The organism is Rhizobium brockwellii, from assembly GCF_000769405.2.
Classification (GTDB): Bacteria; Pseudomonadota; Alphaproteobacteria; order Rhizobiales; family Rhizobiaceae; genus Rhizobium; species Rhizobium brockwellii.
This window is the reverse complement of the sequence record NZ_CP053440.1, coordinates 511,319-568,989: the sequence shown is the minus strand read 5'-3', so window position 1 is coordinate 568,989 and position 57,671 is coordinate 511,319. Positions and strand designations below refer to the sequence as shown.

The 57,671-nt window shown below is 60.2% G+C and carries 46 protein-coding genes and 3 pseudogenes (2 of these 49 running past the window's edge); 17 read left to right on the top strand and 32 right to left on the bottom strand.

The window, feature by feature from the left end; genetic code table 11:
• From RLCC275e_RS26270 to RLCC275e_RS26220, 11 genes are all read right to left on the bottom strand, one after another.
• Positions 1-1,409 carry the 5' portion of a beta-glucosidase family protein gene (locus RLCC275e_RS26270; RefSeq protein ID WP_033184102.1) on the bottom strand. Its footprint begins 934 nt before the window's first position, so the window shows 1,409 of its 2,343 coding nt (coding positions 1-1,409); it begins with the start codon at positions 1,407-1,409; its stop codon lies off the left edge, out of view.
• A 33-nt stretch (positions 1,410-1,442) separates the two neighbouring features.
• A complete protein-coding gene (locus RLCC275e_RS26265) occupies positions 1,443-1,922 on the bottom strand; it encodes a MarR family winged helix-turn-helix transcriptional regulator (RefSeq protein ID WP_033184103.1) in 480 nt (159 codons plus the stop codon).
• Between the two features lie 55 nt (positions 1,923-1,977).
• Positions 1,978-2,577: a cysteine hydrolase family protein gene (locus RLCC275e_RS26260; protein WP_033184104.1), complete on the bottom strand. Its 600-nt coding sequence runs from the start codon at positions 2,575-2,577 to the stop codon at positions 1,978-1,980.
• Complete coding sequence (locus RLCC275e_RS26255) at positions 2,577-3,626, bottom strand: ABC transporter ATP-binding protein (protein ID WP_003554931.1); 1,050 nt, start codon at positions 3,624-3,626, stop codon at positions 2,577-2,579. The genes RLCC275e_RS26260 and RLCC275e_RS26255 overlap by 1 nt, the downstream gene beginning before the upstream one ends.
• Positions 3,613-4,392 carry an ABC transporter permease gene (locus tag RLCC275e_RS26250; protein ID WP_003554934.1) on the bottom strand — a complete coding sequence of 260 codons (780 nt, stop codon included), beginning with the start codon at positions 4,390-4,392 and terminating at the stop codon, positions 3,613-3,615. Before RLCC275e_RS26250 ends, RLCC275e_RS26255 begins: the two co-directional genes overlap by 14 nt.
• A 10-nt stretch (positions 4,393-4,402) precedes the next feature.
• Positions 4,403-5,317, bottom strand: coding sequence for an ABC transporter permease (locus tag RLCC275e_RS26245; RefSeq protein WP_033184105.1), 915 nt, complete (start codon positions 5,315-5,317; stop codon positions 4,403-4,405).
• Positions 5,307-6,383, bottom strand: a complete 1,077-nt coding sequence (locus tag RLCC275e_RS26240) for an ABC transporter substrate-binding protein (RefSeq protein ID WP_003554938.1) — start codon at positions 6,381-6,383, stop codon at positions 5,307-5,309. The genes RLCC275e_RS26245 and RLCC275e_RS26240 overlap by 11 nt, the downstream gene beginning before the upstream one ends.
• Before the next feature lie 365 nt (positions 6,384-6,748).
• A complete protein-coding gene (locus tag RLCC275e_RS26235; protein ID WP_033184106.1) occupies positions 6,749-8,986 on the bottom strand; it encodes an MGH1-like glycoside hydrolase domain-containing protein in 2,238 nt (745 codons plus the stop codon).
• A gap of 17 nt (positions 8,987-9,003) precedes the next feature.
• Positions 9,004-11,688 carry a carbohydrate-binding protein gene (locus RLCC275e_RS26230; RefSeq protein ID WP_171891371.1) on the bottom strand — a complete coding sequence of 895 codons (2,685 nt, stop codon included), beginning with the start codon at positions 11,686-11,688 and terminating at the stop codon, positions 9,004-9,006.
• 11 nt (positions 11,689-11,699) lie between these two features.
• On the bottom strand, positions 11,700-15,239 hold the full coding sequence (locus tag RLCC275e_RS26225; protein WP_033184107.1) for a molybdopterin cofactor-binding domain-containing protein: 3,540 nt from the start codon (positions 15,237-15,239) through the stop codon (positions 11,700-11,702).
• Positions 15,236-15,760 (bottom strand): (2Fe-2S)-binding protein, encoded by a 525-nt coding sequence (locus RLCC275e_RS26220; protein ID WP_003554946.1) that lies wholly within the window; start codon positions 15,758-15,760, stop codon positions 15,236-15,238. The genes RLCC275e_RS26225 and RLCC275e_RS26220 overlap by 4 nt, the downstream gene beginning before the upstream one ends.
• 351 nt (positions 15,761-16,111) lie before the next feature.
• Between RLCC275e_RS26220 and RLCC275e_RS26215 the strand changes: the two genes are divergently transcribed.
• From RLCC275e_RS26215 to RLCC275e_RS26185, 7 genes are all read left to right on the top strand, one after another.
• On the top strand, positions 16,112-17,248 hold the full coding sequence (locus RLCC275e_RS26215; RefSeq protein ID WP_033184108.1) for an FAD-dependent monooxygenase: 1,137 nt from the start codon (positions 16,112-16,114) through the stop codon (positions 17,246-17,248).
• A complete protein-coding gene (locus RLCC275e_RS26210) occupies positions 17,245-18,042 on the top strand; it encodes an alpha/beta fold hydrolase (protein WP_033184109.1) in 798 nt (265 codons plus the stop codon). Before RLCC275e_RS26215 ends, RLCC275e_RS26210 begins: the two co-directional genes overlap by 4 nt.
• Positions 18,043-18,131: 89 nt before the next feature.
• Entirely contained in the window at positions 18,132-18,884 is a 753-nt protein-coding gene (locus RLCC275e_RS26205) for a maleate cis-trans isomerase family protein (RefSeq protein ID WP_003554953.1), read from the top strand.
• A 54-nt stretch (positions 18,885-18,938) separates the two neighbouring features.
• Positions 18,939-19,580 (top strand): N-carbamoylsarcosine amidohydrolase, encoded by a 642-nt coding sequence (locus RLCC275e_RS26200; RefSeq protein ID WP_003554955.1) that lies wholly within the window; start codon positions 18,939-18,941, stop codon positions 19,578-19,580.
• 45 nt (positions 19,581-19,625) lie between these two features.
• Complete coding sequence (locus tag RLCC275e_RS26195) at positions 19,626-20,660, top strand: 2,5-dihydroxypyridine 5,6-dioxygenase NicX family protein (RefSeq protein ID WP_003554957.1); 1,035 nt, start codon at positions 19,626-19,628, stop codon at positions 20,658-20,660.
• A 128-nt stretch (positions 20,661-20,788) separates the two neighbouring features.
• Positions 20,789-21,271 carry a MarR family winged helix-turn-helix transcriptional regulator gene (locus RLCC275e_RS26190; protein ID WP_003554959.1) on the top strand — a complete coding sequence of 161 codons (483 nt, stop codon included), beginning with the start codon at positions 20,789-20,791 and terminating at the stop codon, positions 21,269-21,271.
• Between the two features lie 319 nt (positions 21,272-21,590).
• On the top strand, positions 21,591-21,755 hold the full coding sequence (locus tag RLCC275e_RS26185; RefSeq protein ID WP_003554961.1) for a hypothetical protein: 165 nt from the start codon (positions 21,591-21,593) through the stop codon (positions 21,753-21,755).
• A 577-nt stretch (positions 21,756-22,332) separates the two neighbouring features.
• On the opposite strand, the gene RLCC275e_RS26180 is transcribed toward RLCC275e_RS26185, so the two are convergent.
• The 7 genes and pseudogenes from RLCC275e_RS26180 to RLCC275e_RS34800 form a co-directional block, all read right to left on the bottom strand.
• Positions 22,333-23,586, bottom strand: a complete 1,254-nt coding sequence (locus RLCC275e_RS26180; RefSeq protein WP_033184112.1) for an MFS transporter — start codon at positions 23,584-23,586, stop codon at positions 22,333-22,335.
• 120 nt (positions 23,587-23,706) lie between these two features.
• Complete coding sequence (locus RLCC275e_RS26175) at positions 23,707-24,519, bottom strand: hypothetical protein (protein WP_130708029.1); 813 nt, start codon at positions 24,517-24,519, stop codon at positions 23,707-23,709.
• 1,251 nt (positions 24,520-25,770) lie between these two features.
• A complete protein-coding gene (locus tag RLCC275e_RS26170) occupies positions 25,771-27,006 on the bottom strand; it encodes a sensor histidine kinase (RefSeq protein WP_130708030.1) in 1,236 nt (411 codons plus the stop codon).
• A gap of 93 nt (positions 27,007-27,099) precedes the next feature.
• On the bottom strand, positions 27,100-27,243 hold the full coding sequence (locus RLCC275e_RS26165; protein ID WP_165402847.1) for a hypothetical protein: 144 nt from the start codon (positions 27,241-27,243) through the stop codon (positions 27,100-27,102).
• Positions 27,244-27,252: 9 nt separating this feature from the next.
• Positions 27,253-27,552, bottom strand: a complete 300-nt coding sequence (locus RLCC275e_RS26160; RefSeq protein ID WP_033184551.1) for a DUF982 domain-containing protein — start codon at positions 27,550-27,552, stop codon at positions 27,253-27,255.
• Positions 27,553-27,625: 73 nt separating this feature from the next.
• Positions 27,626-28,099 (bottom strand): Hsp20 family protein, encoded by a 474-nt coding sequence (locus RLCC275e_RS26155; RefSeq protein WP_033184552.1) that lies wholly within the window; start codon positions 28,097-28,099, stop codon positions 27,626-27,628.
• Positions 28,100-28,338: 239 nt separating this feature from the next.
• Positions 28,339-28,549: pseudogene (locus RLCC275e_RS34800) on the bottom strand (ATP dependent DNA ligase); the annotation flags it as partial.
• A 102-nt stretch (positions 28,550-28,651) separates the two neighbouring features.
• Here RLCC275e_RS34800 and RLCC275e_RS26150 point away from each other — a divergent pair.
• Both RLCC275e_RS26150 and RLCC275e_RS26145 read left to right on the top strand, forming a co-directional pair.
• A complete protein-coding gene (locus RLCC275e_RS26150; RefSeq protein ID WP_033184553.1) occupies positions 28,652-28,894 on the top strand; it encodes a hypothetical protein in 243 nt (80 codons plus the stop codon).
• A gap of 675 nt (positions 28,895-29,569) precedes the next feature.
• Positions 29,570-34,432, top strand: a complete 4,863-nt coding sequence (locus tag RLCC275e_RS26145) for a response regulator (protein ID WP_245483537.1) — start codon at positions 29,570-29,572, stop codon at positions 34,430-34,432.
• A 40-nt stretch (positions 34,433-34,472) separates the two neighbouring features.
• On the opposite strand, the gene RLCC275e_RS26140 is transcribed toward RLCC275e_RS26145, so the two are convergent.
• Positions 34,473-34,859, bottom strand: coding sequence for a response regulator (locus tag RLCC275e_RS26140; RefSeq protein ID WP_033184554.1), 387 nt, complete (start codon positions 34,857-34,859; stop codon positions 34,473-34,475).
• A gap of 530 nt (positions 34,860-35,389) precedes the next feature.
• On the opposite strand from RLCC275e_RS26140, the gene RLCC275e_RS26135 reads away from it, so the two are divergent.
• From RLCC275e_RS26135 to RLCC275e_RS26120, 4 genes and pseudogenes are all read left to right on the top strand, one after another.
• On the top strand, positions 35,390-35,707 hold the full coding sequence (locus RLCC275e_RS26135) for a response regulator (protein ID WP_050516902.1): 318 nt from the start codon (positions 35,390-35,392) through the stop codon (positions 35,705-35,707).
• A gap of 102 nt (positions 35,708-35,809) precedes the next feature.
• Entirely contained in the window at positions 35,810-36,877 is a 1,068-nt protein-coding gene (locus RLCC275e_RS26130; protein WP_033184555.1) for an AI-2E family transporter, read from the top strand.
• A 131-nt stretch (positions 36,878-37,008) separates the two neighbouring features.
• Positions 37,009-37,872, top strand: coding sequence for a transglutaminase family protein (locus tag RLCC275e_RS26125; protein WP_033184556.1), 864 nt, complete (start codon positions 37,009-37,011; stop codon positions 37,870-37,872).
• Positions 37,873-38,147: 275 nt separating this feature from the next.
• Positions 38,148-38,540, top strand: a pseudogene (locus RLCC275e_RS26120) (hypothetical protein); the annotation flags it as partial.
• 61 nt (positions 38,541-38,601) lie between these two features.
• On the opposite strand, the gene RLCC275e_RS26115 reads toward RLCC275e_RS26120, so the two are convergent.
• From RLCC275e_RS26115 to RLCC275e_RS26065, 11 genes are all read right to left on the bottom strand, one after another.
• The gene (locus RLCC275e_RS26115) at positions 38,602-39,867 is read right to left on the bottom strand and encodes a cation:proton antiporter (protein ID WP_033184557.1); all 1,266 of its coding nucleotides are present in this window, start codon (positions 39,865-39,867) and stop codon (positions 38,602-38,604) included.
• Between the two features lie 77 nt (positions 39,868-39,944).
• Positions 39,945-40,349 carry a host attachment family protein gene (locus RLCC275e_RS26110; RefSeq protein WP_033184558.1) on the bottom strand — a complete coding sequence of 135 codons (405 nt, stop codon included), beginning with the start codon at positions 40,347-40,349 and terminating at the stop codon, positions 39,945-39,947.
• Between the two features lie 233 nt (positions 40,350-40,582).
• Positions 40,583-40,921: a hypothetical protein gene (locus RLCC275e_RS26105; RefSeq protein WP_033184559.1), complete on the bottom strand. Its 339-nt coding sequence runs from the start codon at positions 40,919-40,921 to the stop codon at positions 40,583-40,585.
• Between the two features lie 69 nt (positions 40,922-40,990).
• Positions 40,991-41,182 (bottom strand): CsbD family protein, encoded by a 192-nt coding sequence (locus tag RLCC275e_RS26100; RefSeq protein WP_033184625.1) that lies wholly within the window; start codon positions 41,180-41,182, stop codon positions 40,991-40,993.
• 378 nt (positions 41,183-41,560) lie between these two features.
• A complete protein-coding gene (locus tag RLCC275e_RS26095; protein ID WP_245483571.1) occupies positions 41,561-41,677 on the bottom strand; it encodes a CGNR zinc finger domain-containing protein in 117 nt (38 codons plus the stop codon).
• A 113-nt stretch (positions 41,678-41,790) separates the two neighbouring features.
• Positions 41,791-43,047, bottom strand: coding sequence for an arsenic transporter (locus RLCC275e_RS26090; RefSeq protein WP_033184560.1), 1,257 nt, complete (start codon positions 43,045-43,047; stop codon positions 41,791-41,793).
• Positions 43,048-43,075: 28 nt separating this feature from the next.
• Positions 43,076-44,335 carry an MFS transporter gene (locus tag RLCC275e_RS26085; protein ID WP_050516897.1) on the bottom strand — a complete coding sequence of 420 codons (1,260 nt, stop codon included), beginning with the start codon at positions 44,333-44,335 and terminating at the stop codon, positions 43,076-43,078.
• A gap of 433 nt (positions 44,336-44,768) precedes the next feature.
• Entirely contained in the window at positions 44,769-45,266 is a 498-nt protein-coding gene (locus RLCC275e_RS26080; protein ID WP_033184561.1) for a GNAT family N-acetyltransferase, read from the bottom strand.
• Complete coding sequence (locus tag RLCC275e_RS26075; protein ID WP_033184562.1) at positions 45,263-45,559, bottom strand: type II toxin-antitoxin system TacA family antitoxin; 297 nt, start codon at positions 45,557-45,559, stop codon at positions 45,263-45,265. The genes RLCC275e_RS26080 and RLCC275e_RS26075 overlap by 4 nt, the downstream gene beginning before the upstream one ends.
• A 329-nt stretch (positions 45,560-45,888) precedes the next feature.
• Complete coding sequence (locus RLCC275e_RS26070; protein ID WP_245494083.1) at positions 45,889-46,407, bottom strand: hypothetical protein; 519 nt, start codon at positions 46,405-46,407, stop codon at positions 45,889-45,891.
• Positions 46,408-46,891: 484 nt separating this feature from the next.
• Positions 46,892-47,287: a response regulator transcription factor gene (locus tag RLCC275e_RS26065; protein ID WP_033184564.1), complete on the bottom strand. Its 396-nt coding sequence runs from the start codon at positions 47,285-47,287 to the stop codon at positions 46,892-46,894.
• A 577-nt stretch (positions 47,288-47,864) separates the two neighbouring features.
• Between RLCC275e_RS26065 and RLCC275e_RS26060 the strand changes: the two genes are divergently transcribed.
• The 4 genes from RLCC275e_RS26060 (at position 47,865) to RLCC275e_RS26050 (ending at position 56,918) form a co-directional block, all read left to right on the top strand.
• A complete protein-coding gene (locus tag RLCC275e_RS26060) occupies positions 47,865-48,503 on the top strand; it encodes a response regulator transcription factor (RefSeq protein ID WP_033184565.1) in 639 nt (212 codons plus the stop codon).
• A gap of 777 nt (positions 48,504-49,280) precedes the next feature.
• Positions 49,281-54,818 (top strand): ATP-binding sensor histidine kinase, encoded by a 5,538-nt coding sequence (locus RLCC275e_RS26055; RefSeq protein WP_033184566.1) that lies wholly within the window; start codon positions 49,281-49,283, stop codon positions 54,816-54,818.
• A 1,199-nt stretch (positions 54,819-56,017) separates the two neighbouring features.
• The gene (locus RLCC275e_RS34385) at positions 56,018-56,275 is read left to right on the top strand and encodes a hypothetical protein (protein WP_033184567.1); all 258 of its coding nucleotides are present in this window, start codon (positions 56,018-56,020) and stop codon (positions 56,273-56,275) included.
• A 448-nt stretch (positions 56,276-56,723) separates the two neighbouring features.
• Positions 56,724-56,918 carry a hypothetical protein gene (locus RLCC275e_RS26050; RefSeq protein WP_033184568.1) on the top strand — a complete coding sequence of 65 codons (195 nt, stop codon included), beginning with the start codon at positions 56,724-56,726 and terminating at the stop codon, positions 56,916-56,918.
• Positions 56,919-56,946: 28 nt separating this feature from the next.
• Here RLCC275e_RS26050 and ligD read toward each other — a convergent pair.
• Together ligD and RLCC275e_RS26045 are read right to left on the bottom strand one after the other, a co-directional pair.
• Positions 56,947-57,108, bottom strand: a pseudogene (gene ligD, locus RLCC275e_RS34380) (non-homologous end-joining DNA ligase LigD); the annotation flags it as partial.
• 246 nt (positions 57,109-57,354) lie between these two features.
• Positions 57,355-57,671, bottom strand: partial view of an SDR family oxidoreductase gene (locus RLCC275e_RS26045; RefSeq protein WP_033184569.1) — the 3' portion only. The gene runs 457 nt beyond the window's last position; only the last 317 of its 774 coding nucleotides appear in the window; its start codon lies off the right edge, out of view — the gene reads right to left on this strand; its stop codon occupies positions 57,355-57,357.

The window sequence follows — 57,671 nt, the reverse complement described above, 5'->3', positions numbered from 1 at the left end:
GTCGCCGCCAACGCCGTGATGAGTGCATCGTGGCTGGCGGCGAGCTTCAGTGTGTCGCGGTCGTTGCCCTCGCCGTGACGGCTCTTCTCGTTTTCCGCAAACACGACAACTACATCGGCACGCTCCGCGGCTTCGACGATCGCCGCGATCGACGCCGTCACGTCGGGCTGCGCGACCGGCGAGAAGGGCAGATGCCGGACCTTCAGACTGTCTCCTACCCGCGCGGCAATCTGAACGAACGGACTGTCGACGCGATAGGGATTGGTGGTGGCCGAGCCGGAGCCTTGGATAACAGGAGTGACGGCGCCGTCGCCGACAATGAGAAGCTCACCCGGCCCGCCGGGATCGAGCGGCAGCGCCTGGCCCTCATTGCGCAGCAGCACGATCGATTCCGCCGCGATGTCGCGCGCCAGCACATGATGCGCCCCGAAATCCGCCGGCGTGCCGCGCAGCTCGCTCGACTTGCATTTGCGCACGAACGCCAGAACATTGGCGCAAGCCGCATCGATCACCTCGGGCGCCACGTCGCCGGCGTTGATCGCCGCATGGAGACGCGCCTTGCGGGGTTTGCTTTCCGGCATGTCGAGTTCGGTGCCGGCATCGAGTGCTGCGCCACGATCCTTGATCGCGTGCCAGTCTGACAGGACAAGCCCGTCATAGCCCCATTCATCGCGCAGCACGGTTCGCAGCAGCCAATGATGTTCGGCGGCCTGGATGCCGTTCAGCGGATTATAGGCGCTCATCACGGTCCACGGCGCGCTCTTTTCGATGGCCCGCTCGAAGCCTGCCAAGTATATTTCGCGCAGGGCGCGCTCATCGACATCGGAACTGGTCGTGGTTCGCTCGATTTCCGAATTATTGCAGGCGAAATGCTTGAGCGAGGCGCCGACGCCGTTATCCTGCAATCCGCAGATGACGGCTGCTGCCATGTCGCCGCTGATAACAGGATCCTCGGAATAATACTCGTAGGCCCGCCCGGCCAGCGGCGTGCGCCTTATGTTGATGCCAGGCCCCAAAAGCAGATGAACCCCGAAATCCTGGCACTCGGCCGCCAGTGCAGCGCCCATGCGATAGGCAAGATCAATATCCCAGGAACAGCCGAGCAGATTGCCGTTGGGAAAGCACGTGGCTGGACGGGTGGCACCGAACATGCCGCCCGATCCGTCGCCCTGTTGCCCGACGAGATCGAGGAACGCCCGCAGACTGTCTTCGTCGTTGTCGCCGGCGTCGATCTGGGTGGTCGAGTAGCGCACCCCATAGGCCCCATCGGTCATGACGATCGAAGGAACATCGAGCCTGCTGATCGATGCCGTCTTCCACAGGCCACGCCCGCTCAGGAGATCGACCTTTTCGGCCACCGTCATCTGATCGACAAGCGCTCGAATGTCGGCGTCGCTCGGCTGGAACATGATTGGTCTCCGGTACTGCGGATCAGGCGTGTGTCAACAGATCTTCTGAAGGAGTTCCATCAGCATCATCCGCTCGGCAAGCGTCAGCGTGCTCAGCGTTTCCTGCGAGATCTGCAGCGCGACCGACAGGTTGCGGGCAACTGTCACCTCGCCTTCCGGCGTCAGCGTCAGCACCAGCCGGCGCGCGTCGGTCGCGTCGGGGGCGGTGTGAACGAGGCCACGCTTCACCAGTCGATCGACGACGCCCTTGATGGTCGCCATATCCATGGCGGTCTCGCGGCCGAGATTGCCCTGCGAACAGGGCTGCAGGTCCTTCAGCCTGACCAGCGCCGCCCATTGGGTGGTGGTCAGCTTCTCCGCCATCAGGCTCGCAAAGATCGCCACGTGCCGCTGGTTGGCCTGGCGCAGATAGAAGCCGATCTGCTCGCCAAGCGCATACTGTGCCTGCTGGCCGGGCCCTTCGGTCGCTGTGGTCTTTTGTCGGCCGCCTTTGTCTTTGAACGGAACGTCCATCGGATCTCTCAAATCTGCCTGTTCGTCGTGGTGACCGGCAATGGCGCTGCCGAATTTACTCTCGCCATAATTTCAGAATGGCTTCTGTCGTTAGAATTTCAATCTGCTCCGAAAGCCTTGGCGCCAGGATCTCGATGACCATGGCGTGCGCCTTTAAGTCGCCGCTTGCCAGTGCGTCCTCGGCGAGGATGACCCGGTAGCCGGCGTCGACCGCATCGAGAACGCTGGCGTAGACGCAGACGTCGGTCTCGACCCCCGAGAAAATCAGCGTGTCCGTTGCCGATCCTTGCAAACGCGCAGTAAACCCGGGCGAGCCAAAGACCGAATAGGTCTCCTTGTCGACGATGGAGCCTGGAGCGGCGATCGCTGTAAGCGGCGCGACCAGATCCAGCATGGCGATATCGAGCTCATCCAGCGTCACCGATGACCAGCGACGATAGTAGGTCTTCCAGCGGCCCGTGGCACCTTCGGCATTTTGGGGCACCATGAAGCGAGCAAAGACAGTCTCAGCGGGCCGCGCTTTGCTCAGCGCCACCACATTGGGAAGGATGCCTTCGATCGCTGGCGTATACCACGCCGTTTGCTCGGCGAAGAGACGTTGCATGTCGATGACGACATGCAACGCATTCCTGGAGAGTGGCGCGGGGGCCATCATCAGTCGGCCACCGGGACGGTGTGTTCCGCGGCCCAGGTCAGGGTGATGGTGTCGCCATCGCTCAGGACCTTGCCATCGCGGTTCTGTGCAAACAGCTTCAGCGGCAGACCGTCTGCCGTCTCGAGCAGATAGGACAGCACGGGACCTGCGTAGATGACGGTGGTGATGCGCGCCGTCAAGCTGTTGCCAACCGTCGGACCCGATGCGATCGACATCTTCTCCGGGCGCACCGCGAGCGTGACGTTCGAGCCGCTCGATGGCAACGTGCCGGTGGTCTGAACTACCGTCCCATCGGCGAGACGCACAGCGCCGTTCTCCACGGTGCCGGTGAGGAAGTTGGAATCGCCGAGGAATTCGGCGGCAAAGCGCGTCAGCGGTCTCTCATAGACGGTTTCCGGCTCGCCGATCTGGACGATGCGGCCCTTGTCGAGGATCGCTACCTTATCGGACAGCGTCAGCGCCTCTTCCTGGTCGTGGGTGACGAAGATCGTCGTCAGGCCGCTTTCGCGCTGGATGCGCAGCAGTTCGACCTGCATTTCCTGGCGCAGGCGCCGATCGAGCGCCGACAGCGGCTCGTCGAGGAGCAGTACGCTCGGCTTGATGACCATGGCGCGGGCCAGCGCAACGCGCTGCTGCTGGCCCCCGGACAGCTGCTTGGGCATGCGATCGGCAAAGCCAGGCAGATGCACCATTTCCAGCGCGCGGTCGACTTCCTTGCGGGCGGCAGCACCCTTGATGCCCCGGCGTTCGAGACCGAAGGCGACGTTCTGGGCAATCGTCATATGCGGGAACAGCGCGTAGGACTGGAACATCATGCCGATGTTACGGCCCCAGACCGGAATGTCGGTGACATCATTGTTGCCGATCGTGACGACGCCCTGGTCGGGCTTGATAAAGCCCGCGATGATGCGCAGCAGCGTGGTCTTGCCGGAGCCGGATGGCCCGAGAAGGCTGGTGAAAGAGCCTTCGGGGAACTCGGTGGTGATATCGGACAGGACCGGTGTGGTGCCGTAGGTCTTGGCGACGGAATTGACTTTAACGTTTGTCACTTGTGTCTCCGGGCTTGGCGAAGCGCGCAAAAATCAGGATGATCGTCATCGAGCCGAGCAGAAGCACGGTGGAAATCGCGTTGATTTCAGGGGTGAAGCCCTTGCGGATCGAGGAGTAGATCTGCACCGGCAGGGTGGTGTACCCGGGCGTTGCGAGGAAGTAGGAAATCACGAACTGGTCGAGCGACACGGCGAAGGCGAAGAGCGCGGCGCCAAGGATGCTCGGATAAAGCAGCGGTAGCGTCACCGAGAAGAAGGCGTGAACCGGTGTCGAACCAAGGCTCATCGCGGCTTCTTCTAGGTCGGCGCGGATTGTCTTGAAGCCCGTGCCGACGACCAGAACAACGTAGGGGATGGCAAGTGCCACGTGGCCGATCAAAAGGGCATGCATGCCGCGCCCGATACCGGTCCAATAAAAGAAGATCAGCATGGCCGTGCCGGTGATCAGCCAGGGAATGGCAATCGGCGGCAGAAGCATCAGTTGCAGGAGACTTCTGCCGCGAAAGGTCCGGCGCGACAGCGCAACGGACGCCATGGTACCCAAAGCCGTCGCCAGAACCGCGGTGATACTCGCGATCACCAGGCTGTTCAGACCCGCCGTCAGAAGGATGCTGTTGTCCCAGAGCGCGTCGTACCATTGCAGCGAGAAATGGAATGGCAGTTCGTAAAGTGGCGAAGCGTTGAACCCCATCGCCATCATCACCAGAATGGGCGTGTAGAGGAAGATGAGGATGGCGATAAGATAGATTGGACCGAGCGTTTTCATGATCCCTTCCTCAAGCGACCGTTCCGCGGCGCAGGACACCGGAGAAGGTTGCGAAAATTGCGAGCACGACAGCCAGCAGCGTAAAGGACAACGATGCGCCCAAAGGCCAGTTGAAGGCCTGGGTGAACTGATCCTCGATCACCGTTCCCATGGTCACGCCGACACGACCGCCCAGAATGCGCGGTTCCATGAATGAACCGATGACCGGAATGAAGATCAAAACGGCGCCGGAGATCAGCCCGGGAGCCGCAAGCGGCATCAAAATCTTGAACAGGATGGTCCACCAGCGCGCGCCGAGGCTTGAAGCAGCCTCAATGATCGCGTCGTCGATGGCCACCAGCGCTATGTAGCAGGTCAGGATCATGTACGGCAGGTAGCCGTGAACAAGACCAACCACCACGGCATAGCGCGTGTAGAGAAAGCCGATGGAACCCGCTTCCGGAGCAATCATATGCAGCAGACTGTCGAGAAAGCCGTTTTCGCGCAGCACCATGGTCCACGAAAAGACGCGCACAAGACCGTTGGTCCAGAATGGCAGGAGAATGAGGATCAACAACATCTCTCGCGTCTTGCCGAAGGTCGAGCGGACCAGTGCCACGGCCGCCAGGAAACCAAGCACCGCGCAGAATAGCGTCGTCCAGAAGCCGATCAGCAGCGACGTGATGCCGATCCCGACCAGATAGGGTTGATCGATGAACGCGCGGTACTGCTTCAGTGTAAAGATGATCGGGGCCTTGCCCATCGGTGTCGCCGACATGAAGCTAAACACGAACATGGTCAGCAGCGGCAGAAAGACGGCGAGTGTCAGCCACCCATAGGTCGGCAGCAGCAGCGCCGTCGTTGAAACCCATGGCGGGAGTGGGCGCCGGCTGCGCGGACCCGAAGGTCCGCGCTCTGACGCTGATATCAGACGATCATTCTGCATAGAAGGCTTTCACTTCCTGCCAGATATTGTTGAAGGCTTCGCGCCGGTCGTCGGGAATGCCCGAGACAAAGGACGTGGTCTTCAAATATTCGGTCTTGTGTACCAGGCGGGTGAGATCGTCGGCAGGAAGTGCTGAAAGGGCTGCCGAATTTGAAGAAGCGGGGGCTCCAATCTTGGTTGCCCATTCGACATAGAATATCGGATCGATCATCCAGTTGACGAAGGCAAGAGCACCTTCTGGATTCGGAGCCGATGCCGGAACACCGAGACCATCGACCCAACCGACGCCGCCTTCCTTAGGCACTACGAACTGAACCGGGAGTTTGGAAACGCGCTTGGATCGCACCGAGCCGCCCGACCAGAACAGCGACAGGTCGAATTCCTTGGCGGCGAACGACTTGTTCCACTGATCTTCCGTCGACCACAGCAACTTGACATTCGGCTTGATCGATTTCAGCGCGGCCGTAACAGCAGCCAGATCCTTGGGATCGTTGATGTCCTGCCCGCTCATCAGCGCGCCAACGCCGACATTGATGATGGCGTCGTCGTCCATGGCAACACGGCCCTTATAGGCCGGGTCGGCGAGGACCGCGTAACTGTCGGGAACGGTCATGCCTTCACGGATGGCAAGCGAGGTCATGCCCCAGACCCACGGAACGGCATAACCCTTGCCATCCTTGCTGAAGTTCGGGTTGGCGCGCAGGGTCTCGTCGACTGTTGACGCGTTTGGAACCTTGCTGAAATCGATCGGCTGCAGCAGGTCTTCGGCAACCGCCTGGGCGCAACGCGCGGCGTTGAGGATAACAAGATCATAGGCGCCCGGATTCGTGCGCATCTTGGTCAGCATTTCCGATTCCGAGCTGTAGTAGTCATGGACGACTGTGATGCCCGTCTTTTCGGTGAAAGCCTTCAGCGACCAGGCTTCGTCGGTACCGTAGCCCTGCCAGTTGAGGACCGTGATAGATCCGGCCGAAAAGGCTTTGCGCGGCAAGGTGGAGATGCTGACGCCAGCAATCAGTGCTGCGGACATCAACTTCATTGTGTTGCGTCTGGTGAGTTCAGTCATTGTGGCACCCCTCTTGAAGATACACAGTTATGGACCATCATGACCCGCGGTCATCGACCTCAACGGATCGGCTAGCTTGAAAACAAACAACGTGCCAAAGCGCGCTTAATCATTTGTATACATACTAAAAGCAGATGGGCATTGTCCGTGGGGCGCTGACGTCTCGGCGAAATGAAGCGCGCGCTGCGACGCAGCGGCATACCACTTCTGCAAGAACAGCACATCACTTCACTGAGCGGCCGGCATGAATCCACGGATCTCCTGCAAGCTGTTCGTTCAACCCTCTGACTTTAGCATCAGTCTTTTATTTTATATGTACACAAACTATCTGTGAGGAATCGAGACCTGTCAAGCACTGCCTTGCTTTAGGGAGCGCTTGACGATGAAAAATAGACGTCGAGCCGGCGATCCTCCGCGTGTTCAGCAATCATGACGCGTATTCCGTCGCCGCCCGACACATAGTTGATGTCCTGCCCGTTGATACGGGCGGCAAGAACATCGCCCAATGCCAAGCCTGGCAACTCGATGAAACCAGCCTCGGAGACCGGAGCAATCGTGCAGGCCACCCGCCCGTTGGCGAAGACGATGCGCGACAGCGTAGTGTGCAGATCTGTCTTCAGTGCTGCGCGCCCGTTCAATGTCATCATCAGGGTTCCGGACTTGACGACCAGCTCGAGCGTTCCCGACGGCGAGACCATAGGTCCGAGCACCACATCCCGGCCGGCATGGCGCATCGTCCATCCGGTCCACGGATCGAAGTCAACAATCTCACTGGCAGCCATCAGCGGTAGCATGGCGGCCCAGATGTAGAATGGATCGGTATCGCCTTGGTCCATCGCCTCGCCGGTGACGGCATTGTAGTTTTCGGAGGCGATACGATCCTCGCGCCAATTCTTCATGAACAGGTCGTAGCTCTGGCTTGCCAGCTTGCTCGCCGCCGCCACGAAGCCGTAGCGCCGCAGGCCGAGCCAGACCATATAGTTGACGTTCGGCCAGATGCGGCCGCGCCAGTAGACGTTGTCGGCGAAGGCCGGATCGTCTCGCGTTGCGTTCGGCAGCACGAAATCACCGCCGAAGGTCGTCTCGTCGCTCAGATGCTCGAGCAGACGCTCCGCCTGCGCCGGCGTCGCGGCGCCGCACAGCAGCGGGTAGAAGCTGGTCGGCGACAGCGAGCGCACGAAACCGCCGCGCCGCTGGCGATTGGCGAAGATGCCGCGGCTCTCGTCCCAGAGCGTCTGCGAGATCAGCGTCCGCTGACGTTCGGCCAGAGCGGCGAATTCGCGGGCATCGTCATGCTTGCCGAGCACGGCGGCCATTTTCGAAAGCATCTCGGCATCGAGAGCGGCCGCGCAGTTGAGGCCGAGATCGAAGGTCGACAGCGTCCGGGTGACGGGATCGTAGATCGCCTCGTCATGGGTCGCGGAATTGTCCATGCCGGTCTCGTTGCGCGCGGCAAAGGCCGTCCCCTTGTAGAGGCCCTCGCCCACATCGGAGGTGCCACAGGACAGCAGGCCGAAACCGTCCGGATCGCGGTTGTCCTGCCACCAGCGCCGATTGCGCACCAGCGCCTCGTAACTTGCGTGGATCATCGACCGCTCGCCGGTCCGCTGGTAGAGCTGCCAGACGACCAGTGCGCCGAACGGCAGCTGGGTGCGATCGACCCAGGCATCGTTGGAGGTGACGATGCAGGCGATATTACCCTGCGGGGTTGCGCCGGCCATCGCGGTCGCCATGTTCTCGCGCGCCAGATCGGCGTCGAACACGCCTGCAAGAAGGGCGGCGAAAATCTGGTCGTTGAACCAGACGGCGAATTTCCCGAGGTTCCAGATGCGGGTGACCGCGGTGTAGGAACGCGCGTTGGTTTCGTCCCAGATGGTGTTCCAGGCGACGACGTCACGCATCGCATCGAGCGCGCCCTCGAACACGCCGGTCTGCGCATCGGCGATCGCAGCTGGCGCGCCGGCGGCAAGGCATGCCTGCGCCTTGGAGATCGCCAGTTCGGCACTATCGGCGACACCTGCGGCATATGCGCCCTCGCGCATCATCTCAAGATTGAAACGCAGGGCAATCAACGGCGCTTCGCTCCTGCGGGTGGCGGTATAGAAATAACCGTTTTCCTCGAAGTCGGCCCGCAGCGCCTCGATCGTCTCGTGGCCGGTGACGTGCACCGGCGCCTCGGCGGTCGCGACCGCCACGAAGCGCGTTCCGACCTTCAGCAGCGTGATGTTGCGGCCCGCGTCATGGACCACCACCTCGCCGCCATCTGAGGAGATTGCCAGCGTCAGCCAGAATCGCAATCCCCACTCGGCCGATACCTTGCCGTTCCAGCTGCCGCGGATGGCGAAGGGGTCGGTCTTTGTCGTTGAGAAGGCGACCGTCGTGCCGCTGAGCTCGGTTTCCAGCTCGATCAGCGAGCCGTCGATGGTGTGACGGCCGAGGCGAACCGTGTCGCGTCGCGGCTCGATCGCAGATGTCGTCTTGCTGCGGGTCGAATAGAGAACCGGTGTGATCCGCACGCCGAGCGGCAGGAAGACCATTTCGGCCGGCCGGTTGGACCAGCTATTCCAGGCACGCATCAGGGGTATCGTCGAATGTTGTAGCATGGATCTGTAACTTCCGGTCAGTTTGCCAGCTGGATGAGTTTCGGTGCGGCGGACAGGCCGCTCTTGTCGGCGGTGTCACCGAGATAAGGCGTGTTGATGTAGTAGCGATTTGCGGCCGTGTTGGCGACGCGCAGTTCCAGCGAATGGACGCCCGGAAGCAGCCGCCCCAGAGCAAAGCGGTAGGGGCGCCAGCCTCTTCGATCGATCTGCCGGCCATCGAGCAGCGCCGCGACCACCGTGTGGACCTCGGGCAATTCGAGAACCCACTCGGCCTCATCGCCGATTTCGAGCGCCAGCCGATAAGTGCCGGTACCGGAGAAACCGGCAAAACCCTGCGTTTCCCACCCTGCAACCACCGAGATCGGCACGAATCCCGCGTCAGGGCCCGGCGCGAAGCTCCAGCCGTCGACAAGCGATATGGCACGAGCCGCGGCAAGGAGCGGCTGGTGCTCGAGATGGCCTTGCCCGGTGGTCTTCTGCGTCGTCTCGCCCAGTCGAATGCATTGCACCTCCTGGGGCGCGAGCGCGACTGTCAGGTGGCTGAAGACGGTTGCCTTTCCCACGTCTCCCGTCGTCGCGGACCAGACCTCGCACGCGAAACCGTCGCCGAAGGAAATCTCACTGATGAGGTGCGATGCGCCATCGTTGAATAGCACGACCCGCCACCAACCAGCGGCCTCATACCCCACCCATTGCCAGGGTCTGCCCGTGGAATGACAGGCAAGATCTGGACCCGATGACCGAAGCGACTGCAACAGAGCGGTGATGTCGCCTCTGCCAGGCATTCCTTCGAGATGGATCGACGTGCCGACGGCACGCCCCGCTGCGCCATCGCAGACGGTGGAGAGCCGCTCGCCTGAAGACCAGACAGCACCACCCGCCGCCTTGAAGACGGCGAGCATGTGCAAGGTCTTCGTCGTCTCGAGCACGGTGACGGACGGCAGAACGACAGCATCGAAAACAAGGCCGGACGCGCGCAGGCGGCCGTTCTCGATCGTAGCGGCCGCCAAATCGACCTCGCTGACGAACATGAAGTCGCAGCCTTCTGCTAAGAGCCCTTCGCACCAGGCGCCGATATGGGTGGCGTGGCTGTGGCGCGGCCCCTCCGCGAAGGCGGTCTGAAGCGGATAAAGGATCGCAACCGGCGTGCGGGGCGTGGCCCCCTCGATGAAGGCGGAAATCCGAGCCGTCTCCTCGGCAAACAGATCGTGGTAGCTCCACCACGGCTCGAAATTGATGCCCGGCCCGAAATCGAAACGTGGATTGGAAAACGGCGTAGGATCGTCGTCGCGCCCGTCCGTCTGGTAGACGCCGTGCCAGAGGAATTGCCGGGTCCCGAGGCAGTGAAGCCGGATGGCCTGCGCCCGCATCGTCTCCAGGGTCAGTTCCCATTGCCCGGCGGCACGCACGGGTGTTCGCTCGGCGCTGGCATAAGTTTCGACGACGCATCGGCTGCGACCATTCGAACGGGCAACGGAGTCGCCGAGCTTCGGCGCCAGCTGCGCCACGAAATTGTTGGAATCAACGGCCGTCTCGTGCCGGTAGGCATCGATGCCGAAGAAATTCACGGCAAGCGCCACCCTGGGGTCGATGCTGGTAAAACCACCGTTCAGCGACCAGGAACTGACATGCGGCAGGATCTCGTGCCCTGTGAGGACGATCCCTCTGCCCTCGGCCCATCGGCGCAACGTGCCGGAGAAGGCCTCGTTCATCAGCGCCGAATAGGCGGCGTAGAATTGGGCGCGCAGCCGCAGGGTTTCAGGCCCGACGCCACGCACCAGCGCCAGCAGGGCCCTGGCGAAGGTTTCGCCTGTGCCGCGCGACACGGCGTCCGGCAGGGTTGGCGCATAGAGCAGGCTGTTGCCGAGGTCACCGGAGATCTGGCTCCACTTGTAGAAACCCGCCGCCGGCTGGTCGTAGAATACGAAGCCGACGGGATCGGGCACGAGATCACCAAGCACCTCGACCAGCGGGTCGAGCCCGACCTCGATGAACCGCTCCGCTGCCTCTGGCAGGTGATAATTGATCAACCGCGAGGTCGTCGACCGGGCGCTGACGAACACCGTGAGCATCTGCCCCTCGGCGGGTACACCGTCGAACGCATGGGTGCAGGATATTCCGTCGCTTTCGATGATGGATGTCCGCGCTGTGACATCGACCACCTGATCGAGGCTGTCGATGCCGACCGATGGATGCAGCAGCGCTGCCTCGACGGTCCATTCGCACCACTCGACGATGCTGCCCTCATACTGCCACGCGACGATATCGGGGCCTATCGTCCGGGTGAACGGCGGATGGATGCCGCTGATCTCGCCCCGCGCCTCTCCCGAAGACGACCAGAACAGGTGGCGCTCGCGCAGGTCGTCGCGGTCCACGACCGTTCGGCCGCCGGCGTGACCGCTGATCCAGTTGTAATCGTCGTAGATTCCGAGCTTCAGGCCCAGCTTGCCGGCAATCCCAGCCGCAACACGATAGGCGTCCAGATAGGCCGGCGACAGGTAGTCATCGCGCGACATTGCGAGACGGGCCTGAATCAGGATCGTGCCGATCCCCTTCTGTTTGAAATCGGCGAGCTGCGCGTGGCAAACGTCCTCTGTCGGGATCGAATGCCAGAACCAGTAGGCCGACGGGCGAAACGCGGCTGTTGGGTTCTCGAACAAGTCGCGGCCGCCGATATCCTGCCTGGTTCGGATCTGCTCCAACTCGTCTCTCCCTAGTGGCTTGCTGCCGTCACGCGTTGCATGGCTTTGGTCGTTTCCGTCCAGGCCAGCTTGTCGGGGGCGAAGCGCGCTCTCAGATAATCGGCGAGATCCTTGATCTGGCCGTCGTTCAGCGTCTGGCGGAAAGCCGGCATCGACATCACCTCCGGGGCTTGGCGGCCGGTCGTCTGCGCGAGGATTGCCGGCGCCTCGACACCGTTCAGGATTGCCTGGATGAGATTGTCAGGGGTCGCCGCATGAAGATTGCTGTTGAGCGCCAGCGACGACAGGATCGTGTTTCCAGAATGGCACGTGGCGCAGGCGCCGTTGAACAGCCGCTCGCCCTTCGGCGAAATCCGCGCGGCGGAAGCCTTTGCCGCTTCACTCGCGGCAAGGGCGGCCTGGCTCTGCGCCTTGCTATCGGCCGGGGCCTCGTTGAGGCTTGCGAGATATGTGGCCATGGCGCGGATATCGCTATCCGGCAGCGGCTGCATGACCTCGACGACATGCGCCATCGGGCCGGCGGCACTGCCGTGATCGCGCGAATGTCCGGTGCGCAGGTAGTCATAGAAGGCGTCTGCAGTCCAGCCGACCGGGCCCTTGGCGAACGCATTCAGGGCGGGCGCCTCCCAGCCATCGGCAAAGCCGCCGGAAAGCCGGGCGCTGCCGCTCTTTTCCGCGCCGAGCGCATTGCGCTCGGTGTGGCACGCCGAACAGTGGCCCAGGGTCTCGACGAGATAGGCCCCTCTGTTCCACTGCGCATCGCGGGTCTCGACATATTTGAACGGCTGCGCCTTCAGGAACAGCGCGTTCCAGCCCGCCATCATCGCGCGGATGCTGTAGGGGAATTTGAGCTTCGTCTCAGGCGCCTTTTCGGCGACCGGCGCCTGCGTCATCATGTAGGCGTAGAGCGCCTGAAGATCGGCATCCTCGGCGCCGGCGAACGAGGTGTAGGGGTGCGCGGGATAGAGGTGATGGCCGTCGCGGCTGATGCCCTCGCGCATGGCACGTTCGAAGGCCGGGTAGGACCAGGCGCCGATGCCGCTTTGGACATCGGGCGTGATGTTGGTGGCATAAACTGCGCCGAATGGCGTGTCGAAGCGCCGGCCACCGGCAAAGGGTGTTCCGTCGTTTCCGACATGGCAGACATTGCAGGCGCCGGCCGCCGCCGCCAGCCGGCCGCGCTCGATGGTGGCGGCGCTGTAGACATTGGCGTCCGGCTGCTGGATGGTGCCGATCGCCGGGCGCCATGGCGATGCCATGGTCACGATACCGGACAGAGCGGCGACGGCACCGATCGCCGAGAGGCCGACGTTCCACCACCTCCGCTTTTTCGCGACCGGGGTAGCCGGCGTTTCGTCCGTCTTGCCGTTCAGCGCGGCAAGGACCAGTTCCGGCGTCAGCGGCAGTTCGCGGAAACGAATGCCGGTGGCATCGTAGACGGCATTGGCGATGGCCGAGGCGCTGGGAACGGAGGCGGACTCTCCGACGCCGAGCGGCGGCTCTTCCTGGCGCGGCACCATCAGCACGTCGATATCAGGTACCTCGGGGAAGGTAATCAGCGGGTAGCCGCCCCATTCCTTCGACTGCACCGCGGTCGAGGAAAATTCGACCTTTTCCTTCAGCACCCGGCTGGTGGACTGAATGATGTTGCCGTGGATCTGGTGGCGCACTCCGTCGGGATTGATCATCATTCCCGAGTCCTGCGCGCATGTCACCTTGGTAACCGCGATCTCGCCGGTCTTCTTGTTGACGGCGACATCGGCAACCCATGCCGCCCAGGCGGCGGCCTTGCCCGGAAACGGCCCGTGGACGTAGACGGCATAGGCAAATCCACGGCCGTAGAGCAGATCGCCTTCGCCGCCGAGCGTGCCCCACGTCGTATGCGGCACCCACTTCGCCCGTTCGGCCAGCGCATGTACCAGGTCGACGGCGCGTGGGTCGTGGAGGTAGCGAAGCCGGTACTCGACCGGATCGACGCCGGCGGCGGCGGCCAGCTCGTCGACGTAGCATTCGTGGGCGAATGTATTCGGCATCGCCGACACGCCACGGAACCAGGAGGCGCGTGCGATCGGCGGCATGTCGTGCACGGTTACGCGCAGGTTGCCGTAGGCATAGGGTGGAATGGCGGTACGATCGCCCATCTGCACGACGTCGGAAACGGGCGGCAGCTTGCCGGTGAGGATCAGGGGAAGGGTTGGCGCCAGATTGGAGGGATAGCGCGTTTCAAAATCATAGGCGGACGGACCGCCCTCCAGGTCGAGACCGCCGCGCACATCCATGATCTGGGCGGCGCCCTTCGGCTCCCAGGCATGTTCCTGTTCGCGCGTCAGCTGGACCCGGACGGGTGCCTTGACGGCCCGCGACAGCAACGCCGCGTCGGCTGTTACGTCATCGGCGCAGTTGCGGCCGTAACAGCCGGCCGCCTCCAGCCGCTCGACCCTGATCTGCTCTTCCGGCATGTCGAGCAGCAGCGCCAGATCGCGGCGCATGGGATAAGGGTTCTGGGTTCCCGACCAGACGGTCAGCCCAGCGTCATTGTAATCGGCCACCGCGCAGGACGGGCCGATCGAACCGTGCATCTGGTAAGGCCAGACATAGGTGCGGTTCATCGGCTGGGCGCTGCCGGCCAATGCCATGTCGACATTGCCGCGATCGGCAAGCTTGCGTGGCGTCGACGGATTGGCGCGCAGCGCCGCCTCCGGCATGTTCAGATCCGGCCACTCGGGAGGTGCGCGCCACACGACCTTCAGGCTCCCGGACGCCTCGATGGCGATTTCCTCACGGGTCGCGACCACGCCGACGAAATCACCGATGGCAACGACGCCGACCAGCCCGTCGATATGCGCGACCGAGGTCTCGTCGATCGAGATCAAGCTGTTTCCGACATGCTCACCGTGATCGAATCCGGCATATGGCGGGCGAATAACGCGGCCATGCAGCATTCCAGGCACGCGCACATCGTGGACATAGGTCCAGCGCCCGGTTGCCTTCTCGGGAATATCGACGCGCGGGCGCGACGAGCCAACCAGTTTATAGTCCGACGCCGGCTTCAGCGCCGCATTGCTGTCGATCGACAGCCTGACATGGCTGCCGACGACAACATCGCCGAAGTTCAGCTGCCAGTTCTCGCCGCCGTCGGCACGGATGATGCCGTCCTCCAGCCGCAGCCGCTCAATCGGCAGGCCGACCTTCTCGGCGGCCTTGACGAGCAGATGGTGGCGGGCGGTGGCGGCGGCCTGGCGCAGCGGTATCGCGGTGATCTGGATGGTTTCGCTGGCAATGGTCGCGCCCTGATTGGGCGCGGCGGTCGTCGTGCCGAGCACCATGTCCACCTGTTCGAACGGCACGCTGAGCTCTTCGGCGACGATTTGCGCCAGCGAGGTGCGGATGCCTGTCCCGAGATCGACGTGGCCGTTGAACGCTGTCACCCGGCTATCGGCCCCTACGGCGATATAAAGCTCGGCGGCGTCGCCCATCGACGCGTCATTGACAATGAGAAGCGTGCTCGCGGCTGCCATGTAGGCGGACTTGGGTGCTTCGCGGTGGTTCATCGCGAAGCCTCCGTCATGTCGTCGGTCATCGAGTCGACTGGCCGACCGGCTTTGGTAAGGGTTACGGCGCGCCGCACAGCGGCCAGTATCTCAACATGCGTTCCGCACCGGCAGAGATGGTGCCGCAGAGCATCGCGAATATCGCTCTCGTCGGGATCCGTATTTCGCTGAAGCAGTCCAACCGTGGCGATGATCATGCCGTTGAGGCAATAACCGCATTGCGCCGCCGCCTCTTCGATGAAAGCCTGCTGTACCGGGTGCAGAAGCCCATCCACCGCCAGCCCCTCGAGCGTGATCACGCGTCGTTTGCCGATCGCGCCAAGCGGCACAGTACAAGACCGCACCGGACGGCCGTCAACCAGAACCGCGCAGGCGCCGCATTCGCCCAGGCCACAGCCATATTTCGGTCCATTCAGGCACAAGTCGTTACGCAAGATGTAGAGAAGCGGTGTTTCCGGTTTCGCGCTAACGCGCCAAAGAGCGTCGTTGACATTCAGTGAAACGGAAACGGAAGGCTTCATGGGAGCTCCTCCAGCATCGCGCAAATAGCCAGGCCTTTTGCTACTGGACGGATCGCTATACGGCGGGCGCCTTGGCGGCGCGTGCGCATCATAACGATGCGACTGTCACCGACATTACGCATCTACTGCCCCTCATTTTTATATAAATAGCGTATACGCTTCATATCGAACGCTGGCAAGTCGAATTTCGTTGTTGCAAACGTTGAAAAACGCGTTACGCTGGGGCATCCAACTAAATCAGCCGCCGCGAATGCTTGTCTCGCTGTTGCATTTTAAAGCGTATACGCTATAAATAAGCCAATTCGCCTATCGCCAGAGCGATACGTTGAAAAACGGAAAAAAGGGGTCGCCATGTCCACGGGAAATGAAAAGATCGCGATCATCGGTGCCGGCCTCGGCGGCGCGGCTGCAGGCGCGCTGCTCCAGCATGCCGGCTTCAACGTCCAGATCTTTGAACAGGCCCCGAGTTTTTCCCGCCTCGGCGCCGGCATCCACATGGGACCGAATGTCCTGAAGATCTTCCAGCGCATTGGCATGGACCAGAAGCTGATCGATATCAGCAGCACGCCGGCCTATTGGTTCAGCCGGGATGGCCTGAGGGGAGACTATCTCTCCCGCATCCCGCTCGAAGGTTATGGCGCGACCTATTGTACCGTCCATCGCGGCGATCTCTCTGCCTTGCAGATGGACACCATGACTCCCGGCACCGTCCAGTTCAACAAGCGATTGACCCGCCTCGAAGACAATGGCTCGGGTGTCTACCTCGAATTCCAGGACGGCACCTCGGCGCGCGCCACGATCGTGATCGGTGCCGACGGCATCAATTCGCGCGTCCGCGAGACATTGCTGGGCGCCGAAAAGCCGCACTATAGCGGCTGGGTCGGTCATCGCGCGATGATTTCGGCGGAAAAGCTGAAGAAGTTCGACCTGACCTTCGAGGATTGCGTCAAGTGGTGGGGGCCGGATCGCCACATGATGGTCTATTACACCACCAGCCGCCGCGACGAATATTACTACGTGACCGGCGTCCCGCACCCCGCCTGGGAATTCGACGGCGCTTTCGTGCAGAGCAGCCGCGAAGAAATGTCGGAAGCCTTTGCCGGATACCATCCGGTCATACAGGCGCTGATCGAAGCCACCGACGACGTCACCAAGTGGCCGCTGTTCAACCGTAACCCGCTACCGCTCTGGAGCCAGGGCCGCATGGTCCTGCTCGGCGATGCCTGCCATCCGATGAAGCCGCATATGGCTCAGGGTGCGGCCATGGCGATCGAGGATGCGGCCATGCTGGCGCGATGCCTAGAGGAAACCGGATCGCAGGATTACGCGACCGCCTTCCGCCTCTATGAGGCCAGCCGACGCGATCGCGCGACGCAGGTTCAGACCGTGTCCAACGCCAATACGTTCCTGCAGACGCAGGAAGATCCTTCATGGGTCTACGGCTACGACGTCTATGCCGAGCCTATCCTCGACAAGAGCGTCGCATGAGCGCGTCCCTTCTCTACGGCGCGAATGTCTCTGCCAACGGCATTCGCCAGCATTACCTCCGCTATGGCGGCAAGGGTCGGCCGGTCATCCTCATTCCCGGCATCACCAGCCCGGCGATCACCTGGGGCTTCGTTGCCGAACGCCTTGCCGACCGCCATGACGTCTACGTTCTCGATGTTCGGGGCCGCGGCCTGTCCTCGACCGGTCCGGATCTCGACTACGGTCTCGATGCCATGGCCGCCGACGTCATCGGCTTTGCCCAGGCGCTCGGCGTTGGCGCTCCTGCGCTGCTTGGCCATTCGATGGGTGCGCGCATCGCCATGCGGGCGGCAAATACCGGCGGCGAGTTCTCCCGCCTCGCCCTTATCGATCCCCCGGTCTCCGGGCCGGGCCGCCGGCCTTATCCGAGCAAGCTGCCCTGGTATGTCGATAGCATTCGCCTCGCCCTGGCAGGCATCGATGTCGAGGGCATGAAGGCGTTTTGCCCGACATGGACGGAAAGCCAGCTGCAGTTGCGCGCTGAATGGCTGCACACCTGCTTCGAGCCTGCCATCGTCACCGCCTTCGAGGACTTCCACAAGGACGACATCTTCCCGGATTTCGCCACACTGAAGCAGCCGTCGATGTTGATGGTCGCGGGACGTGGCGGGGTAATTGCGCCGGAAGATGAAGCGGAAATCCGTGGGCTCAACCCCGCTATCGAGATCAGCCGTGTCCCGAATGCCGGTCACATGATCCCTTGGGACGATCTCGACGGCTTCTTCGAGGCGCTTGGAGATTTCCTCTCCCGATAAACGCCAATGGCGGGTCTTTGGCCCGCCATTTTTATTGCCGCAGCGAGAGCGCCCAATGTGCGCCCGCTCACTCATCAAAGGAGCCGTCCGTGCAGAAACCCTATCGTATCGGCCAGATCGTGCCGAGTTCCAACACAACGATGGAGACGGAAATTCCGGCGATGCTGATGGCTCGCCAGCTGATCCGCCCGGAGCGCTTCACCTTCCACTCCAGCCGCATGCGCATGAAGAAGGTGGTCAAGGAAGAACTGGCCGCCATGGACGCCGAATCCGATCGGTGCGCCATCGAACTGTCCGATGCCCGCGTCGACGTGTTGGGATATGCCTGCCTCGTCGCCATCATGGCGATGGGCCTCGGCTACCATCGCCAGTCGGAAAAGCGACTGACCGGCCGCACGCAGGAAAACGACACGAACATCCCGGTCGTCACAAGCGCCGGCGCGCTGATCGAGGGCCTGAAGGTGATGAAGGCGAAGAAGATCGCCGTCGTCGCGCCCTATATGAAGCCGCTGACCGAACTCGTCGTGAACTATATTCGCGAGGAAGGCTTCGAAGTGATGGATTGGCGGGCGCTTGAAATTCCCGACAATCTGGATGTTGCCCGCCACGATCCGGAAAACCTGCCGGCCATCGTCCAGACGCTCGATCTTTCTGATGTCGATGTCATCGTGCTTTCGGCGTGCGTGCAGATGCCGTCGCTGCCCGTCATCGCCAAGGTCGAGGCCATGACCGGCAAACCGGTGCTCACCGCTGCCGTGGCAACTACCTATTGCATGCTGAAATCACTAGGACTGGAAGCCGTCGTGCCGGGTGCCGGTGCCCTTCTGTCCGGCGCTTATTGAACCTGAATTTGTCGTTTCCGCCGCATTGCGGCGGAGGAAAACAAGGAGTGCCCTATGCAGAGTGCTGAAACCAACTATCAGGGCGTTTGGGGCAACCGCATCGGTTTCGGCCAGCGGCCGGCCCTTCTGGTGATCGACTTCCTGAAAGCCTATACGGTGGAAGGCGCGCCGCTCTATGCGCCGGGTGTCGTCGATGCCGTCGCACAAACACCGGCACTTCTGGCTGCGGCGCGCGCCGCAGGCATTCCCGTCATCCACACCCGCATTCTCTATCTCGCTGAAAACTGCGCCGATGGCGGCATGTGGGTGAAAAAGGCTCCGGTCATGATGGCCATGGTCGAGGGCAACGTGCTGGCCGAATTCTGCGATGGCGTCGAGCCGGAAAAGGGCGAGCTGGTCATCGTCAAGCAATATGCCAGCGCCTTTTTCGGCACCAGCCTTGCCTCTCTGCTTCACACGCAGGGTATCGATACCGTCATTCTTGCCGGATGCTCGACAAGCGGCTGCATTCGCGCAAGTGCGGTGGATGCCGTCCAGCACGGGTTCCGGACCATCGTCGTGCGCGATTGCGTCGGCGACCGGCACCCCGATCCGCACAATGCCAACCTCTTCGATATCGACAGCAAGTATGGCGATGTCGTTTCGAGGGAGGATGCCATCGCCGAAATCGCCAAGATCAAGTCCGACTGTCCGTAACTTTGCAAAAACAGCCAAGCCTTCACGTAAGATAGGGGAACGAGCATGGATCAATTCAGCTTCACCGAAATCTGCCTGCATCAGTTGAAGATGTCGGGTGTCCACGAGGGCGAAAAACTCATCGTCCTGACCCAGGGCAACGAGCGCCTCGATTATGCCGACGCCTTCATGGCGGCGGGCATGCGTCTTGGGGCCAAGATGTATCACATGCGTTTGCCGCCGGTGCCACCGGCGGGCGCATGGGCCGTCGGCCAGACAGGCCTCGCGGCCATGCCGGACGCGGTCGAGGCCCTGAAGGCCGCCGACATGCTGATCGATTGCATCTTCCTGCTCTTCAGCCCGGAACAGATGGCGATTCAGGCGGCCGGAACGCGTATCCTGACCGCCGTCGAACCGCCGGAGATTCTTGCCCGCATGTTGCCGACAAAGGAACTGCGCGAGCGCGTGGAATTTGCCGGAGACCTGCTGTCCAAGGCGAAGGTGATGCGGATCACCTCGGACCATGGCACGGATGTCACCTACAAGCTCAACACCTATCCGGCCGTCACGGAATATGCGTGCACCGACGAGCCGGGCCGCTGGGATCATTGGCCATCCGGCTTTGTCTTCACCGGTGGTGACGATGATGGCGTCGACGGTACGATCGTCGTTGCTCCGGGCGATATTCTGCTGCCGCAGAACATCTACGTGCGCGATCCGATCTACTACACCATTGAAAACGGTTGGATCACCGACATTCGCGGCGGCCTCGACGCCGAGCTAGTCAAATCCTACATGGACGGTTTCAACGATCCGCGTGGCATGGGCATGAGCCATGTCGGCTGGGGCCTTAATCAAAACGCCAAGTGGCATCGCATGGTGCCCGGCGAATTTCCGGGCGGCATGGGCATGGAGGCCCGCTCGTTCTACGGCAATGTCATGTTCTCGACCGGCCCGAACAATGAACTGGGCGGGCCGAACGACACGGCCTGCCATCTCGATATCCCGATGCGTAATTGCTCGCTCTTTCTCGACGATGAGCCGATGGTCCTGAACGGTGATATCGCCGTCAAGGAAATGCAGCACACCGTCAAATCGTGATCGCAACCCACCTGCTTGGCGTGAAAACACGCCAAGCAGCTCGAGCCTCCTATGCCATGACCGGTGAAACACGCTGTGGTGTTTCCTGCATGGACGCACTAGACGCTGCAACCGATGGACCCGCTAACATGACTGTCAACGACACCGAACGCCCACGTGAAGCCGCGGTGTCAGAAACCGTCTATGATGTTACCGAGCAGGTGGGTCACTTGCTGCGCAAAGCCTATCAGCGGCATCTCTCGATCTTCCAGGCCAACGCCAGTGACCCAGACCTGACATCGGTCCAGTTCGTCACGCTCTGCGCGCTACACGATCTCGGCCCTAGCTCTCAGGTCGAATTGGTGAAGGCCACCTCGGTCGATCAGGCGACCATCCGCGGGATCGTCGAGCGTCTGAAAGCACGTGGATTGATCGATCTGTCCAAAGACAAAGCCGACGCCCGCAAGGTCGTGATTTCTCTCCTGCCGAAGGGTGAGGCGGTGCTTCAGGACATGTATCCTCGCGCATATCTCATCAGCGAGAAAACCGTCTCTCCCCTCAATCCGGCGGAGAGAATTGCGCTGCTGTATCTTCTTCGCAAAATCGCGGACGATGAGGTTGGAGAGCGGTGACGAGATTGGCGCCCTGCCATGATGGCGTGTCGTGGAATATCGACCTCATGACCGGCATCGTCGTGGTTGACCTTCTTCACAACTTTGATCTGGGGTACGGCGGCGGCCTTCAGTCACTGGGCCTGTGCCCAACAAGGACCGTCTGCTATGCGCACGCGCCGCATCCCGACCGATTTCGCCGTGATCAGAGGATATACAGCGCGGAATGAAGTCTTCCAAATATAGTTAAGCATTTTCTAACATGAATCGCATGTCGCGCAGCTCCGCCGGGGAACAAGCGGAGGTGGGCGGCGTTCACCCGGCAAACAAGGAGATTGCGATGGCTCGATATCTCGGCTCTGCCCATGGACGCCCGCTACCACCTACGCCCGACATTGCAACGCGCATCCGCACCAACCCGCGCGTCAAGACGATCCTCTGGTCTATTGTCATCTGCATGACCGTGCTGGTCGTCATAGCCCTGTTTTCATCCCATGTGCTCTGAGCACCATTCACATCGCAGTGGTGTCATGAGTGGCGACCGTTATCGGGTCGAGCCCGATGGCAGCTCTTGGACAGTCATGGACACCTTGACAGGACTTCCGGCCGCCACGAACGGCAAGGATCTGGTGCAACTTCGAAAGCGGGACGCAGATGAAATCGCCGAGGAGCTGAACGGTTGCGAGCGTCGCGGGACTGCCAGTCCCTTGCTCTAAGAGACCGTCATCGGATTGCCGTGAGCTATTGTCGTCGGTCGGGCACATTTCGTCGTACCGTCAACCAACCCATTTTCAGCATTGACCCACCATTCCTTCATGGATGCGAAAGCGCGCCCACCGACTGATGAAGACTGCCGTAAGTGCCAATGCCCAATTCGATCTCGCGCCGCTCTTCGGAGCGGGATGATGCTGGCCTTGATAGTAGGTGTCTCTTAGTGATCTGCCCATCCCTTTGACCACGGGGGCGGGTCCGGTGTCCACAAATCAGGGGAATGGGGTTTTAAAGTGTGGAATCGAGAGGCTTTGGTTAGCGCGTTGGGCAGTAAATCGAGACCTTGTCGCGGGGTAAGAAAGTGCCCCTGTTCACGTCGCCAACGCCTGCTGCCTCCGCCGCTGCCTGGGCCATAGGATCAACCAGATCACCAAAGCAAGGTTGACGCAGTTCCAAAGGAAGCCATGCAGGAAAGCCAGGCGGTAAGAGCCGGTGGCGTCGAAAATATAACCAGCGGCCAAGCCCCCACAAGCCATTCCAAGCACGGTCGCCATCAACACCAGGCTGATGCGGATACCCGCCTCACGTGGCGGCAGATATTTCCGAATGATCACGGCATACATCGGAACTATGCCACCCTGAAATAGCCCGAACAGGCCGGAGATCACATAGAGCGACGACTTGCTGTTGAAATACAGATATAGCAGCAGCGCTGCCGCCTGCATCGACGAACCGAGGATCAACATCGGCCCGGCACCGATCCGATCGGCGACCGCCCCGGACGCCAATCGGCTGACGACACCCAGTCCAAGCATCAAGGCGATAATCTGCGTGCCCACCGCCACACCGTAGCCGAGATCCCCGCAATATGCGACGATATGGACCTGCGGCATTGACATTGCCATGCAGCACGCAAAGCCCGCGACGACAAGGACGACCTGCAACGCGTTCGGGCTTAGGCCCAGTTCGGTGCGTGCTGCTTCGGTTACCGCCTCGGCCTGGACATAGGTTACGGTCTGTAGACGCCGCTTCAACAGCAGACCGATGGGCACCATTACCAGTGGGATGAAAATGCCGATTCCGACATGGGTTGCACGCCAGCCCTGGGTCGTCTGGAAATGCTCGATAACCATCGGCCAAACCGCCCCGGAAAGATAGCTGCCCGAGGCCGCAAAGGCGACTGCGAGCCCCCGGTGCCTGCTAAACCAAAGCGAGAGGTCGGATATCAGCGGCGCAAAGCCGGCAGCTGATCCAAGGCCGATTACCAGCGAGAAGGCTGCGAACTGCCAAATATTGGTGGTAAGGGCAGCCAGGATGTAGCCAACGCAAAGCAGGAACGCGCCGATCAGCACTGGCACGACGATGCCGACCCGATCGGCCAGACGCCCCATTACAACCCCGCCAAAGGCAAAGCCAAGCATCGTGCAGGTATAGGGAAGCGAGGCACCGCCGCGCACCGTGTCGAACTCGACTTGCAGGGTTGGAAGAAGCACCACGACGGACCAGTTGCCGACGCAGGCAACGGTGCCGAGGATCAACGTGAGTACCAGCCGCCACCAGGCATACCCAGAGTCGACGTCGCCAGAATCGGACCCACCTCCCGCAGTCATCCGCTTTTCAAACATGGCCACGGAGAGAACTCCTCAGGGTCCGATTATGAACTGAACGCTCTCGACCAATGCCAAGTGCATTCGTCTCGTATGACGAGCTTCGGTGCGTTGAATACCTGTTTGACGAGCCCATACTCAAGCCCCCGCCATCATCCCTTTCAATCGCTCCGCAATCGTCGCAATCTCCGGCGGCGAGGCATCGAGCCGCTTGAGCTCCGCGTCGAGCAGTACCGGCACGCTCGCCCCTTCCGGTAGCGCCGCCAACGCCATCCCGCGCTGCCCGTCGAGCCAATAGGGCTCTTCCTTCCCACCAAAGCGCGACAGCGCCAGCAGCGGCTTGCCCTTGCGGTCGGCGCCATATTGGAACTGCACATACTTGCCGCCCAAGACCGGGTTGATTTGGGCCACTTTGACTTCCCGAAGATCCAGCGTGGATTCCCGCCGCGCCAAACGGCGGCTGCGATCGCTCTTGGCGCCCCCCGCAAACAGGCCAGTCCCTGCTGCCGCGATCCCCAGCACGAGGGCGCTGTCCACGAGCGTGCGGTTCCACAGCATGTCCAGCCCCAGCGACAGCGCCGCTCGGTTGGGCTGCGATGCCGAACGCACCACATCGACCTCATAATCGCCCGTGTGGAAATTCACGAACATCAAGTCGATATCGTGCTCCACGCTCTTGCCTTCGATTTCATAGGCGACATGGGCTGAGCAATCGACGAACACCACCCGCCGCGCATGGCATTCCCCATCGGTGATCGTCGCGTCGGGCACCGCCACCGAATCGCTCGCCACTAGCCAGTCATTGACCACGCCGGGCGCCTGCCATACCCCGATAAACCCCGCCACCGCCAGCAGCATCAGCCCCCCGAGATAGAAAAATACCCCCGGCCAAACTCCCGTCTTGCGGATACGAATTTTGCGGTTGGGCAACGCTTGGTTCAGGTCTGTCATGTCGTTCCCTCGCGCCTCACAAGACTCCTGCGTCCGCCATACTTCAGCTTTCCGGCCCTGTCTACGTGCAGTCCCCCAGCCCCTAAGCCCCGCCGCATAACAGCTCCGCGGTCTCGTCGTTTTGCTCTTCTGCCGCCAAACATCGCCATGCCGGCGTCACGACACCGCGCCCCGACTGAAGATTATCAGTGCCGTTGTTATAAGAGCCAAATCCGTCGCCTTGAAGGGAAGCGAACCGGTGACGCCACAATGGCATTGCAAATGTGGGATCTATGTCAGGTTATTCTGCTGCCGTTAGATACTCTAACGGGGCCGTGTATGCGATCGTTCTGGTCCACACCAAACCCAACACTCCATACACCGAAGACTTGGTAGTCATAGGCGCATCCCACCATTGCGTCCACACCTGGAAATGAACCGCAGTCCCAGAGTTCTTGTTCACCGGAAGAGACCTCTTCGCGAAAAGTACGCTTGCAAACAAACCCGGCGACTTGCAGAAGTCTTTGTAGTGCCAGTCCTCGAGGGTCTGAGGCCGCCACGGCTTTGAAGCGGGTGTTCACTTCATTTATTCCTGCAGGTGTTGTCGCAAAATACTTGAACGGCCCAACCTCTGCCTTTGCTCTCTCACCCTTGTACCAGAGAGTGAGAAAAAGGGCCGCAGCTATAAGAAAAACACCATTGACAACAACCAGGAAGCGAAATTTTGATTTATACGATATTTATTACACTTGCTCCACCCGAGATTCCACCACCACGAATTCCACGACTAGCGGCACGACGATGGACAAGACCAAGTGCCGGTCGATAACTCTGCCAATCTTCAAACACAGGGCGGCACGAGCAACGCCACCCCGATGGATGAAGCCTGTGCGGCCCACAACAATTGATCGGCGTCTTCACGAACACCCTGCCGGATAAGCTGTCCCCGTAAAGCTAGACGGTTCACCGACGAGGGTGATCTATGGGCTGGGCCTTGTCGTAAAGGGCTCAGCCCCGTGAGTTTCGGCCTGAAGCGGTCGTTGTCGACTGGCGTTCCCCATCTCACATGCAGGCATCGAAATAGTGAAGCGTATGCAACCCATATCACCCAGTCAAAAGCGCATGGCTTTTTACCGGGATCGTCCGTAGCTGTGACACGTAGGAAGATGCGGCAAACCTCGTTCTGGAGAATTTCTTCGGCCTTGCTGTTGAATCGGTTCCGCTCGGATGTCTCGCCATAACTGGAGCGGCCTCGTAGGGGAGAGTTGCGTTTTAGCGAATCCTGTCTGCAGGCAGTCGGATAACGACACACAAACCATCAGGCCTCCAGTCATAGTCGATCGTTCCATAGAACTGGCCTTCGACGGTGCGCTTCGTCAACCTCGACCCGAATCCCATCCCGCTTGGGACGTTGACCTCCGGGCCGCCCTCTTCCGACCACTGCAGTTCCAGGACGTTCGAGATGCACCAGGACACGAGGAGCCTGCCTTCGGGGCGACTTAACGCTCCGTATTTCGCGGCATTTGTCGCAAGTTCGTGCAGGATCAGCGCGATCCCGGTGACGGCTCTCGGAGAAATCTGTACGTCTTCCGGCCCGGCTACGACGATCCTGCCTCCGTCGTCCTGCACGTACGGTGCGAGGATGTCTTCTATCACCTGACAGAGTGGAACGTCCGTCGGATCGGCGATCTCGGTGAGAGATAGTCCAGGTTGAATGAGTTCGTGGGCGCGGCTCAGAGCACGGAAACGCCCCCGCACCGCCTCAGAAAATTCCTCTGGCGTACGCGCGGATCGGGCGCTCATATTGAGCATCGAGTCCACGAGTGCAAAAACGTTTTTTACACGATGGTTCAACTCGCGCAGCAAAAGCAGGCGTTGCTCTTCAGCCCGCTCGCGGGCGAGTTCGTTTCGGTGCTTCTCGATGGCGATCGCCGTCGTGCGCGTCACCATGCCGATGACTTCGAGGTCGCGCTCGGTCGGTTCCTTCGGCTCGCGATAATAATTCGCGAAAGTGCCGAGGACCCGGCCGTCGGCTGCGAGAATTGGCATCGACCAGCATGCGCGCAGACCATGGCCGATCGCAAGGTCACGAAAATCGGCCCAAAGCGGATCGTTCGCAATATCGCTGACGATGACGGGGCTCGCGGTGAAGGCGGCCGTGCCGCACGATCCGATCCCCTGCCCCACCGGAATCCCGTGAATGGCCGCATTGTATGCTGGCGGCAGACTGGGCGCCGCGCCTTCAAGGAGGTGTTTTCCGTCCTCTGACGTGAAGAGGATGGACGCAAGCATCTCGCCGTTCGACGGTTTTTCGACCATGAGGATGATGTCGCGAAGAACATCCCCCAAAGATCCGCCAGCGGCAACTCTCGTGAGAATGTCGCGCTCGGCGACAAGCAGATCGGAAGAGACGGAGGGCACGTTGATGTAAGTCATGCAGTTCCCGGTCGGAAGCCGGGGCCAGTACGACAGCGGCAAAGTTAACACGATCGTCTTGAAGTAGAGCACCTCAAGCGTTTGTCACCCGCAAACCCGTATTCCAAGAAGGCCAGTCACTCAACACGCCAGTTCGATCAAGCGGGCCCCCCGACGGGCATTTCATCAGATGCCATAGCGCCGATCGAGTTCTTTGAGGGCAGACTGCACCTCAATCGATCGAAACTGGCTCTGGTGTACCTGATCCAGAGCCGCAGGCCCCATCGCCATCGCGTTGCTAGCGGCCTGCTGCAGCATGTTGTCCATCATCGGACGGCCTCAGCGAACGTGTGGGTCCCTGTCACTTCGCAGACGAGACGCGGCGATCGTGTTGTTTTCCGGTGCGAGAAGATCGTGTTTCTCGGCAAAGGCGGCAAACAGGCCCCGCGCGGTCTCTGCTTCGATCTCACCGCGTAATGCGGCCCTGCATGCCTGGAATGCGACCGAGTGAGCCGCGTCTCTCAGTGAAGCCGGCCATTCGACGAGATGCCGGTAGGCGTCCATCACGCTGCGAACCTCTGCCGGAAAGCCTAGGCCGACGAAAATGAAAACAGGGTGTCTGAACATATCGGGTTTCATCGCTCTCTCCTTCCGAACCCGGAATGTTGATGGGCGCCGTAGCCACGGCGCCCTTGTTCTGCGAACGATGCGGTCAGGCCGCCCTCTGCGCTTCGATCTGCACGGGAGCAGCAGAATTTAGTGCGGGAGCGCTCTGGATGGAGATTTTCCGCGGCTTCAGTGACTCTGGGATCTCGCGAACGAGGTCGATCGAAAGAAGACCATTGCTGAGGTCCGCCGCATTCACCCTGACGTGGTCGGCAAGTTCGAACCGATGTTCGAACGGCCGGCCGGCGATGCCGCGATGCAGGTAGCCTTCATTTGCTGCTTCCTGCTTCTTGCCTGTCACGGTCAGAAGATTGGATTGGAAGGTGACGTCGAGATCGTTTTGGGTGAAGCCCGCCACCGCAACCGAAATCCTATAGCTGTCATCGCCGGTCTTAATGATGTCATAGGGCGGCCAGTCGCTGATCGAGCGGGCGCGCTGGGCGTTTTCGAGAAGATGGAAGACCCGGTCGAACCCGACACTCGAACGGTAGAGAGGTGCATAATCGTATGATGTTGCCATAGCCATATCCTCCTTGAAGCAACATGGTACGGAAGCGCCGAAAGACGGCGCCTCCAGCAAGGCCAGCCCTTCTTTGGCGGCTGGCGACAACCGATTTGGTTTTTGAGAATTTCGGAATCAAGAGCGGCAGCAGAAAAAATTTTACGCGGGCTCTTCACCCGGCCTCCAGCCTCATCAAGCTCAAAGGCCACGGTGTTCTGCATATCGTGTTACGCCGTAGGAGGTATGTGATCGGTCTAGCCCCTGAATTCGATCTCGGCGATCAGCGTTGGGTCCGTGAAGACATAGTTCCTGGCTCGAGTGGGACCACCGGTGTCCTGTTTTTCACGTCTCGAGCGTCTGCTTCAGATGGGCAGCGACCTTCTGCTTGCCCGTGTCAACGGCGCCGACGTAGTCTCAGTCATCGCCGCGACGAGCCGCAAGCAGCAGGCTGCCGATGCCCCCTCGCGCCGGGCCAACTGCCGTATCCAACGATCGTGAGACTGTAATGAACTGGATGTCGTCCAGCCCGTTATCGCCGGAGCACTGTTTGCACACGAGGAGCGGAACGCGATGGCCGAAAGACGGGATTTCAACGCAGGGGAATTCGCCGACCATCTTGCATCGATGACGGACGAGGAGTTGTTCATGCTCATGCAGGATCTTGAAGGGGAGAGCGATAACATCGCAGTCGAGGCGCGCGGGACAAGCGATGTGTTCGTCAAGATCGCACTGGTTGAGACTGCCATCGAGGACCGCTTTCCTGGCCAGTTGTTGGCACCCTACAAGGAGTGGCAGCAACGAACTAATGTTTGAGATCGACACGGTAGGGGCTCTCCCGGACGCAACGAGAGGCGCTGGCAGCTATCGAATGTTCCGACGCCAGCGCAATCCGGCCTTTTCTTTCTCGCCGTGCAGCAACTCTTTGACCTGTTGTTTTTGTCGGATCGGGGGCGCTCGCCTTGCGGCCGTCCGATCAAGGAGTTGACCTCATTCCCATCAGCCTCTTCATCCCTTGGATGTTTGGATTTGCTCGCCGCCTTGGCACGGCAAATTTGCGCGGCTGGCCCATATCGATCCGCTGCTTCAACCCGTCAGTCGTCTTCCTTCGATGCGACGTGCGGCCCAGATAGTGATCGCGACCTCCTCTACGGCGCCGCCCGAAAACGACAATGTTTCCCGTTTTCCTGATCCCCGGTACAGAAGTCGACCCGCAGTGCGATCGCACTGTCATCGTAGTCTTGCCGACACTAGGATGCTCGTGGTTTCGATTGCGGAGGATCCAAGGTGCCCTGCGGCGACACCCTCCCTCTCAGCGCCCGCCGTGCCCGCTGTTTTATCGTAGGCAATTGGCGGATAGCAGTGCCGACCGGGAATAAGAAAAAAACGCGAGTAATTTCAGCGTGGCATCTTCCATAAGGGAGCGGGCCGGATAGATAAATATGCGCTGTCGGTTGCCGATAACCGCTGGCGAGTTCAAAGGAGCCTTAGTTGAGCGACAATTCCAGCGCGGTGACTTCGCCCCCACTTCAGCCTGAGCTGGACTTTCTGTCCGGCGGAGGCGAAATGGGAGCACTCATGCGATCCCACGACTGGACAGCAAGCCCGCTTGGTCCAGCACACCAATGGCCACAGAGCCTGAAGACTGCAGTTCGGATCATGCTTCTGTCTCGCCAGCCGATTTGGATCGGCTGGGGCGATGCGTTGGTCTACCTCTATAACGACTCTTACAAGTCCATCATCGGTGGGAAGCACCCTTGGGCGCTTGGAAAACCCACCGCCGACGTCTGGCGTGAAATCTGGGCCGATATCGGACCGATGCTTGCGACTGCGATGACCGGCCACGAAGGCACTTACGTCGAAGAGCAGCTGCTTATCATGGAGCGCAACGGCTATCCTGAGGAGACATATTACACGTTTTCCTACACGCCGATCCCTGACGACGACGGCACGCCTGGCGGTATCATTTGTGCCAACACGGAAGACACGCAGCGCGTCATCGGCGAGCGGCAGCTTGCTCTTCTCCGGGAACTGGCAACGACATCGTCGGACGCGCGGACTTGGTGGGACGCGTGCGAACGCGGAGCCGCCGCACTCAGGGTGAATGCCTTCGACTTGCCATTTGCCTTGCTCTATATGACCGGCCCTGACGGAGACGTCGCCGAACTCGTCGCGACCTCTGGCATTGATGTCGGGCAATCGAATTTTCCGACGACGATTGATCTCACAGAGGGCTCAGTATGGCCGATCGAGCAGGCCCTGCGGTGTCAATATCCGGTGTTCGTGGCCGACCTCTCCGGGAAGGCTGGTCCAGATATTCCAGCTGGCAAGTGGCGCGTTCCACCAACAGACGCCGCAGTCATTCCGGTCATGCCGACAGGTGAAACGGGAAGAGCCGGCGCCCTAATCATTGGCCTTAACCCGTATCGTCTATTCGACGACGCGTACCGTAGCTTTTTGCAATTGGTCGCAGGCCAGATCGCCGGTTCGATTGCCAACGCCCAGGCCTATGAGGAAGAGCGTCGTCGGTCGGAGGCGTTGGCGGAATTAGACCGGGCGAAGACGACGTTCTTTTCGAATGTCAGCCATGAATTCCGCACACCCCTTACATTGATGCTCGGGCCGCTTGAGGAGGCGCTGGCGGACGTAGGCGAGGATCCAGAAACGCAGGCCCGACTGGAGGTCGTACACCGCAACGGCATGCGGCTGCTGAAGCTAGTCAACTCGCTCCTCGACTTCTCACGAATCGAGGCGGGGCGCACGAAGGCAAGCTTCGAGCCGACTGATCTCAGTACGATGACGGCTGAACTCGCCAGCAACTTTCGATCGCTCACGGAAAAGGCGGGTCTCAAGCTCGTCCTCGAATGCGCGCCTTCGCCGGAGCGCGTGTTCGTCGATCGCGACATGTGGGAGAAGATCGTTCTCAACCTCCTCTCCAATGCCTTTAAATTTACGTTCGAGGGCAAGATTCGCGTTGGCTTGACTTACGATGACAAAGCGGCCCTGCTCGTCGTAGAGGACAGCGGCACCGGTATTCCGGCAAGCGAGCTTCCCCGGCTCTTCGAGAGGTTCCACCGCGTCGAGGGTGCCAAGGGCCGGAGCTTCGAAGGCAGTGGAATTGGTCTGGCCCTGGTTCAGGAGCTGGTCAAACTGCACGGCGGGACCATCGATGTCACCAGTGAAGAAGGCCGCGGCACAGCGTTTACCGTCACGATCCCTAAGGGGTCGCAGCATCTGCCTCAGGATAGATTGCAGGCGGGCCGGGCGTTTGCCTCCACGGCAGTTCAGGCTGGCGCTTTTGTCGATGAGGCGCTCAAGTGGCTTCCCGACCAGCCTGAAAACGACGAAGCGTCGGAAGATGCGACAACGACGACCGGCTTGGGCTTGCACCAGCGAATCCTCCTCGCCGACGACAACGCCGACATGCGCGATTACGTTCGCCGTCTCCTGAGTGCAGACTATGAGGTCGAAACAGTCAACGACGGCCAGGCCGCCCTAGAGGCCATCCGCGCCCGGCGGCCGGACCTTGTGCTTTCCGACGTTATGATGCCGCGGCTCGATGGATTCGGTTTGATCCAGGCCATTCGCCGCGAGCCCGAGCTTGCAGACATTCCGATCATCGTTCTGTCTGCGCGCGCCGGCGAGGAAGCCAGAGTCGAGGGTCTGAGTGCCGGCGCCGATGACTACCTCGTCAAGCCGTTCTCCGCCCGAGAACTGGCTGCCCGAGTGGCAGCGGCACTCGCAATGATGAAGGTCAGGCGCGAGATGGGCGAGCGCCTGCGCGAAGAAGCCCGCTCATTGGAAACGCTCAACCGCGTTGGCAGCGTCATTGCAGCCGAGCTCGATCTCGATCAGGCCGTCCAGGCTGTCACCGATGCGGCAACCGAACTGACCGGTGCGCAGTTTGGCTCGTTTTTCTACAACGTCCTTGATGACAAAGGTGAAAGCTACATGCTCTACACGCTCTCGGGCGTGCCGCGTGAAGCGTTTTCCTCCTTCCCGATGCCTCGCAACACCGCAGTATTCGGGCCGACCTTCGCTGGAGAGGGCATTGTCCGATCCGATGATATCACCAAGGATCCACGATACGGCAAGAACGCACCACATCACGGGATGCCCAAGGGACATCTGCCGGTCTGCAGTTATCTCGCTGCTCCGGTGATCTCCCGATCGGGTGAAGTACTCGGTGGGTTGTTCTTCGGACACTCCGAGCCGGGGATTTTCACGGAGCGCGCCGAGCGGCTGCTGTCGGGCATAGCGGCACAGGCGACGATCGCCATCGACAATGCCCGTCTTTACAAGGCGGCTCAGAAAGAGATCGCCGAGCGGGTCAGAACCGAGGAAGCTCTGCGAAAGAGTGAAGCACGGCTCTCCCATCTCAACGAGAATCTCGAAGCCACGGTGGCGGAGAGGACGCAGGAGCGCGATCGTACCTGGAACCTGAGCCGTGACCTTCTTGGTGTTGCAGATCGCCATGGCGTATGGCTCAGCATCAATCCCGCCTGGACGTCAACGCTCGGTTGGCAGACTGACGAAATTACCGGCAAAACATCCGAGTGGCTCGAACATCCCGAAGACCAGGCGAAAACCAGGAGCGAGATCAACCATCTCGCGAGCGGCGGAATCACGCCCAACTTCGAAAACCGTCTCCGATGCGCCGATGGGACCTACAAATGGCTATCCTGGACTGCAGTGCCGGATGGCGACCTCATCTATGCCGTTGCTCGAGACGTGACCGCCGCGAAAGAGCAGGCCGAAACCCTGCGACAAGCCGAGGAGCAGCTTCGCCAATCGCAAAAGCTGGAAGCTGTCGGAAAGTTGACGGGCGGGGTGGCCCACGACTTCAATAACTTGCTACAGGTGATCGGCGGGAACCTCCAGCTGTTGTCCAAAGATATGGTCGTACATGAGAAGGCACAGCAGCGGCTGCAAAATGCGCTTGCCGGCGTCACGCGTGGGTCGAAACTTGCATCCCAGCTTCTAGCCTTTGGGCGACGACAGGCACTGGAGCCGAAAGTGGTCAACCTCGGCCGGTTGATCCGCAGCTTCGACGACATGCTTCGACGCGCAATTGGAGAAGGGATCGAGATCGAGACTGTTGTTTCCGGCGGTTTGTGGAATACACTTGTCGACCCCAGCCAGGTCGAGAACGCGCTCCTCAACCTTGCCATCAATGCGCGCGATGCCATGGAGGGGCACGGCAAGCTGACCATCGAAGCAGGTAATGCGTCGCTCGATGACGCCTATGCCGCAAGACACGCGGACGTGGCGGCTGGGCAATATGTAATGTTGGCGGTGACTGACACCGGTTCGGGTATGACGCCGGAGATCATAGAGCAGGCATTCGAACCGTTCTTCACGACAAAGGCAGCTGGCAAGGGAACGGGCCTTGGCCTCAGCATGGTCTGGGGTTTGGTGAAACAGTCCGAAGGACACATCAAGATCTACAGCGAACCTGGAGAGGGGACGACCATTCGCATCTACCTGCCTCGGTCGCGCCAGCAGGAGGATCTTGCGGTCGATATGGACACTGGGCCGGTCGTTGGCGGGACCGAAACCGTGCTTGTCGTCGAGGACGACGAAGAGGTTCGCGCAACTGTCGTCGAATTACTTACTGACCTCGGCTACAAGGTCCTGCGCGCGACCGATGCCCAAACCGGGCTTGCGGTCATCGACAGCGGTGTCCCGATCGATCTTTTGTTCACGGACGTCGTCATGCCCGGGCCATTGCGCAGCCCGGAACTGGCCCGGAAAGCCAAGGAGCGCTTGCCGCACATCGCCGTCCTCTTCACCTCCGGCTACACCGACAACGCCATCGTCCATGGCGGACGTCTGGACGAGGGGATCGAGCTCCTGAGCAAGCCTTATACGCGCGAAGCCTTGGCGCGAAAGGTGCGGTACGTGCTCGGCAACCGCCAGTCGGCCCAACCGGCTCCGTCCCCACCGCCGCCAACAGCGTCCGCCGAAACCGTTGCGACGGCTTCGCTCACTTCCCCACTACGCATCCTGCTGGTCGAGGACGAACCGCTCATCCTGATGAGCACGACCGATATGCTGGAAACTTTGGGCCATATGGTCTTCGAGGCTACGAGCGCGGAAGAGGCTCTTTCGGTCCTTGAACAGGAAGACGTCGATGTGCTGATGACGGACCATGGACTGCCCGGTATGTCCGGCGCCGATCTCGCTGTAGCTTGTCGGCGCCGACAACCAGAGCTAGCGATTGTGTTCTCATCGGGGATGATCGGCATTCCGCAGATCGATGGCCACCAGTTGATCTCTGACGCTGTACTTCTCGGTAAACCCTACGAGCAAGCCGGCCTGGCGACGGCTCTGGCACAGTTTCGAAGGAAGTAGTCGGTACCTAGCGCGGCGGGAAGAGCTCTCTCGAAGACTTTCAGCCGGATCGCTGCTGGTCGGTCGCGAGCACGTGCTTTACGTGAGCGCGTTCGGAAACAAGATAGACCAGTTCCCGGTAGTCGTATGGCTTGAGCAAGAAGAAAACGCCGGGGTCGATCTGCGAGCGGACATCGCGGCCCGATGCGACCCATACGCTCGTCTCGGGTCGCGTGGATCTCACAAGCCTCATCAGGTCAAGTCCACTCAATCCGCCCGGCATGTCGACATCGGTAATCATACCGTCCAAATGATCGCATCTCCCCAGCACTGCGACGGCTTCCAAAGCGTTGGCGGCTTCGATGACGGTATGACCTGCATCCACGAGTTCATCCGACAAGAGAAAGCGGATTAACGGCTCGTCTTCGACGACGAGAATAACGGCCATAAGCTCGATCCCCACTTTATGTGATCGCCTAACGCGGCTCGACGCGGGAGTGTTGCCCCCTCGTTTTAGAATCCGCTTACATCTTTAATAAAATCTGAATCAATGGCTGCCGGTTGGAGGCTGCTCATAGGGTGGTTTCCAAAATTTCGTAGGGGCGCAATCGAGATTTTCGTGCAGCAGCATCTGAGGCTAAGCCAGCTCTCAACTCGTGGAACGAGGGTGAGGCTGGGCAATCACAGCTGGAAATATCTCGCTGGAGAAAATGCAACGACCAGCTCGCCGGGATGCGAAAGCGTGCAGCATTATGTGGAACTCCGACATCAAGCCGATGCTGGAGTTCTCGACGTTCCGACGCGAGCCCTGGCTTTCCTCCTGTTGTTGGGATCGCTCGCATGCCGAAAACCTTCCGAGGGATGTGGGAACCGGCGCCCCTCAAGCACAACCCGGTGCCTGGTCGCCTACACCCCGGCGCGCGGCCAGATATTGGCAAGGCGGTCGCCCTGGTGGTCGAAGACAGCGAGATCATTCGAATGGGTGCCGTCGACCTGGTACGATCTGCCGGCTACGAGGCGTTTGAAGCGAGCAACGCCGACGAGGCTATTCGTATCCTGGAGTCCAGAGTCGACATCGACCTGGTGTTCACCGACGTACAGATGCCGGGAACGATGGACGGCATCAAGCTGTCCCACTATATCCGCGATCGATGGCCGCCGGTGAAGCTGATCGTTGCTTCCGGCAAGGCAATCCTCGAAGAGAGCAGCCTTCCTGAGGGAAGCCGGTTCTTCCCAAAGCCCTACAGCGATCATGCCATTGCAGACGCAATGGCAGGCATGCTTTCGGGCGATTAGATTCCCGCCGCACAAGGCGCCGCGTCAGCCGCCGAAGCTGTCTTGTGCAAAATTCTGTTGTATGGCTGGTAGGGAGAGAGACCGACCGTGAACAAGGCAGACATGTCGATTCAGCGTACGAGCTTTTACGTCCTTCTGGCGGTTGTGACGATCGCGTTCATCTGGCTGCTTGTCCCCTATTACACCGCTGTCTTCTGGGCCGTGATCCTCGCGATCATTTTCTTTCCCGTTCACAAGCGACTGGAGCGTTTGTTAGGGGGCCGACGCAGCATTGCCGCCCTGCTTACGGTGTTGATGTGCATATGCCTCGTTATCATTCCGGCAATGATCATTCTCGGTTCTCTTATCCAGGAAGGAACGAGCCTGTACCAACGGATCAGCAGCAACGAAATCGATCTCAATGGATATCTGGTCCGGATCCAGAATGCCTTGCCCGCTTTCATCGACAACTGGCTGACCTCACTGAAGCTCGGCGGGTTTTCGGAACTGCTCGGGAATATCTCCTCAGGCGTCGTGCAGGCAAGCCGATCCGTCGGCGGCAGCCTGCTGAGCCTTGGTCAAAACACGCTGCAGTTCTTCATCAGCTTCGGCATCATGCTGTATCTGCTTTTCTTCCTGTTCAGGGATGGCGCTGGCCTCAGCGGCAAGATCCGACATGCAATCCCGTTGAGCGACGACTATACGCGGCAGTTTCTCGACAAGTTTTCCGCTGTCGTGCGCGCCACCGTCAAGGGAAACATCATCATCGCGATCACCCAGGGCACGATCGGCGGCGTGGCATTCTGGGCTCTGGGGGTCGAGGCCGCCCTCCTATGGGGTGTGACGATGACGTTCCTGTCGATGCTGCCTGCAATTGGAGCCGCGCTCGTATGGATTCCCGCAGCCATCTGGCTTGTCCTCACGGGTGCCTGGCTGAAAGCAGCGATCCTGGTCCTCATCGGCGTATTCGTCATAGGGCTGATCGACAATCTGCTGCGTCCACCATTGGTCGGTAAGGGAACGCGGCTGCCCGACTACGTCGTGCTGATCTCGACAGTCGGCGGCATCTCCCTGTTCGGCATCAACGGCTTCGTCATCGGCCCCTTGATCGCCGCCTTGTTTATCGCCGCATGGTCAATTTTTGCCGAACAGCAAAGCGCTGAAAGGGCAAAATCTAAAAGAATTGAATAAGAATTCACCGGCTTCCCGGCACTTTAAAACGGACGGGAGTGACGAAGCTAGGTGATGGACGAGCTTGCGAGCCTGTCTGATAGATGCGGTGGCTCGTTCCCACGCCGACGCCCAGAGAACCGGAAACAATAATGGCACAAATTCGTATCCATCACCGCACGATTTATCACTACCATTATGCGGTCAATCTCAGGCCTCACCGGCTGATGTTGAGGCCGCGCGAGAGCCCCGATCTCCGGCTGCTGTCGCACGAGGTCTCGATAACACCACGGGCCCAGGTCGGTTGGGCGATCGATGTATTCGGCAACGCCGTTGCCACCGCGGTTTTCGGCGAAATGACCGATGTCCTGTCCGTTGATAGCGTCGCCCTGGTTGACCTTACCGCCGCAGCATGGCCGGTCTTTGCTATTGCAGGCTCCGCCCTCACCTTTCCATTCCGCTATTCGGACGAGGAATGGACGGATCTCGGTGCGCTGACGGCTCGGCAGTATGCCGACCCATCCGAGCAACTTCAGCGGTGGGCACAAGGATTTGTCGCAAGCAATTCGACAGACACGCTGTCGCTTCTCAAGGACATAAGCGCTGGGGTGTCTTCATCGATCTCCTATCGAAGCCGTGAGGCGGAAGGCACACAGACGCCAACCGAAACGCTCAACGGTGGTTGGGGATCATGCCGTGACTTCGCGGTGCTGTTTGCCGAAACTGTCCGTTGTCTGGGCTTTGGAGCGCGTATCGTGTCGGGATACCTGTTCAATCCCGATCAGATATTGCTCGGTTCGCAGGATCAGGGCTCGACCCATGCCTGGGTCGAGGTGTTCGTCCCAGGCGCAGGGTGGATCACATTTGATCCGACAAATCGCAGCATGGGCGGGGCCAATCTCATCCCTGTCGCCGTCACCCGTGATATCGCGCAGTCCGTTCCCGTCGCCGGCAGCTTCGTCGGTGGCTCCGACGCATTCAGATCAATGGACGTGGAGGTCGAGGTGTCTGCTTGAGCTCGCAGCAGGCCCACGAGCATTTTAGTCGTCTAGCCATTCGCACGGATCACGGCCTTAACGAGATTATCGTCAATCATCATCGGAACGGCAGCGTCGACCTCAAGGTAAGGCGGATAGATAGTGGCCGCCAGCGGTTCGCCGGTGGATCGGTTCATTTCTATCGGAGAAACAGCTCAACAACGTGGCCTTCCGATGAAGTTGCCTGCTGTCGATGCAAGCGAGGACCATCAGGCCGGCGGCTACGATCCCTTACCAAATGCTGCTTATTTTAGGGGACAGTAAAGGTGCGCATTAATGCGCCAACGATCAATGTCACCTGCAGCTTCAAGTCGGACACGACTGCAAGTTCGCTTGCACTTGATGGGCGCTGCACCAGCCTCGTCGTTTTTTCCCGGGTCATTAGCGCCGATCTTACGGCGCCAGATGATTCCTATACTGGTTCCTATGTCGGCGCCGGCACTGGCACTGCCCGCCTTGGGGGCAAGCGCGAGGGTGACGCCATCAACCTCGGTATAAACTGGGCAAGAAACGTAAACGGCGATCGACGCGCCCAGATGACGATCGAAAAAATCCGAGCGTCGGGGATGAGGCTGACGACCATCGATACCGATCCCACAACTGGCAAATCGGTAGTCACGAGCCGAATTGACCTGCGTCGGAACTGACCTTGGCGTGCCCGGTTCTGGAGCGTTCACCGCTCTGCGGTTCCCGCTCTTCGCTGGTCGTTTAATGGACAGCGTGCGCCGTTTGCTTTCGGCGGGCGCGGGACCTTCGGCCGTCGATCCATCTCATCGCCGGGGTGACTGCGATACCGTGGACAACGATTGAAGTGAGAACGATAAGGAGGACCGTTGTCCAGACGGTCTCGACACGCTCGAACTCGGCTTGGCCCGTTGCGTATGCCAGGTAGTAGATCGATCCCAGACCCCTGATGCCAAACACAGCGATGATCAGGCTTTCGCCCGGCGGATGTCCGGAGCCGATCAGACTCAGCCAGCCAATGATCGGACGGACAAATACGATCGCCAAGAAGGCGACGACCGCGACCCGCCAATCAATTCCCTCGAGCAGTTGACCGCTTGCCGCGATCGAACCGAGGCAGACCAGTAGAACCATCATCAGCAATCGTTCTATTTGCTCGGCGAAGTCATGCAGTTGCTCATGAAAATCATGGTGCCGTTCACTCGCCCTGAATGCGACGGCCGCAAGGAAGACGGCGACAAAGCCGTAGCCACCAACCAGTTGCGTCAGCCCATACGTGGTGAAGGTCATCCCCAGTGCAACGAAGCCATCCTGCGTCTTCGCGAGGCTGCTTCCTCTCATCCTAAACGACAAAAAGCCGAAGGCCTTTCCCAGCGCCCATCCCACGACGCCGCCCGCGGCCAGTCTCCAGAACACATCCAGAAATGCCCAATGCTGCAAAAGCAGCGTCCCCTCTTTCGCGGCAAGCGCCAGGGCGATGGCAAGATGGACGAACGGGAAACTCAGGCCGTCGTTCAGACCGGCTTCGGATGTCAAAGCAAAGCGGACCTCGTCCTCCTCACCCGTTTGTGGTGGCCCGACCTGCACGTCACTGGCGAGCACCGGATCGGTCGGGGCAAGGCAAGCCCCGAGCAAAACAGCAGACGCCACTCCGAGACCGAGTATCCATGACCCGAGGAATGCCAAAGCGCCGATCGTCAGCGGCATGGCTATGCCGAGAAGCCGCCATGTCGTCATCCACCGTTTCCATCCGATCGGACGGTCGAGTTTCAACCCCGCACCCATCAAAGCGACGATGACGACAATCTCGGTCATCCGCTCAGTAAATTCACGGTTTTCCAGTGGATTGAAGCGCGGGAGAAGTGGGAACGGCGACCACGCAAGCAGCGCGCCAATGGCCAGACACGCGATTGGAAGCGACAATGGGAGCCTTCTCATCATCAGCGGCAACCAGGCCGTGAGAAGGACGACAACACCGAGGATGGTCAGAGTGACGATATACAAATCCATTCACTCTGCCTTTGCCGATGATTCAATTCTTTCTGAGTTCCGGTACCGTATCGCGAATGTGCCGACGACACACGGTTTCAAGCGGACTGCACGGCTTTCTCGACATCCTGGGCAGAGTGGCCCGTTAGATCCTTGGGGATTTCCAGAAGCAGTTTGGCGGAAAGGAACTTGTGATAATGCTTTCGCAGCTCGCCCAGTGAACGCGGTGCAGAAATGACCACGAGATTGACAATCCCGCCCTCCAACACCTGCTTGTTGAGGTATTGAGCGACACCAGCGGAAAATCCGTCTTCCGACATCTGGCTTTCATCCGGGTTCGCCGAGGTGCTTCCGTGGCGACCGCCCGAGCCTTTGGCTTCGTCGTCTATGGAAATGTCAGGCAGCGCGGTTAGACTGAGTTCGGCGCCAGTCCCGGTGTTGCGATAGAGGTCTAGTTTCTCACCGTCGGTCACGGCGACGACTGTCCCTTGCGGAAGTATCATTGGATTTCCCATGAAATTAGCTCGAGCCGCTTCACGAGGAATTTCGCGAACGACGAGAACGTCGCGTTTTCCGCGAAGAAGTACTAGAGACGGCGATTGTGGCTTTTCGACGTGAATTGGTTCTCCCGGTCAAGCACGTCGCCACATTGCCCGCACCATTTGCCGCAAACGAGGACGCTCACCCTTCCCGATCGTTCTAGCTTCCCGCGATATTGAGTGGGCTCGCTGACGGGCTACTGAGCGGTGAAGAACGTCAGCAGGACCTTGCCCTTGTCGCCGAGCAAGCATACGAACCTGTCCGGCTTTCCGGTCTTTTCCTTCCGAGCGATGTAGGCCTCTCCAAGAATGACGGTCTTCACGGCCACATCCTCGACTTTAGTATCAGACTTGCTGATGGCGAGGCTTTCCATGTCCATGACAAGATCGGTGATCTCCGGCGAACGCTCCCGAAGGGCGAGAAGGCCTGTGTTCTTGCAGGCGTTGACTGCCGGATCCTCAGCAGCCTGGGCAGATGCGTTTTCTGTAAGAAGAGCGACAAGGACGGCCGCAACGGCGAGTGCTATACATTTCATGGTCGTTTCTTTCGTGAAAAAAGCCCGCGACCAACGCGGGCTTAAGTGAACTTGAGTGCTCGAATGTGGCTATGCCTTATCGACGACCTTTTTCACGGCATCCTTGACGTCGCCCTTGGCAACCTGGGCCTTGCCCTTGGCTTCCTGTAGGGCACCCTTTGCCTGTTCCTCATGATTATCAACGGCTTTGCCTACGGCCTGCCGGGTCTTGCCGGCGACTTCGTTCGTCGTTCCCTTAATCTTGTCTGCAGTGCTTCCCATCATCATCTCCTTCGTTCGATCCATGCCTCGTCTTCGACCACGCGCACTAGTACATTCCACTTCCCCCATTACAGCGCCTCAACCCGCAGGAGGTTTTAAAGTTCCTCGACCGGAGGCATCGCAGCCAGCCCGTCGCGCTCGTCGCACCACCCGCAACGGGTACCGGCATCGCTCAGGAAGAATCAGGGTCAAAGCAAACATTTGCTGCTCGGAGGCCTAGGAGCTTTGCCGCCAGATGAACCGGATCGTCGTAACCGTCGAGATTAGGACTGTAGTTCCAAGAACCATGTGGGAGATTCCGGAGCCGCTCGAGTGTAAACTCAGGCTCTCTCAGGGGGTGAAAATATTTTGCCCAACCGGCAGCGGCTGATTGCCGCTTTAATCTGCCTGCACAGCCCGGAATTTGCGTACCCTGGCATGCGATCCGCAGGTGTTGTCCGACCACCACCGCCGGTGACCGCCACGGAACTCGTCTAGGAAAAGCCAGCCGCCCAGCGAACGCTGCCCTAGGCCTAACGAGCTGAACTATTCTCTCCGTCCGCCCACGCTGATGGCCGCCGGCTTTTGCCCTCGGCCGCAGCCGATCGCTTGGCCCGCTTAGCAGAGCATCACTGGATTGCGAGAACTGTTAGAGACAACGCAAGCGCTGGAACCATCACCACCACGCCAAGCTTTAGGAAGGTCAATGCCCCGATCTGCAGGCCCTCGCGGCGAAGGGCCGTCAACCACAATATTGTCGCCAGCGATCCGGTGACCGAGAGATTGGGTCCAAGGTCGATACCGATAAGCACGGCGCCAGCGATCTTGTCGGAAACATCGGCTGCGTGGATGGCGCTACCTGCAACGAGTCCGGCCGGCAGATTGTTGACCAGATTGGAAACCAGGGCGACGACACCGCCGGCGATAGCGGCCATCTGCGACGGAGAGGCCGCGGCGCCATCCGAAAGATACCGCGCCAGACCGTCGATCAGCCCCGTCCGGTTCAATGCCTCGACAACAACAAACAGCCCGGCGACCAGCGGCAGCACGCTCCAGGAAACTCCCCTGAGTGTGTCGGCAGGGCTTTTGCGTGTCAGCAACAGGATTGCCGCGGATGTCAGGCAACCAGCGACGAACGTCGGCAGACCGAGATCGAAACCAAGTGCGGATGCACCGAGCAACACCACTGCGGTAACACAAAGTCCTGCTCCCGCAAGCTTTGCGCTCGGCGACAGCGGCACCTTTTGAACGTCGATTGCTACGTCCTCGGCATTGATGACAGCACGCTGCGTCCAGAACAGCGCCAGGAACGTGACTACGATGGAGGCGATGGAAGGTAGTGCGAAGGTGGTAAGCCAGCGCGATAGCGGCGGCATCGTACCGCCGCCGAAGATTACCAGATTGGCCGGATTGGAGATCGGCAGCACGAAGCTCGCGGCATTGGCGATGAAAGCGCAGATCAGAAGATACGGCATCGGATCCTTCACCCTGGCCGCCTGACACGCGGCATAGACCGCAGGCGTCAGTACCACGGCCGTTGCATCATTCGAAAGGAAGACGGTAACGACGGTGCCGACACCATAGATGAGCATGAACAGCCGTTTCGGTGATCCCTTAGCATGGGCGGTCGCAACGGATGCCAACCAATCGAAGAGCCCCTCGCCGCGAGCCAGTTCGGAAAGAAGCATCATGCCGATAAGAAAGAGGTAGACGTCGAGCCCCTTGGCGACGCCGGCCCAGGCATCGGCAATGCCGATCAGCCCGAGAGCAACCAGCAACACCGCCCCAATGACCGCCCAAATCGCTTCCGGAAACGCAAAGGGCCGCGTGATCACACCGAGCGCTGTCAGCCCGGCTATTCCCCAAGTCATCGTCAATGCGTTCATACTGGCTCTTCAAGCTGGGCGGTTGATCTCATCTGGGTGTGATAACCGCGGGATCGACGGCCACACCAATATCGTTCTTCGCGGCTGGCGCAATGCTCTTTTTTCCAGCGCAAAAGGCCAGGACCGCGAGCAGCGCGACGCCGCCGTGGACCCAGTAGGCAAGCTCGTAACCGCCGATATTGGTCAGCCAGCCGGCGACGATGTTGCTGAGCGAGGCGCCGATCCCCTGCACCGTCATGACAGCCCCGAGCCCGACATTGAACCGCCCGGTGCCCGCCAGTATTCGTTCCGCCGCGATGGGTGTGGCAATGCCGATCAGCCCTGCCCCGACACCATCCAGAATCTGCACCGGAAAGATGACGGCAAAACTGCTGAAAGAACCCGCTATCGCGCCACGGATCGGCAGGGCCAGCAGTGCGATAAGAAAGATTGAAGCAAGACCGAAGCGGCGAATGAGGAACGGTGCTGCCAGCGCCATGGCAATCATCGAAATCTGGGAAACCCCCGTCGTAATGGCCGTTGTCCGAAACGGTGTGCCAAGCTGGATCGAAAAATCCTGCGCGATGAGCCGGCTGATCGGGGCATTGCCGAAATGAAAGATCATCAGTGTCACAGCGAGCAGGATCAGCCCCTTGCTGCCGGCCAAAAGTGCGTAGCCTGACGGACCAGGGGCGCCGTCGTCATGGGCAAGGCCACGCGCAACGTCGTGATCGATCTTGCCAGGATCGATTGCGATCACCGCCATCACCGTGGCGACCGCCGTAACGATCATCAGGCCGATAACGCCGTTCAGGCCAAACGCAAGCGTCGCGAAATAAACGCCGGCCAGAGAGACGACATTGCCCGTGTGGTTCCAGAATTCGTTCCGTGACACCTGGCGCGAGAAATGGCGCTCGCCCACAAGGCCAAGCGTCATTCCCATCAATGCCGGTCCGACAACCGCACCGACAATCGCCGTCGCCGACTGCCCGCCGAAGACCGACGCATTGCCGGGGCTCGCAAGCGTCCAGAGAGCTGCGGCGTTGACAAGCACGACGGGGACGATGATCAGCATGCGTTTACGGCGCGATGAGTCCACCCAGGCACCGAAGAGCGGGGTGGCGACCATTCCCAGAATGCCGCCGAGCGTGGCAATGAAGCCGAGTGTCATCGGCGACCAGCCATGAGTGGCCAGAAAGCCGTCGAGGAAAGGTCCCAGGCCGTCGCGGGCATCCGCGAGGAAAAAGTTTAGGAAAGCAAGGGACACCAGGGACCGGCCAGTCAGGCGGGTGTGGGGAACAGATTGCATGTTGGCGTCCCCATGCGCTGAGTGATCAATCATCTGCTGCTAGCCGCCGGTAACGGAGCATCGCCGCTAAAGTTCCGAGCGCCGACGACTTGGCCATTGCGGCCAGACGTCATTGGAGGGGCGCGCGCGATGCGGACCGTCCGCCGGTAGACCACAGCGCCCTCGGTGCGGCCTGTGTATCTCGACCACATAACAAGCGTAGGAAGCATCTGAACGCATTCGCGATCACCGCCTCTACCCGACGCCTTCGATTGAGGCGGCAATAACACGGCCTAGCACCGAACCATCAATGCCTTTTCCGCTATACGATCTGGCAGCCTACGCGGCCTGGGAGCTAGGTGCTTGGACCCTTTGAACGGATCGGAACTCTCGGCACCTCATTTCTTGCGCCGAAGTTCATGATTTGGTTTCAGCGATTTAGCGATCAGCTTGGTCAGGAGGTCAGCGCATTGTTGAGGTCATGCAACCCGACCAGCAGCATCATCGGGTCGGACGGGGAAGGCAGGAAGCCAACCGCTTCGTAAAAGGCTCGTGCGCCATCCGAGATCGCATGGACTAAAACGCCGCGAATCCCAAGTATCTCGGCGGCATTGATCAAGCGCAGACCTGCGTCGCGCACTAACGCCTTGCCGAAACCACGTCCCTGATAGGATTGATCAATGGCAAGACGTCCAAGCACGGCGACTGGTATCGGATCAGGCATGTTCCGCCGGAAACGTCCCGGTGCTTCCGATTGCTTTACCGCGCCGGAAGCGAGCGCGTAGTAGGCGATGACGCGGTTGGCCTCACACACGACGAAGGTACGCGATGCGCCGCTGGCCTGATTGGCGCGGGCGCGGAGACGCAGCCAATTATCAAGCTCAGGGACACCAGAATGGAATTCAGCTAGCTCGTGATGATCAGCAAGCGGCGCGGGTACGCTTACGGTCACGCCTCATCCCACGGCGCTTTGGTCGACATGGTGCGTTTAAGACGATCATTGGGCTGTGTTGGCGCATCGAGCCGGGCAAGATACTCTGCGTAGACTTCGGCGCTGACAGTGAAGATCGTCCGGTCAAGCAGTACTTCCTCGGCACGGCGCTCGGAAGCCTCCAGCATGAAATCTGTACGTGTCTTGCCTAGCATCTCAGCGGCGCGGTCAATCAAGTTGCGCGTCGCAGGCTTGATGCGCATATTCAGCGCCACGCTTGCGTCCGGGCTCTTGCCTGTGTGCGAGGTCGGCATGGGAAGCTCCTGTCTAGAAGGACCATATAGCGTAAAGACATCATCTTTACAAGGCAGGTTCGTAAAGATGATGTCTTTACGCGTTCATTCTCGGCTCTTGAAACGATCAGAACGCCGGACCCACTATTTCGACTCCGTGAGATAAAATGATTTATGGAACTCTCGGGTCAACGGAGTGATCAGTGACCCGCAAACAAGATTGGCTAACTTCAGCCACGCGAGCAATCCAGCAGGAGGGCAACCAGCCGCTTCTGAGGCGCGTTTTTTGCGCCAGCTTTAGATCAAATCACGGTAGCGGCAATGAGCGCAGCATCCTCAGGCTCGATAGGTTATTGGGCCAACTTCATGACATCATCGACCGATCCGCCGATGGGCCAGGCAGCCTCAGGCATCTGATATTCGCAGCCTAATAGTACCTTCGATGCTAAGTCTTCCTGGCCGCTCCGAAACGCAACGATCGCTGTATTTAGGCCGACCTGTTTCAGCGCAGGTAAGATATCCATATCGGCTACCGTCAATTCTTGCGATTTGATCACAGCGTCCAAGTTGGTGCCAGAAATCGCAAGTAATATGCGCCCCGGCTGTATCAAGACCTCTGAGCTCGTATAGCCAAGAGCCGAAATTGGCTTTTCCAGGCTGTAGAGATCCATGGAAGGCAAGGCGAATTCTTTCTTTGGCGCAGCAAAGCCGGGCACGGAAGCCTCAAGGTCTGCCGGCAAGTTCTTCACCTCCCCAGAGGGCAGTTCGCAGGTCAAAGCATGGACCAGGAGACTATCTTCGGCGCGCGCCTGACAGGCTGCGGCAATTGCCACAATCAACATGATTCCGGCTTTCAATTTGAGTGCCACGGGTTTCTTTCTGTGTTGGCCCTATTAAAAGTGGCTTGCTGGATCCTTGTTGACGACTTCGTAAACATGGAGGCGCGGCTTGAGTGGATAGGATTTCCTAACTTACAAGTGGAACTCCGCCATTGGGTAAGCCGCATTAAGCAGCGGTGCTGGGATCAAATAGGCCTCATCCGGCCTTCTTCGGTCAAGGCTTCAATGAGGCCGTCCCCGACTGAAAACGTCGCCTTCGGCCGGTTGCAGGTCGCACAAGACTATCTTCCAGATGCTGCCTGATAAAATCACCGCAGCGATCTTCTCGGCCGCCAGCATTCCCGCCAGCAGGTGGGTGGCTCTAGATTGCATGCGCTCCGATCACCGGCGTTCCCGCGCCTGCCAGTGGCGGCGCCCCTCGCTCAAGTTCCTTGACCTGCCGCGGCGGATCGAAGCGCAGAGGTCGGGCGTTGGTCGAAGCCGTTTGATGTGAGATTCCGTGGCTTTTGCGACCTCACGAACCGCTCTCGCCTTCGCTATTGAGAGCCAGCGCAGAACGGATGCAATCAAGCAAAATCTGTTGGCCAAACGGTTTTGTCAGGCAGCCGACGATGTCTGGGCCCAATGCAGACGCGCGCACATTCTTTTCCGGAAAGGCGGTGACCAGAACAGTCGGAATGCTCTTGCCCAGCGCGACCAGCCGGCGGTGCAGATCGAGCCCGCTCATTCCCGGCATATTGACGTCCGTCACGAGGCAGGCCGTGCGGCGGATATGAGGGAATCTCAAGAAGTCATCCGCGGATGAAAAGGTCTCGGCATCAAATCCCATCGACCTCATGAGCCCCTTGATAGCCTCCCGCATCGACTCGTCGTCGTCGACGATCGCAATCAGAGGTCTCTTGGTTGGCACTGCCGCCTCCCAATTTCGCCGATCAGCATCATCCCGAATTAGCGTCGTGGCGCGCTCGACAGCATGGATTTAGTATTGAACGGCGACAAAGGCGGCGCAAGCTATACGATCGTATAGAGAAGACTTGCGGCAACGAGCGGGGCATCCGCCCAAAAAGTGCCCGTGTCCCGATTGCGATACTCCGGCGAAGGAATTCTTTCGATCGTCGCGATGTATGCTCGATCATTCGGCACAGCGTCGCAGGTCCTTAAGGTTTGCCTGCCTCGCGCCGCCCGATACTTGCAGCACGCGTCCCCTTTTGACGGTGGACGCAGCCATGTGGCGCATCGGCGCGCCACGGCAGACTCCAGGACGCGCAGGCGCTTTTGGGGACCGCCCGCATCTAGCCTTGTGGCCGAGGTAATTATCGCGCATTCTGTTGTGCGACGAAATCCGTTTCGGCACTAGCGAAGGAGAGAGGAGGAGTGTTCTCATCGCATGACTGGCGCTCTGCTGGTTGGGCTTCGCCCGCTGCTGCTGCAGTGGGGGTGGATAGTATATATCTCAAGACGTCGATTCACCTTGAGGGCTCTGACGATTGACCGAGGCGCCAGCGACCATCATTGTCATCGATGATGACCCGGAAATCCGCGAGGCGCTTGGCAGTCTGCTGCGTTCCGTCGGCTTTGCCGTCAATCTCCTCGCTTCGGTGGGCGACTTCCTCAGGTCTGGGCGACCCAACGGACCCACCTGTCTCGTGCTCGATGTCCGGCTTCCGGGACAAAGCGGCCTTGATTTTCAGCTCGAGCTGTCGCGGGAAAATATTCAGCTGCCGATCGTCTTCATCACCGGGCACGGCGACATTCCCATGTCTGTCAAGGCGATGAAAGGGGGCGCGGTCGAGTTCCTGACGAAACCGTTCCGAGACCAGGATCTGCTCGACGCCGTTCACGTCGGCCTGGCGCGCGACCGCGCCTGGCTTGAAAATGAAAAGGCATTGGCGACGGTGCGAGCGCGTTTCGATAGCCTGACGCCGCGGGAGCGCGAGGTGATGGCATTGGTGGTAACCGGAAGGCCCAACAAGCAAATTGCCGGCGATCTAGGCGTGAGCGAGATTACCGTGAAGGTTCACCGCAGCCAGGTCATGCAGAAGATGGGCACCAGATCCCTGCCCGAACTCGCGCGTATGGCCGATAAGCTGATGCTCGCTCCGGGAAAGCCGCAAACGCAGTTATAAAGGTCTTGGCCGCTGGTATAGGTCACCCCCTCCGCATTGGTAATCGATCCTTCCTGGTGGCCAATAGCCCCGGCGGGAGCCCTGCCGTATGGTGCGCGTTCCTTTCCCCCCTCCTCCCAGAGGCCGGATCGCCACCGATCGGCCCGCCTTGGCCTCCCACCCCGCGGGAGGCTTTCTTTTTGGCCTCGGTCCCGGCAAGACACTTTCGACTCCAACACCGGCAACGGTTCGCAACTGACGGCGCGACCATGCGCGCGGTGGAGTAGCTTAGACCATCGCCCCCGTCATTATCGGGGCCTAGGATGACTTCGCCGACATGACTCGCCGGGCAGAAGTTCGCCGATGGGTATTCGAAAGTATCGCAAAGACGAAACCACGGTATAATTTCCCATCGTCCCGTCTATCGCTAGAGTCTATTCGTTGCCTCGGGAGATAGGTGGCGAATCCCCCCGTTGCTACCACCAAGCTTCGGCGCTCCCTCCATCCGGAGCTCTGCGGGTCCCCGACCCGCCCGACCGCCCAGCAGCCGCTGGGCGGTCCTTCGTATAGGTGGACCACGTATCGAACGGGCCGGCGATGGCCGCTCGTTGTTGGGACGACCAGGCGAGATGTGGTAAGAAGGTGGGGGAGTGGTCGCGGTTTGTCATATATGCTCACCCTGGCTAATTTGACTGAAGGATCTCCGAACGAAAGTGAAGGTGCCAGATGCGACACTCGAGATGACGAAGTCGGCAAGCAGGCACATGTTTTTTCTTCGGCGTTGGTGGAGATGGGAGTTTGGAGGTTCTTTGGGAGGACGGTGATCGCGTGTTCCACCGGGAATGGCGCCGGGGCACCGACGGCCAGTGGAACCCGGTGCTGGTCGTCCTTTCGGCCCTCGAGTACCCGACACCTTCAAGCTTCGGCCGCCTCGACCATGAATATGGATTGAAGGACGAACTTGATGGTGCATGGGCGGTGCGACCGCTTGAGTTGGTGCGCGAAGGCGGTCGGACCATGCTGGTGCTCGAAGACCCGGGCAGCGAGCCGCTCGCCCGGAGGCTCGGAACGGCAATGGAAACGGAGCTTTTCTTGCGCCTCGCGATCGGCATCGCCGCTGCGCTCGGCAAGGTCCACCAGCGCGGTCTCGTCCACAAGGACATCAAACCCGCCAATATCCTGGTAACGGGCACGGGCGTTGAGGTGCGGCTAACCGGCTTCGGGATCGCCTCGCGCCTCTCCCGCGAGCGGCAGGCCCTCGAGCCGCCCGAAGTGGTCGCCGGAACGCTTGCCTACATGGCACCCGAACAGACCGGGCGCATGAACCGCTCGATCGATTCCCGCAGCGACCTTTATGCGCTCGGCGTGACGCTCTACGAAATGCTTACCGGGAGCCTGCCCTTTTCCGCCTCCGATCCGATGGAATGGGTGCATTGCCACGTCGCACGGCAGCCGACACCGCCCAACGAGAGGGTGGTGAATGTTTCACCGGCGGTCTCGGCCATCGTCATGAAGCTGCTCGCTAAGACGGCCGAAGAACGATACCAGACGGCAGGCGGCGTCGAGCACGATCTGAGCCGTTGTCTCAGCCAATGGGAAATGCAGTGCCGGATTGACGCATTCGCGCTCGGCGAACGCGATATCCCGGACCGCCTGCTGATTCCCGAGAAGCTCTACGGGCGGGACGACGAGGTCGAGACCTTGCTCACTGCCTTCGAACGCGTGGTGTCGAGCGGGGCGCCGGAGTTGGTGTTGGTTTCTGGCTATTCCGGCATCGGCAAGTCAGCGGTGGTCAATGAACTCCACAAAGTTCTGGTGCCGCCGCGCGGCCTGTTCGCGTCCGGCAAGTTCGATCAGTACAAACGCGACATTCCGTATGCGACCCTGGCACAGGCGTTCCAAAGCCTTATCCGGTTACTTCTCGCGAAGAGCGACGCCGATCTGGCACCCTGGCGCGAGACGCTGATAGAGACTCTGGGACCGAACGGACGGCTGATGGTCGATCTCGTCCCCGAACTGAAGCTCATCATCGGCGACCAGCCTCCGGTGGCGGACCTTCCGCCATCGGAGGCACAACGGCGATTTGAGCTCGTATTCCGGCGGTTCATTGCTGTCTTCGCCCAGCCGGAGCATCCGCTGGCACTGTTCCTGGATGACCTGCAGTGGCTTGACACAGCGACGCTCGATCTGCTGGAAGATCTCTTGACCCGGCCGGATCTGCAACACCTGATGTTGGTTGGTGCCTATCGCGACAACGAAGTAACCGCCGCCCATCCGCTGATGCGGAAACTTCACGCGATCAAAAGCGCCGGCGGCAAGGTCGCGGAGATCACGCTTGCGCCGCTTACCAAAGGCTATCTCCAGCACTTGATCGCGGATGCGCTCTACTGTCAGCCCGACCGTGCAGACCCGCTCGTGCAAATGATGCACGACAAGACTGGCGGCAATCCGTTCTTCGTCCGTCAGTTTCTATTTTCGCTCGCCGAAGAGGGAATGCTCACCTTCAATCATGACGCGGCATGCTGGTCCTGGGATCTCGAGCGCATTCACGCCAAGGGATACACCGACAACGTTGTGCACCTCATGGTCGGCAAGCTCGCGCGCCAGCCACTCGAAACGCGGGAGGCGTTGCAGCAGTTCGCCTGTCTTGGAAACATCGCTGATACCACGATGCTTTCACTCGTCCTCGGGATCCCGGAGGAGCAAGTCGCCGGGGCCTTATGGCCCGCCGTCGCTCATGAGTTGCTCGAGCGGCTGCCGGATGCCTACCGGTTCGTCCACGATCGCGTTCAGGAGGCCGCCTATTCGCTGATCCCGGAGGAGCGACGCGGTGAGTTGCACCTCCGCATAGGGAGACTGCTTGCGGCGAACACCGCGCCGGGGCTGATTGACGATTATGTTTTCGAGATTGTCAGCCAGCTCAATCGGGGAGCCGCACTGATCACGTCAACCGAGGAGCGCGAGCAACTGGCCGAGTTCAATCTGCTGGCTGGCAAGCGCGCCGAGGCGTCGACGGCATACGCCTCGGCGCTCAACTATTTTGTCGCCGGCAGGAAGCTGCTGCCCAAAGACGCCTGGGAGCGCCGGCCCCATCTGACCTTCGCGCTTGAGCTGAACCGAGCCGAATGCGAGTTCCACCTGGGCGCGCTCCCGGACGCGGAGGAGCGGCTGGCTCAGCTTTCCAATCGTGCTCTCTGCTCCGACGACCAGGCTGCTGTCGCCGGCCTGCGCATCGATCTCTATGCGGCGCTCGGTCAGACCAATCGATCCGCCGCGGTCGGTCTCGACTACCTCAGGCAGCATCTCGCCATTGACTGGTCGCCGCATCCGGCCGACGAGGAGGTGCAGCGAGAATATGACCGGATTTGGTCGGGGCTCGGGAGCCACGCCATCGAGGAGCTCATTGATCTGCCGTTGATGAGCGACCCAGCATCCTCCGCGACGCTGGATATTCTCACGCGGCTCGTGGGGGCGGTATGGCATACGGATGCGAATCTGGCCTGCATGGCAATCTGCCTAGCTGTGAACCTGAGCCTAGAGCGGGGTAACAGCGACGGCTCCTGCTACCATTATGTGTCGCTTGGCTATATTGCCGGGCCGCGCTTCGGCGACTATGAGGCCGGATTTCGGTTCGGTCAGCTAGGCTGCCATCTCGTCGAAAAGCACGACCTGAAGCGTTTTCAGGCCAGGACTTACAAAGACTTCGGGGCTCACGTCATACCGTGGACGAGACATGTCCGAACCGGCCGCGCCATCTTGCGGCGCGCGCTTGACATCGCCAACCAGAGCGGCGACCTCACGTTCGCCGGATACAGCCATGTCAGTTTGAACTCGAACCTGCTGGCAACTGGCGATCCGCTTATCGAAGTGCAACGCCAAGCAGAGATTGGCCTCGCGTTCGCGCGCGAGGTGCGGTTCCAGTTCGTTGAAGACCTCGCCAGCGCGCAGCTCGGACTCGTCCGGACACTGCGCGGGTTAACACGGAAATTTGGCTCCTTTGACGACGACGGATTTGACGAAGGTGAGATCGAACGCCGGTTTTCCGAAAATCCTAATCTTGCGGAAACCTGCTACTTCGTCAGAAAACTGCAGGCGCGGTTCTTTGCCGGTGAATATGATGCGGCCGTCGATGCGTCATTGCGGGCGCAGAGGCTGCCATGGACATCGGTGTCGCATTTCGAAGAAACGCCGGAGCATCATTTCTACGGCGCCTTGGCGCGCGCCGCATGCTGCGACTCTGCCGCAGCTGACCAGCGGGCCTGGCATACGGAGGCTCTGCTCGCCCACCACCGACAGCTTGAAATCTACGCGAAGAACTGCCCGGAGAACTTCGAGAACCGAGCCGGGCTGGTCGGCGCCGAGATAGCACGCCTTGAAGGCCGCGAAATAGACGCGGCGCGCCTTTACGAACAAGCTATCCGCTCGGCGCGCGCAAACGGCTTCGTTCATCATGAAGCCCTCGCATATGAACTCGCCGCCCGCTTTTATGCGCGAGGAGGCTTCGAGGACTTCACTCGTCTTTATCTCCGCAACGCGCGTGGCTGCTATCTGCGCTGGGGTGCCGACGGCAAGGTACGGCAACTCGACCAACTCTATCCCGACCTGAGAGGGGAAGAACGTGCTGCCGCTCCAACAAGCACCATTGGTGCACCGGTCGAGCAACTCGATCTCGCGACCGTTATTAAAATCTCGCAAGCCGTGTCGGGCGAGATTGTTCTTCAAAAGCTGATCGACACGGTCTTGCGCACAGCCGTTGAGCAGGCAGGTGCCGAGCGCGGCTTGTTGATCCTGCCGCGTGGCGGTGAGTCACGGATCACCGCGGAGGCCACGACGGGCGGTGAAACGGTCGTCGTGCGGATGCGTGACGAGATCGTGACGGGGACAACCCTGCCGCAATCGCTCCTTCATTATGTCTTGCGCACAAACGAAAGCGTCGTACTCGACGACGCCATGGTTCAGAATCCATTCTCCGCGGACCCTTACATTTGTCACCACCGTGCTCGTTCCATTCTCTGTGTTCCGTTGCTCAATCAGGGCCAACTTGCCGGGGTACTCTATCTTGAGAACAACCTCGCCCCTCGGGTCTTCGCGCCGACCCGGATCGTAGTGCTGAAGCTGCTCGCCTCTCAGGCAGCGATCTCACTGGAAAATACCCGGCTGTACCGCGATCTCGATGAACGCGAAGCCAAGATCAGTCGCCTCGTCAATGCCAACATCATCGGGATCGTCATCTGGGATATCGAAGGTCGCATCCTTGAGGCCAACGACGCGTTCCTCCGCATGGTGGGATACGACCAAGAGGATCTTGCCTCGGGTCGGCTATGCTGGACGGACCTGACGCCGGCCGAATGGCGCGACCGCGATGCTCGGAACGTCGCGGAGTTGAAGACGATCGGGTCGGTCCAACCGTTCGAAAAGGAGTACTTTCGGAAAGACGGCAGCCGTCTGCCCGTGCTGATGGGCGGTGCTCTTTTAGAAGAAAGCAGGAACGAAGGTGTCTCCTTCGTCCTCGATTTGACGGAGCGCCGGCAGGCCGAAGAGGCGTTACGGGAGAGCGAGGAGGCCTTGCGCGAAGCGCTGGTGCAACTGGCCCACGTAAACCGCGTCGCCACGATGGGGCAGCTCACAGCCTCCATCGCCCATGAAGTCAATCAGCCGCTCGCCGCGTCTCTCACCAACGCCCAGGCGGCCTTGCGCTGGCTCGCTACCCGTCCGCCGAATCTGGAGGAGGTCACTCAGGCGCTCGACCGGATTGTCGAGAACGCCAATCGAGCCGGCGATGTCATTGGCCGGATTCGTGCCTTGGTCAAGAAGGAACCCCCTCGCAAGGGGCAATTCGACCTCAACGAGGCCATTCGTCACGTGATTGCCTTGACCGGCAATGAAGTGCTCCGGCAAGGCGTCACGCTGCGGACCCAATTCGCGACGAGCCTCCCATCCGTGGAAGGAGATCGCGTCCAGCTGCAACAGGTGATCCTAAACCTGATCATGAACGCCATCGAGGCGATGAACGGCCTTAATGAGGAAGAGCGCGAGTTGCTGATCAGCACGGGGACAGAAGCCTCGGGAGGCGTGGTCGTCGGGGTGCGCGACTCGGGTCCGGGCCTTGACCCGCAAAGTATGGACTGCATTTTCGAGGCCTTCTACACCACCAAATCCAGCGGCATGGGTATGGGCCTGGCGATCTCCCGTTCGATCATCGAGGCTCATGGGGGCCGGATGTGGGCCACCGCTAATGGCCCTCGTGGGGCGGCGTTTCTGTTCACCCTGCCTCTAGAACGAGACGAAACGCCTGGCGCAACCCATGCCGACCAAATCGCGATGTTTGGAAAATAGGGCCAACAACTGGATGAAGCTCACGCAGCCAGTGCTCTGCGCGAGGTGTGAAGGCCGTCGGCGGGCCTCTCCTCTCCATCGCGAGACGACTGAGGTGCTGCCGAAGTTGAATTCACCTTCACGACGCGGTCTTCGGCATGTCCGCACCAGCAAAACGGTCTGGGCCCCAAGGTCGATGATCCTCGCGTACGGACCCAAAAACCCCTTCCAAGACGCGGAGCGCTTGGACTTAATGCATGGTCGCGGAACTCTCTGAAGGGCAACGATTCTCGAGGTCCTCCACAAGACGGACAAGCCCGAGGGAGTAGCACCAAAGACCGAACCGCGTCCCAGTAACATATAGGGTAAAGACAGATCTCCAGGCGTGCAAAGCTTGTCCCCAGGGAGGCGTGATTGCTTCGCTTGGCTTGGTGGAAAACGTCATCAAATGAGCCTCAAAGGCCGTATTCGGCCGTGATGAACCATCTGGCGGCATCTGGAGCGGAGAGGCCGGAACCCAGGGCCTAGCTTTCCCTTGTGCGCTGGGAAACAGCATCAACGGGACCAGCTCGATTTCGATTCGGTCGAGTTCATATGTCATGGTGCCAATCCTCGGAAGAATGCAAAGAACGACGCAAACGGTGCGACCCGTGGGCTCGCCGGCGGTGGACCCGCCGTCCGGAATGTCCTTGATTCAGGTACCCCGCTGAACTCCCCAGTGAGCTTGACGAAATGGCCGCGCGGGAGAATGTACCCTGACCATAGCAGTACGCTGCCCAACCTGCCATTGATCGGAGGTTAGGATCGGGTAGCAAATGGGAGGGGATGACTTATACGGGGGTTTAGGAGGCCTTGCTCAAGGCCGGCAAGCCACGTGATGGCTCTGCTGAAAAGTCGACCATCACCCGCGTCGCGATGAGATGCCCTCGGCTAAGACAGACGACCATGACGCCGATATCGCACTCATTTTCCGAGGGCAACACGCTCGAAAACGACTGGTTGAGCCTGGCATGGCTCCCCAGCGCCCACTTGTCTGCTGCGGCCGTATAATTTCCGCATACACAAGTATGATGGTTGACCTGTGCACTTTGTTTTAACGTTGCTCGTAAGTGCAGGCTTCGCAAAGCTGTTCATCCTCGCGCCGGGGTCGCTAGCCATTCACAGAACGTTGGAACTATGCCCAGTTCTCAGGTTCCAAAACCGTTAGGGAAGGACGCAGAATGTTGACGGTATCTCCGACTCCGATCACGCCCCGAGACGAGCGCGTTGTTACCGCCCACGAGGCGCTCGAGCCCCTCTACGAAAGACTGGCGCTGCACACCGAATCCACCTTGCTCTCGGCGGCAATGGCAGCCGGATGGCCAGCCGAGGAAGCAACGCGGGCGCTGGCCGCCCTTAGATTGCAAGATGCCCTCGGTATTCTTTGCCGAGCGAATAGAGGTCCACGCATATCGATGCACAGCCCAACGGCCGAATGAAATGGCAGTCCTGCGGAAGTCGCGCCCGCCCTCCGATGGCACGCCATGGTCGTCAAGCCATCCGTGGCGCGAAAGCTCTTCATCGAGGCCGCGGTAACTGGAAACACGAGCTGGGGAGGACTGTAGGAAGCGGCGGCAAGCGCATGGTGGATAAACCAGCGATGCAAGCGCCCGTTATACGAATAGATAGCGTGCCTGATTCCAACGCATCTCTTCATTAGCGGGTACAAGAATGCTCTACTGTGAGCGCCTTCTTAAAGGCAACGAGCGGCCTAACTCTTCGTGGTGCAAGAGTTCATTTGCCATCCGCTGAATGCGAGCCCTCTTCCTCTGCTGAGCTGCCGACTAGTGTCATGAGCCTCGCAGATGTCCAAGAGCCGCCCGGCAGCCATGTCTGATCGACCGCTCAGAATTGACGAAAGTCGTTACCACACGGAGGCCGTTCACGATGGCAGCGCAAAGATACAGCCCTTGCAAGAACCTCAACATTTACTGGACGGTGTTCGATAAAGTCATCGGACAGGCGGCCATCATCGATGGGTTTGTCATGGACATGCTCACCGCCGAGGAGGCCAATAACTTGGTCGATCTGCTAAACCGTGGCAGCCAAGTGAGCCACTGGTGTTTTGCCGAACGGTTTTAGGAGCAACCGGTGATCCAGCGCAACATCGACCGAGCTCCTCCAGGCGGTCGCGGATTTCACGGGCGGCTTCGACGACTGTCGAGAACCCGACATCAGGTCCAGGATCGAGGTCGAACACCAGACGGCCAGGCACTTCCGGCTGACCAGGCTCACAGTTCCAGGGATGCAGCTCAACGCGGCCGATCTGGGCCGGCGGCCGCGCAGCAATGCATTCCCACTCGATCCGGACCGCTCCATCGTTCTGCACGATGTGAGGAATGATCCCGCCAGCTTGGGGCAGCCGCCCCACCGAGTGGATGAAGGCAGGATCGCGCTCGGCGAGCGCGATCCTGTCTAGTGGACTGACGGGGAACAGGACCTCAACCGGCACCTCGTCAAGGATACGTCCTCTGCCGCAGTTTGAATGGCGGCAAACATAGCGGAGTGTCGGGATCGATCAGATCCGGGCGCCACCCGTCGCATCAATCATCTGGCCCGTCGTCCAACGCGCATCGTTCGATGCGAGGAAGGCGATGACGTCGGCGACGTCCTCCGCCTGTCCGACACGTGAAAAGACCGAGAGGGCTTCGGCGCCGGCGCGCGCATCCGGCGATGCCAGCCACTCGGCATTCATATCCGTCTCCGTTACACCCGGCAGCACGGCATTGACCGTAATCCCGCGAGCTGCAAATTCAGGTGCCAGCGCCAATGTCAATGTCTCCAGCGCCCCCTTGGAGGCCGCATAGGCGGGATGGGTCGGAGCCGCGATCCGCG

What these genes read in the sequence shown, in the direction of transcription:
- RLCC275e_RS26050 (WP_033184568.1), top strand. Translation starts at nt 56,724, where the DNA reads ATGGCAGCGCAAAGATACAGCCCTTGCAAGAACCTCAACATTTACTGG.
- RLCC275e_RS26225 (WP_033184107.1), bottom strand. Translation starts at nt 15,239, where the DNA reads ATGAACCACCGCGAAGCACCCAAGTCCGCCTACATGGCAGCCGCGAGC.
- RLCC275e_RS26155 (WP_033184552.1), bottom strand. Translation starts at nt 28,099, where the DNA reads ATGGCAACATCATACGATTATGCACCTCTCTACCGTTCGAGTGTCGGG.
- RLCC275e_RS26115 (WP_033184557.1), bottom strand. Translation starts at nt 39,867, where the DNA reads ATGGATTTGTATATCGTCACTCTGACCATCCTCGGTGTTGTCGTCCTT.
- RLCC275e_RS26200 (WP_003554955.1), top strand. Translation starts at nt 18,939, where the DNA reads ATGCAGAGTGCTGAAACCAACTATCAGGGCGTTTGGGGCAACCGCATC.
- RLCC275e_RS26240 (WP_003554938.1), bottom strand. Translation starts at nt 6,383, where the DNA reads ATGACTGAACTCACCAGACGCAACACAATGAAGTTGATGTCCGCAGCA.
- RLCC275e_RS26075 (WP_033184562.1), bottom strand. Translation starts at nt 45,559, where the DNA reads ATGCCGACCTCGCACACAGGCAAGAGCCCGGACGCAAGCGTGGCGCTG.
- RLCC275e_RS26220 (WP_003554946.1), bottom strand. Translation starts at nt 15,760, where the DNA reads ATGAAGCCTTCCGTTTCCGTTTCACTGAATGTCAACGACGCTCTTTGG.
- RLCC275e_RS26260 (WP_033184104.1), bottom strand. Translation starts at nt 2,577, where the DNA reads ATGATGGCCCCCGCGCCACTCTCCAGGAATGCGTTGCATGTCGTCATC.
- RLCC275e_RS26250 (WP_003554934.1), bottom strand. Translation starts at nt 4,392, where the DNA reads ATGAAAACGCTCGGTCCAATCTATCTTATCGCCATCCTCATCTTCCTC.
- RLCC275e_RS26140 (WP_033184554.1), bottom strand. Translation starts at nt 34,859, where the DNA reads ATGGCCGTTATTCTCGTCGTCGAAGACGAGCCGTTAATCCGCTTTCTC.
- RLCC275e_RS26215 (WP_033184108.1), top strand. Translation starts at nt 16,112, where the DNA reads ATGTCCACGGGAAATGAAAAGATCGCGATCATCGGTGCCGGCCTCGGC.
- RLCC275e_RS26100 (WP_033184625.1), bottom strand. Translation starts at nt 41,182, where the DNA reads ATGGGAAGCACTGCAGACAAGATTAAGGGAACGACGAACGAAGTCGCC.
- RLCC275e_RS26210 (WP_033184109.1), top strand. Translation starts at nt 17,245, where the DNA reads ATGAGCGCGTCCCTTCTCTACGGCGCGAATGTCTCTGCCAACGGCATT.
- RLCC275e_RS26165 (WP_165402847.1), bottom strand. Translation starts at nt 27,243, where the DNA reads ATGATGGACAACATGCTGCAGCAGGCCGCTAGCAACGCGATGGCGATG.
- RLCC275e_RS26265 (WP_033184103.1), bottom strand. Translation starts at nt 1,922, where the DNA reads ATGGACGTTCCGTTCAAAGACAAAGGCGGCCGACAAAAGACCACAGCG.
- RLCC275e_RS26180 (WP_033184112.1), bottom strand. Translation starts at nt 23,586, where the DNA reads ATGTTTGAAAAGCGGATGACTGCGGGAGGTGGGTCCGATTCTGGCGAC.
- RLCC275e_RS26150 (WP_033184553.1), top strand. Translation starts at nt 28,652, where the DNA reads ATGGCCGAAAGACGGGATTTCAACGCAGGGGAATTCGCCGACCATCTT.
- RLCC275e_RS26085 (WP_050516897.1), bottom strand. Translation starts at nt 44,335, where the DNA reads ATGCAATCTGTTCCCCACACCCGCCTGACTGGCCGGTCCCTGGTGTCC.
- RLCC275e_RS26160 (WP_033184551.1), bottom strand. Translation starts at nt 27,552, where the DNA reads ATGAAACCCGATATGTTCAGACACCCTGTTTTCATTTTCGTCGGCCTA.
- RLCC275e_RS26090 (WP_033184560.1), bottom strand. Translation starts at nt 43,047, where the DNA reads ATGAACGCATTGACGATGACTTGGGGAATAGCCGGGCTGACAGCGCTC.
- RLCC275e_RS26105 (WP_033184559.1), bottom strand. Translation starts at nt 40,921, where the DNA reads ATGAAATGTATAGCACTCGCCGTTGCGGCCGTCCTTGTCGCTCTTCTT.
- RLCC275e_RS26185 (WP_003554961.1), top strand. Translation starts at nt 21,591, where the DNA reads ATGGCTCGATATCTCGGCTCTGCCCATGGACGCCCGCTACCACCTACG.
- RLCC275e_RS26135 (WP_050516902.1), top strand. Translation starts at nt 35,390, where the DNA reads ATGGGTGCCGTCGACCTGGTACGATCTGCCGGCTACGAGGCGTTTGAA.
- RLCC275e_RS26190 (WP_003554959.1), top strand. Translation starts at nt 20,789, where the DNA reads ATGACTGTCAACGACACCGAACGCCCACGTGAAGCCGCGGTGTCAGAA.
- RLCC275e_RS26195 (WP_003554957.1), top strand. Translation starts at nt 19,626, where the DNA reads ATGGATCAATTCAGCTTCACCGAAATCTGCCTGCATCAGTTGAAGATG.
- RLCC275e_RS26245 (WP_033184105.1), bottom strand. Translation starts at nt 5,317, where the DNA reads ATGCAGAATGATCGTCTGATATCAGCGTCAGAGCGCGGACCTTCGGGT.
- RLCC275e_RS26130 (WP_033184555.1), top strand. Translation starts at nt 35,810, where the DNA reads ATGTCGATTCAGCGTACGAGCTTTTACGTCCTTCTGGCGGTTGTGACG.
- RLCC275e_RS26175 (WP_130708029.1), bottom strand. Translation starts at nt 24,519, where the DNA reads ATGACAGACCTGAACCAAGCGTTGCCCAACCGCAAAATTCGTATCCGC.
- RLCC275e_RS26110 (WP_033184558.1), bottom strand. Translation starts at nt 40,349, where the DNA reads ATGATACTTCCGCAAGGGACAGTCGTCGCCGTGACCGACGGTGAGAAA.
- RLCC275e_RS26125 (WP_033184556.1), top strand. Translation starts at nt 37,009, where the DNA reads ATGGCACAAATTCGTATCCATCACCGCACGATTTATCACTACCATTAT.
- RLCC275e_RS26235 (WP_033184106.1), bottom strand. Translation starts at nt 8,986, where the DNA reads ATGCTACAACATTCGACGATACCCCTGATGCGTGCCTGGAATAGCTGG.
- RLCC275e_RS34385 (WP_033184567.1), top strand. Translation starts at nt 56,018, where the DNA reads ATGTTGACGGTATCTCCGACTCCGATCACGCCCCGAGACGAGCGCGTT.